This window comes from Cellulomonas sp. P22 (genome assembly GCF_044392165.1).
In genome coordinates, this window is sequence record NZ_JBISBW010000005.1 from 1 (window position 1) to 55,963 (window position 55,963).

Genomic DNA, 55,963 nt, shown 5'->3' on the forward strand with positions numbered 1-55,963 from the left:
TCGGTGGGGGGGGGGGGTCGACCCCCCCCCCCCCCCCGCGCACCCACGATGCGCTGACGCAAACCCCTCTGACGTCCCGCGACCGCGTGCGGCCCACGCCCCGCGGAATGCGGACCAGCGCGACGGTGTTCCGTTCTGCGTGGATGACCTTTGCGCACGTCAGCGCGACGGGATAGCGTCGAGGGGATCTGCGACCGCCGACCGGGGAAGAGGGTGAGCACGATGCGTACGCGCACGCACGCCACCTCCTCCTGTTCGGTCGTCAGCGCCTCGACGCTCTGCGCTCCCACGCACTGCTGTCGCACGCGCTGCTGTCGATAGAGCGCTGGCCGCTCCGCCCATCGGTGGAGGCCCCGACGTCGGGCACCTGTCCCTGCGCCAGCGCTCGCCCCACCTCGCACCATCGCCGCGCGCGCTCGCGCCGGCGCCCCCTGGCCGCCCACAGCGGTCCCGTTCAGACGAGGACGACATGGCACGCATCTACGACGACGCGACGAAGCTGATCGGCAACACCCCGCTCGTGCGCATCAACAAGCTGACCGCTGGGCTCGGGGCGACCGTCGTCGCGAAGCTCGAGTTCTACAACCCCGCGAGCTCGGTCAAGGACCGGATCGGGGTCGCGATCGTCGACGCCGCTGAGGCGTCCGGCCAGCTGGCTCCGGGCGGCACGATCGTCGAGGCCACGAGCGGCAACACCGGCATCGCGCTCGCGATGGTCGGTGCGGCGCGCGGCTACGACGTGGTGCTCACGATGCCCGAGACGATGTCGAGGGAGCGCCGCGCCCTGCTCCGTGCGTACGGCGCCGAGCTGGTGCTGACGCCCGGCTCGGAGGGCATGAAGGGCGCGGTGACCAAGGCCGAGGAGATCGCGGCGTCCCGTCCCGGCTCGGTGCTGGCCCGTCAGTTCGCGAACGAGGCCAACCCGGAGATCCACCGTCGCACCACGGCCGAGGAGATCTGGGCCGACACCGACGGCGAGGTCGACATCCTGGTCGCGGGCATCGGCACGGGCGGCACCATCACGGGCGTCGGGCAGGTGCTCAAGGAGCGCAAGCCGGGCGTGCAGATCGTCGGGGTGGAGCCGGCCGAGTCGGCGATCCTCAACGGCGGGGCTCCCGGCCCGCACAAGATCCAGGGCATCGGCGCGAACTTCGTCCCCGAGATCCTCGACCAGAAGGTCTACGACGAGATCATCGACGTCAACGCGGAGACGTCCGTGGAGGTCGCACGTCGCGCCGCCAAGGAGGAGGGCCTGCTCGTCGGCATCTCGTCCGGTGCCGCGCTCGACGCCGCGATCCAGCTGGCGGGGCGCCCCGAGAACGCGGGCAAGCTCATCGTCGTGATCATCCCGTCGTTCGGCGAGCGCTACCTGACGTCGATCCTCTTCTCGGACCTGATGGACTGACGTGCCCCTTCCCACGCTCAACCGGTTCGCACGCGTGCTGCGTGAGGACCTCGAGGCAGCGCGCCGCCGTGACCCGGCGGCGCGCTCGAACCTCGAGGTCGCCCTGGGGTACCCGGGGGTCCACGCCGTCTGGGCCTACCGCCTGACGCACCGCATGTGGCGCGAGCCTGCGCTGCGGCTGCCCGCGCGTCTGCTCTCGCAGGCGACGCGGGCCGCCACGGGCATCGAGATCCACCCCGCGGCCGTGCTGGGTCGACGGTTGTTCATCGACCACGGCATGGGGGTCGTGATCGGCGAGACGGCAGTCGTGGGCGACGACGTGGTGCTGTTCCACGGCGCGACGCTCGGCGGCAAGGCGATGCGCACCGGCAAGCGGCACCCGACGCTCGGCGACGGCGTGGTGGTCGGTACCGGCGCCAAGATCCTCGGTCCGGTGTGGATCGGCGACGGCGCCCAGATCGGCGCGAATGCCGTGGTGCTCAAGGACGTCCCCCCGGGTTCGGTGGCCGTGGGCGTGCCCGCGGAGATCCGCCGACGCCCTGCGGTGTCGCTGCCCGAGTCCGAGGTCGACGACCCGGCGATCTACATCTGACGCCTGCCCGGCCCGGCACCGACAGACTTGTTCTAGTTGTGCGCTAACAACTATGCTCGACGGGTGCTCTTCCGTGTCGACCCCTCGTCACCCGACCCCCTGTTCGCGCAGCTCGCGGACCAGGTCCGGGTCGGCATCGTGCGCGGCGACCTCACGACCGGCACCCGCCTGCCCTCGGCCCGCGACCTCGCGTCCTCGCTCGACATCAACCTCCACACCGTGCTGCGCGCCTACCAGGACCTGCGCGACGAAGGGTTGATCGAGCTCCGACGCGGGCGCGGCGCCGTGGTCAGCGAGCAGGCCGCCCGGGGGTACGCACCGCTCCAGCAGGCCGTCGAGCACGTGGTGCACCTGTCCCGCGAGCTCGGGCTGTCGCCCGAGACGACCACCGCCCTGCTCCGGGAGGCCCTGCGATGACCGCGCCCCGACCCACAACCGCCGACGCCACGAGCGCCGCGCGGGTCCATGCCCCCCACCGGCTCGTCTCCACGGTGCTGGGGCTGGGCGTTCCCGCGCTCGTGCTCGTGGCCACCGCACTGGTCGCCCGGTCCTGGTACCCCGACCTGCCGGATCCCGTGGCCTCGCACTTCGGGACGCACGGGCCCGACGAGTTCACGAGTGCCGCGTCGTTCGTCGTGCAGGGCCTGGCGTTCGGTGCCGCCTTCGCCGTCGGCGGGTGGGCCATCGCCGTGCGGCTCGGGCGCGCCTCGACCGTCCGCCGCATGGGGACGGGGCTCGCCGCGGGCGGGGCCACACTGACCTCGGCCGCCACCCTGGGTGCGCTGTGGGCCCAGCGGGGCCTCGACGACGCTGCGCAGGTGGTCGTGGGCTCCTCGATCACGCTGCTGCCGATCGTCGTGGGCGCCGTGGTCGGCGCCCTGGCCGCGGCGCTGACCCCGGGCGACGCCGCGATGCCCGCGACGACCGCGGTCCCGGCGGACGCGCCGCACCTCGCCCTCGGCCACCAGGAGCGCGCTACCTGGGTGCGGCAGGTCACGAGCCGCCCGCTGCTGGTCGCGATCGTCGCGATGACGGCGATCGCGCTCGTGACCACGTCTGCGGCGCCCACCGCGGCCCCGGCCGTGGCGCCGTTCCTGCTCGCTCTCGCGCTGGTCGTCGCTCACGTGCGGTTCACAGTGACGGTCGACCGGCGCGGGCTGCGGGTCCGCTCGGTGCTCGGCCTGCCGCGTGCGACCGTCCCGGCCGACGAGGTGCTGCACGCCGAGGTCGTCCAGGTCGCACCGCTGCGGCAGTTCGGCGGGTGGGGCTACCGCGTCGGCGCGGGCGGCACGGCGGGGATCGTGCTGCGCAAGGGCGAGGCCCTGCGGGTCGAGCGCACCGGCGGCCGGAGCTTCGTCGTCACGGTCGACGACGCCGCGACGGGTGCAGCCCTGCTCAACACCCTGGCGGGTCGCGAGAGGTCCGCGACCGGGTCGTGACCGCCCCACCCCGCACCCGACGCCCGCACCGGGCAGGATGGGGTCTCTCGACGACGAGATGAGGGATGCGACGATGCGTCTGGGCTACCACACCGGCTACTGGCCAGCAGGTCCGCCGCGGGGCGCGCAGGAGGCCGTCCTCGCTGCCGATCGTCTCGGGCTCGACTCGGTGTGGACCGCCGAGGCGTACGGGTCGGACGCGTTCACCCCGCTGGCCTGGTGGGGCTCGCGCACCACGACCGTCCGGCTCGGCACCGCGATCGCGCAGCTCGCCGCCCGCACCCCGACCGCCACGGCGATGGCTGCGCTCACGCTCGACCACCTCTCGGGCGGGCGCTTCGTGCTCGGGCTGGGCGCCTCGGGTCCGCAGGTCGTCGAGGGCTGGTACGGCCAGCCCTATCCGCGCCCCCTGGCCCGCACCCGCGAGTACGTCGCGATCGTGCGGGACGTCCTGGCCCGCGAGGCGCCCGTGACGTACGACGGCGACTTCTACCAGCTGCCGTACGTGGGCGGTTCCGGGCTCGGCAAGGCGCTGCGCTCGACTGTGCACCCGCTGCGCGCCGACCTGCCGATCCACCTCGCGGCCGAGGGTCCGAAGAACGTCGCGCTCGCGGCCGAGATCGCCGACGGCTGGTTGCCGATGTTCTACTCGCCCCGCATGGACGCGACGTACCGCGAGCTCCTTGCCGAGGGGTTCGCGCGGCGTGGTGCCGGTGCGAGCCCGGTCGAGGAGTTCGAGGTCACAGCGACGGTGCCCGTGGTGGTGGGCGACGACGTCGAGCAGGCGGCCGACGTGGTCCGTCCGTTCATCGCGCTGTACGCGGGCGGCATGGGCGCGAAGGGGGCGAACTTCCACCGGGACGTGCTGGACCGACTCGGGTACGCGGAGGCGTGCGACGAGATCCAGGCGCACTACCTCGCGGGCCGTCGCGCCGAGGCGACCGCTGCGGTGCCGCTCGAGCTGGTGCAGGACGTCGCCCTCGTGGGACCACCCGACGCGATCCGCGCCCAGCTGCCCGCCTGGAAGGGCACCGCGATCACGACGATGCTCGTGCAGGCCGACCCGCGCACCCTGCCTGTCGTCGCGGAGCTGCTGGCCTGATCCCCGCGCCGGTGCGCGTCGTCCGGTCGGCGGGTCGTCCGGGGCCCGTCAGTCCTCGGGGTCGTCCGGGAACCAGATGGCCCGTCGCAAGGCGACCCGCTGGCCGTCGGACGTCAGGGGCGTGCCCTCCGCCGCGTAGTGTGCGAGCGCTCGCGCAGGGTCGTGCGGATGCCCGGCGGCGTTGACGACACGCCACCACGGCACGCGGGCGCCCATCCGTGCGAGCACTGCGCCGACCTGGCGCGGGCCACCGCGCGCCCGGCCCCCCGCGAGCACGAAGCCGTCCGCGACGACCTCGGCCACCGTGCCGTACGTCATGGCGCGACCGGCCGGCACCTGCTCGACCAGGTCGAGCACGGCCTCGGCGTACTCCTCGTCCACAGGATCCTCCAGGTCAGGACGGGTCGCGGTGGACCAGGACGAGGGCGCGGTCGTCGCTCTCCCCTGCCCGGACCTCGGCCAGCACGGCCTCGGCACCGCCGCGCCGGGTCGCGACCAGCCGCTCGGCCGCGCCCATGAGCCGGTCGATGCCCAGTCCGACGTCGTGGCCCGGCACCTCGATCAGGCCGTCGGTGTACAGCATGAGGGTGTCTCCCGGCGCGAGGTGTCCCTCGACGGCCTGGATGCGCAGGTCGGGCACGATGCCCAGCGCGGGCGCCCCGACGCTGTCGACGACGTCCAGCCGCCCGGAGCCCTGGTGCAGCTGGACCGCGGGCGGGTGCCCGGCGGACGCGACCGTGTACGCCCCGGTCTGCAGGTCGACGGTGACGTGGATCGCGGTGGCGAACCCCTCGTCCCAGTCCTGGTCCAGCAGGTACGCGTTCGCGGTGGGCAGGAACTGATCGGGGGGCATCGCGCCGAGCAGGCCGCCGAACGCCCCCGAGAGCAGCAGCGACCGGACGCCTGCCTCCTGGCCCTTGCCCGAGACGTCGACGACCGCGATCTCGAGCAGCCGCCCGCCGTCGTTCGTGCTGGCCACGACGAAGTCCCCCGAGAACGCCTCCGCGTGCGCCGAGCGCAGGGCGCTGTCGACCCGCCACTGCGCCGGCAGCCGCGGGATCCGGCCGTGCGCGGCGAGCCGGTCCCGCAGATCGACCAGCATCAGGCCACCCGGGGCGCCCTGCAGCCCGAGCCGCTCGCGCTGCCACGCGAACACGAGCAGCGCGAGGATCGAGACGCCCTGCACGGCGACCTCGCCCGCGGTGATCGCCTCGACCTGCGACAGGCTGATCGCGAGCAGGCTCGCCACGACGGCGGCGCACAGCACGACCATGCCGCGCAGCCGCAGCAGGAACGCCCCGAGCAGCTGCACGAGGATCAGCACCGACACCGGCAGCCACTCGTCGCTCACCACGACCAGCGCCGCGGCGGTCACCGTGAGGACCACGAGGAAGCAGGTCAGCGAGGCCTGCGAGGCGAGGCGGGCCCGTCGGATCCGTGCCCGCGCGCCGGGCGACAGCCCGGGGACGCGCAGCATGCCGATCGTCGGGGTGGCCACCCGGGGAGCGTAGTCGGCGCCCCAGACTGTCCGCGGACGCTCCCACGGGAAATGTGCTGCACGACACGGTGCCGCCGGGGCACCATGGCGGGCATGACCCCACCACTGCCTGGCGGCTACCGCGTCGTCGAGGTCCCCGAGTCCCGCAAGGACGAGTTCACCGAGATCGACCAGCTCGCCTTCGGGTTCGAGCCCGACGCGGAGACCGCGGCCCAGGTGCCGCTCACGCTCGAGTGGGACCGCACCATGGGGGTCGAGGACCCCGAGGGCCACCTCGCCGCGGTGCACGCGTCGTTCGAGTTCCTGCTGCCGGTGCCGGGCGGCGCGAGCGTGCCCTGCGCGGGGCTGACCTGGGTCGGTGTCCGGCCCGACCAGCGGCGGCGAGGGCTGCTCTCAGCGATGATCGACACCCACTTCGAACGCTCGCTCCACCGTGGCGAACCGGTCTCGGCGCTCTATGCGGCCGAGCACACGATCTACGGACGCTTCGGCTACGGCTCCGCGGCGGACGAGGTGTCGCTGACCCTCGCGCGCCGGGCCGCGCTGCGCGAGGTGGCCGGCTCGGACGAGCTGACGGTCCGCTTCGGGCGGCTCGACCCCGCCGTGCACAGCCCGCTCGTCGAGAAGGTGCTCGACGAGGCGGGGGCCGCGCGGCCCGGCTGGATCCGGCGGCGTACCGACGAGCTCCAGCGCCGGGCGCTGTCCGATCCGCCGGCCTGGCGCGAGGGCGCCGAGCCCCTTCGCATCGTCACGGTCCACGGCCCGGACGGCGCACCGCGGGCGTACGCGCTGCTGCGCCGCAAGGAGCAGTGGGTCGACAACGTCGCGAGGTCCACGGTCCAGGTGCGCGAGTCGTCAGCTGTCGACGCCGCCTCGGCACACCGGCTGTGGTCGTTCATGCTCGACATGGACCTCACGTCGAGCGTCCGCACGGGCCGGCTCGCGGTCGACGACCGGCTGCGGACGCTGCTGCTGGACCCCCGCAGCTCGGAGCCGCGGATCAGCGACAACGTGTGGGTCCGCCTGCTCGACGTCCCCGCGGCACTGGGCGCGCGTCGCTGGTCGGCCCCGCTCGACGTGGTGCTCGAGGTCAGCGACCGGCTCGTGCCCGCGAACGCGGGCCGCTGGCGCCTGACCACGGGGGCGACCGCCCCCGACGGCACGAGCGAGGCGCGCGTCGTCCGCACCGACGAGCCGGCCGACGTCACGCTCGACGTGAGCGACCTGGGGGCGGCCTACCTGGGTGGGCGTTCGCTCCAGGCCGCCGGCCGCGCGGGGCTCGTCACCGAGCACCGCGCGGGAACCCTCCAGGCGACGAGCACCGCGTTCTCCTGGCCGTCGGCCCCGCTGTGCAACTGGGGGTTCTAGACCGGCCGCTGGTGGGGACGGGCGTCAGTGCGCAGCGACGTACGCGTCGATCATCTCGATGCGGCGCAGGTGGCGCTCGTCCCCGCTGAACGGCTCCGCGACGAAGGCGTCCACGATCGCGAGGGCCTCCTCGACGGTGTGCTGCCGGGCACCGAGCGCCACGACGTTCGCGTCGTTGTGCGCGCGGGCCAGCACCGCGATCTCGGGCTTCCAGGCGAGGGCCGCACGGATGCCGCGCACCTTGTTCGCGGCGATCTGCTCGCCGTTCCCCGATCCGCCCAGCACGACGCCGAGGCTGCCGGGCTCGGCCGCGACGGCCTCACCGGCAGAGAAGCAGAACGGCGGGTAGCCGTCGAGCGCGTCGTACTCGAACGCGCCGTGGTCGACGACGTCGTGCCCCTCCCCCTTGAGGTGCTCGACAAGAGCGACCTTCAGCTCATAACCGGCGTGGTCTGTGGCGACGTGGATACGCATGGCAACCATCTTGCCGCAGCCCAGGTGACTTAGCCTGCTGCTATGACGCACAGCGGAATCGACCTGTCAGCCCTCGACCCGGACACCCGCCCCCAGGACGACCTGTACGGACACGTCAACGGACGATGGCTCGCGACGCACGAGATCCCGGCCGACCGCGCCGCTGACGGTGCGTTCCGGGCCCTGCACGACCGCGCCGAGGAGCAGGTGCGCGACATCATCACCGACGCGGCACAGGCCGCGGGCGAGGGCGAGGACCCCACCGGCGTGCAGGCCAAGATCGGCGCGCTGTACGCGAGCTTCATGGACGAGGACGCGGTCGAGGCCGCCGGCACCGAGCCGCTGCGCGCCGACCTCGAGCTCGTCGAGCAGGCCTCGGACCCCGCCGGGCTCACCGTCGCGCTCGGGGAGCTGCAGCGCTCGGGCGCGGCGGGGGCCGTCGGGTTCTGGGTCGACAACGACGCGAAGGACCCGACGCGCTACGTCGTGTACCTCGCCCAGTCCGGGCTCGGGCTGCCCGACGAGTCGTACTACCGCGACGAGCAGTACGCCGCTGTGCTCACGGCCTACCGTCCGCACGTGGCGCGCATGCTGCGGCTCGGGGGCTTCGCCGCGGACGAGGCGCAGGCCGAGGAGGCCGCGGGGCGCGTGCTCGCGCTCGAGACCCGGCTCGCTGCGGGTCACTGGGACGTGGTCAAGGACCGCGACGCCGACCTCACGTACAACCCCATGACGCTGGCCGCGCTGGCCGAGACCGCCCCCGGCTTCGACTGGGCCGCGTGGGCGCGGGCGCTCGGCGCCCCCGAGGGCTCGCTCGACGACCTGGTGGTCCAGGAGCCGTCGTTCGCGGAGGCCTTCGCCACGCTGTGGACCGAGCTGCCCCTCGACGACTGGAAGGCGTGGCTCGCCTACCACGTCATCAGCTCGCGGGCGCCGTACCTGTCGCACGAGCTCGTCGAGGCGAACTTCGACTTCTATGGCCGCACCCTCACGGGAGCCCAGGAGCTGCGTGCCCGCTGGAAGCGCGGCGTGAGCCTGGTGCAGGGCGTGCTCGGCGAGGCCGTGGGCGAGGTGTACGTCGAGCGGCACTTCCCGCCCACGCACAAGGACAAGATGAACGTGCTCGTCGACCACCTCGTCGAGGCGTACCGCGAGTCGATCAGCTCGCTCGAGTGGATGAGCGAGGAGACCCGCGCCAAGGCCCTCGCGAAGCTCGACGCGTTCACGCCCAAGATCGGCTACCCGGTGAAGTGGCGCGACTACTCGGCGCTCGAGGTGCGGGCGGACGACCTGGTCGGCAACGTGCGGCGCGCGTCGGCGTTCGAGCAGGACCGCGAGCTGAACAAGATCGGCAAGCCGATCGACCGTGACGAGTGGTTCATGACCCCGCAGACGGTCAACGCCTACTACAACCCCGGGATGAACGAGATCGTCTTCCCGGCCGCGATCCTGCAGCCGCCGTTCTTCGACGCGGAGGCCGACGACGCCGTCAACTACGGCGGCATCGGCGCCGTGATCGGGCACGAGATCGGGCACGGGTTCGACGACCAGGGCTCCAAGTACGACGGTGACGGCCGTCTCGAGGACTGGTGGACCGAGGCGGACCGCGCCGAGTTCGACCGGCGGACCAAGGCTCTCGTCGACCAGTACTCGGCCTTCTCGCCCCGGCAGCTCGACGGCTCGCACCACGTCAACGGCGCGCTGACCATCGGCGAGAACATCGGTGACCTGGGCGGCCTGTCGATCGCGCTCAAGGCCTACCGCATCGCGCTCGGGCGTCCGCTCGACGAGGCGCCCGTGATCGACGGGAAGACGGGCGTGCAGCGCGTGCTGCTCGGCTACGCGCAGGCGTGGCAGGGCAAGTACCGCGACGAGGAGGCGATCCGCCGCATCGCGACCGACCCGCACTCCCCCGACGAGTTCCGCTGCAACGGCGTGGTGCGCAACGTCGACGAGTTCTACGACGCGTTCGACGTCCAGCCCGAGGACGCGCTGTACCTGGCCCCCGAGGAGCGCGTGCGCATCTGGTAGCCGGACACGCCACGGCCCGCGTCACGATCGACGTGACGCGGGCCGTGGCGTGCAGGTCAGGGCAGCGCGGTGTAGGCGCTGCGCGAGAGGCGGAACCCCGTGCCCGCGCCGTCGACGCACGTGACGCCGTCGGTCGCGCTCGTGCACGTGTAGTCCCCCACGCTGGTCGAGCGGCCGTAGGGCAGCTCGGTCGCGTCGGGGTCGGCGGCCCGCTCCTCGGCGCACGGCGTGCTCGCGCCGTCGGCGTCGACGACGAAGACGTTCTCCTCGGTCGCCGCGCACGTCTCGGCACCCTCGAGCGCGAACACGGCGCTCGCGATCGTGCACGTGACGCCGTCGGTGGTCATCTTGCACGCGATGTTGCCGCTCGGCAGCGAGAACGCCGCGGGCTCGACCTGCGCCGCGTCGTCGTCGGCCGCCGGGGTCGCCGATCCCGCTGACGGGACCGAGACGTCCTGCGCGTCGGCCCGGCCCGCGTCCTCGGAACCACCGGAACCTCCGACGACCATCACCAGGACCACGAGGAAGATCGCGACGAGCACGACGTCGACCCCGAGGAAGACCTTCATCCCGCGGCTCAGCTGAGTGCCACCTGCGGCCGTTGCCATGCTCACCCCTCACGTCCGCCGTGCCGGCGGCACGGGCGCGCGGACCAGCATCACACAGCGGCCGATCCTGCTCCACCCGCCCGAGCGCGCCGCACGGGCCACGCGGGTGCGTCAGTCGAAGCGGGGACCGTCGGTGCGGGTGCGCTTGAGCTCGTAGAAGCCCGGCACCGACGTGATGAGCGCGAGCCCGTCGAACAGCCGCCCGGCGTCCTCGCCGCGCGGTGCGGGGGTGACGACCGGACCGAAGAAGCCCACGCCGTCGACCGCGACCACGGGGGTGCCGACGTCCTCACCCACGAGGGCCATGGCCTGCGCGTGCGAGGCACGCAGCGCGTCGTCGTACGCGTCGGTGCCCGCGGCCTGGGCGAGCTCGGCCGGCAGACCCACCTCGGCGAGCGACTCGGCCACGATCGCCGCGGTGTCGTTGCGTCCTCCGGGGTGGCGCCGCGTGCCCATCGCGTCGTACAGCGGCTTGAGGTGCTTCTCGCCGTGCTCCTGCGCCGCGGCGATCAGGACGCGCACCGGACCCCAGGCCTCGGCCATGATCGTGCGGTACTCCTCGGGCAGGTCACGGCCCTCGTTGAGCACCGACAGGCTCATCACGTGCCAGCGGACGTCGACGTCGCGGACCTTCTCGACCTCCTCGACCCAGCGCGAGGTCATCCACGCCCAAGGGCACGCGGGGTCGAACCAGACGTCTATCCGGCGACGGGTGGGCGCGGTGGGGAGCGGCTCGGTCATGGTGTCTCCTCGGTGTCGGGGCGTCGTCCGGTCAACCCGCTGAGCCGGGTCCGCATTCCGGCAGGTGGTGGCACCGTCCTCGCCGCCGGTCCTCATCCGGGTACGGACCAGGCTCCGTGGGATGATCAGGACGGCCACGAGCCCGGCCCCCACCGTCGAAGGAGATCCCGCGTGCCCGCTGAGAACCTCACCCGTGACGAGGCGCGAGCCCGCGCAGACGTCGTGTCCGTCGACTCCTACGAGATCGACCTCGACCTGACCACGGGCCCCACGACGTTCGCGTCCCGTTCGACGATCCGCTTCACGGCGACGCCGGGCGCGAGCACGTTCGTCGACCTGATCGCCCCGACGGTGCACGAGGTCGTGCTCAACGGGAGTCCGCTCGACCCCGCCGAGGTGTTCGCCGACTCACGCATCCACCTCGAGGACCTCGCTGCCGAGAACGAGCTCGTGGTCGTCGCGGACGCCGCGTACATGACCACGGGCGAGGGCCTGCACCGCTTCGTGGACCCCGTCGACGACGAGGTCTACCTGTACTCCCAGTTCGAGGTGGCCGACTCGCGCCGCGTGTTCGCCGTCTTCGAGCAGCCCGACCTCAAGGCCACGTTCACGTTCCGCGTCACGGCGCCCGCGCACTGGACCGTGGTGTCCAACTACCCCGCCGTGGGCGAGCCCGTGCCGGTCGAGGGCGGCCACAACCGCAACGGCGGACGCGACCACGGCACGGCCACGTGGACCTTCGAGACCACGCCGCGCATCTCGAGCTACATCACCGCCGTGATCGCGGGCCCGTACCACGCCGAGCACAGCGAGCTCACGAGCAGCGACGGCCGGACCGTCCCGCTCGGGGTCTACTGCCGTTCGTCGCTCGCGCAGCACCTCGACACCGACAACATCCTCGACGTGACGCGCGCCGGGTTCGCGTTCTACGAGGAGGCGTTCGGCGTCCCGTACCCGTTCGCGAAGTACGACCAGCTCTTCGTCCCCGAGTTCAACGCGGGCGCGATGGAGAACGCGGGCGCCGTCACGTTCCTCGAGAGCTACGTGTTCCGTTCCAAGGTGCCCGAGGCCACGGTCGAGCGCCGCGCCGTGACGATCCTGCACGAGCTCGCCCACATGTGGTTCGGCGACCTCGTGACGATGCGCTGGTGGGACGACCTGTGGCTCAACGAGTCGTTCGCCGAGTACGCCTCGACGCTCGCCGCGGCCGAGGCCACCCGCTGGACGAGCGCGTGGACCACGTTCTCCTCGCTCGAGAAGAACTGGGCCTACCGCCAGGACCAGCTGCCCTCGACCCACCCGATCGTCGCCGACATGCGCGACCTCGAGGACGTCGAGGTCAACTTCGACGGCATCACCTACGCCAAGGGCGCGAGCGTGCTCAAGCAGCTCGTGGCCTGGGTGGGCCAGGAGCAGTTCCTCGCGGGGGTCCGCGCCTACTTCGCGAAGCACTCGTGGGGGAACACCGAGCTGCGTGACCTGCTGACCGAGCTCGAGACGACGAGCGGACGCGACCTGAGCGGCTGGTCGACGCTGTGGCTCGAGCAGTCCGGCGTGACCCTGCTGCGCCCCGAGCTGACCACCGAGGTGGCGGCCGACGGCACCGAGACGATCACGTCGTTCGCTGTGCTCCAGGAGGTGCCCGCCGAGCACCCCGTCCAGCGTCCGCACCGCCTCGCGATCGGTGGCTACGACGTGGTGGCCGACGAGGCCGGCGCGACCCGCCTCGAGCGCACCGTGCACGTGGTCCTCGACGTCGACGGCGCGCGGACCGAGGTGCCCGAGCTCGTGGGGGTGCGTCGTCCCGACCTGCTGCTCGTCAACGACGACGACCTCGCCTACGCGAAGGTCCGGCTCGACGAGCACTCGCTCGCGACCGCGACCGAGCACCTCTCCGGGTTCACGGACTCGCTGCCCCGGACCCTGGTGTGGACCGCGGCCTGGGACGCCACCCGTGACGGCGAGGCGCCCGCCCGCGACTTCGTCGACCTCGTGCTGCGGAACGTCGCGCACGAGACCGACTCGACGGTGGTGCAGGTGCTGCTCCGGCAGCTCAGCACGAGCCTGGACCTGTACGTCGCCCCCGAGCACCGCCAGGCGACCGACGTCGCCGCCGCGGACCGCCTGCTCGAGCTCGCCGAGCAGGCCGCCGCGGGCTCCGACACCCAGCTCCAGCTGGTCAAGGCGTTCGCGGGCCGCGCCCAGGCCGCGGCGCAGCTCGACGCCGTCGCGGGGCTGCTCGACGGCTCGCGCACGCTCGAGGGGCTGAGCATCGACACCGACCTGCGCTGGGAGCTCCTCACGTCGCTCGTCACCGGTGGCCGGGCGGGCGAGGCCGAGATCGCCGCGCAGCTCAAGGCTGACGCGACGGCCACGGGCCAGCGGGCCGCAGCGGCCGCGCGTGCCGCGGTGCCCACGCCCGAGGCCAAGGCCGCCGCGTGGGCCGCGCTGGTCGAGTCGGACGAGCTGCCCAACGCGGTCCAGACCGCGACGATCAACGGGTTCGGCCGCGTGCACAACCTGGGCCTGCTGATGCCGTACGTCGAGCCGTACTTCGCGGCCCTCGAGGGCGTCTGGGAGTCCCGCACGAGCGAGATGGCGCAGAACCTGGTGCTGGGCCTCTACCCGACCGACCTGGCCGGCGACGACCGCGTCGACGTGCTCGCGCTGACCGACGCGTGGCTCGAGGCGCACCCCGACGCCCCGGCCGCGCTGCGCCGGCTCCTGGTCGAGTCCCGCGACGGCGTGCGCCGCGCGCTGGCCGCGCAGGAGGCCGACCGCGCCAAGGCCTGACCCGCGGTTCCCCGGGGGCGTCGACCGACGGCCCCGGGGACCGGGGACGGTCTGCTCAGTCGGCGTCGTCCGGGTGCAGGCTGCGGTCGATGGCCGCCACGAGCGAACGCAGGCGCGGGGTGGTGAACAGGTTCTCGATCAGCACCAGCTGGCCCGCACCGTCCGCGAGCGGCACCTTCCAGTTCGGGTACTCGCGGTCGGTGCCGGGCTGGTTCTGGGTGCGGCGCTCCCCCACGGCGTCCGCGAGCGAGACCCCCACCAGCACCGCGGGCGTCTCGATCACGTAGCGGTGCAACGCCTCGACGACCTCACGCTCGGACGGGTCGTCCGTGACGAGCCCGCGGGCCCGCAGCGCGGCGAGCATCGCCTCACGCTCGGCGCGGGCGTCCTTGCGCACGGTCTCGACCGGTTCGTCGAGCAGGCCCAGGCGGTCCCGCAGCGTCACGTGCTCCTCCGCGAGGTAGCCCGCGGTGGGCGGCAGGTCGTGCGTCGTCACGGTGGCGAGCGCGAGGCGCCGGTAGTGCTCGGCGGCCAGCGGGTTGCCCGCGTGGTCCTTCTCGAACCACAGGATCGAGGTGCCGAGGATGCCCCGCTCGCTCAGGTAGTCGCGCACCCACGGCTCGAACACGCCCAGGTCCTCGCCGATCACCACGGCGCCGGCGCGGTGCGCCTCGAGCGCGAGGATGCCCAGCAGCGCCTCGTGGTCGTAGCGCACGTACGCGCCCTGCGACGGGTCCGCACCCTCCGGGATCCACCACAGCCGGAACAGGCCGATCACGTGGTCGATCCGGATCGCCCCCGCGTGCCGCAGCACCGAGCGCAGCATGTCGCGGTACGGGCGGTAGCCGGCCCGGGCCAGCGCGTCGGGGATCCACGGCGGCTGGGACCAGTTCTGGCCCTGCTGGTTGTACATGTCGGGCGGTGCGCCGACCGTCGCCCCGTGCGCGAGCACGTCACCGAGCGCCCACGCGTCGGCCCCCTCGGGGTGCACACCGACCGCGAGGTCGTGCATGATCCCGATCGCCATGCCGCCGTCACGTGCCGTGCGCTGCGCGGTGCCGAGCTGCTCGTCGGCCACCCACTGCAGCCAGGTGTGGAACTCGATGCGGTCCGCGAGCTCGACCCGTGCCCGGGCCACGAGCTCGGAGCCGACCTCACGCGCCTCGTCCGGCCACGGCAGACCGGCGTAGCGCTCGGCGAGCGCGGACCACAGGGCGAAGTCCTCGAGCCCCGGGCCCTCCTGCTCGCAGAACTCGTCGAACGCCGCCTGCCGAGCAGCCGACCGGGGCACCGCGAACACGACCTCGAGCGCGGCACGCTTCGCTGTCCACGCAGTGTCGCGGTCGATCGGGCCGGGGTCCGTGTCGAGCGCGAGGGCCGGTTCGGCCGACCACTCGACCAGCGCACGGTCCGCGGCCGACAGGTACGCGGTCTCGCGCACGTCCTCGACCCGGACGTACAGCGGGTTCACGAACCGCCGCGACGTGGGCAGGTACGGCGACGGCGTCATCGGCTCGGACGGCTCGGCCGCGTGCAACGGGTTGACCAGCAGGAAGTCCGCCCCGCAGCGGCGTGCCGAGAGCCAGGCCAGCTCGGCCAGGTCCGCGAGGTCGCCCACGCCCCACGACTGGCGCGAGCGCACCGAGTACAGCTGCGCCATGAAGCCCCACCCCCGGCCGCCGTCGCGCAGCGGCTCGGGCAGCTCGAGGCGTTCGGGGGTGACGACCAGGGCGCACCACGCGTCGGCGCTCGGGCCGCTGGCGTGCAGCTCGTGCCACCCGAGCGGCAGGTCGATGGGCACGGTGAACGTCGCGCGACCCACGAGCCGCCCGTCGACGGTCCGCGGGTCGACCGGGACGTCGGCCTGGGTGACCTCGTGCCGGCCGCCGCCCACCTCGGGGTCGAGCTCGATCCACGCGGTCACGGGGTCGCCGTGCCGCACGTGCACCGGGACGTGCGCGTGCCGCCCCTGCCGCACCACGACCACGGGCGGCAGCGTCCGCCGCCAGGGCATGTCCTCGACGTGCTGGATCGCGAGCTCGACGCGCTCGGGCGAGGACGCGTCCACGCCGAGGGCGGCCAGCACCGCGACGAGCGTCGCTGCCGACGCCTGCTGCAGCGTCCCGTCGTACCCCCAGTGGTCGGGCACCACGCCGTAGGCCGCGCCGAGGCGCAGCAGCTGCTCGCTCGGGGCCTCGGTCGCTGCGCTCACGCGTCGATCCTGCCAGAGCGCGACGATCTTGGGCGTGAGCAGGCCGTGAACACGGCCACGAGTTCCTGCGTGGGTGCTCCAGCGGCTCGACGTAGGCTTCGCCAGCATGACGCCCGTGCCCGCTGCTCGCCCGATCCCGACCTACCCCCCGGCCCGCCGCGACGACCTCGTCGAGGACCTGCACGGACGGCCCGTCGCCGATCCGTACCGCTGGCTCGAGGACGTCGAGGCTCCCGAGACGGTGGCGTGGTCGACGGCCCAGGACTCGCTCTACGGGACCTTCCGCGACCGGCTCGCGGCCGCCACGGCCGAGGACGGCCCCTGGTCGACGCCCGTGCTCACGGCCCGGCTGCAGGCGCTGCTCGGCGCGGGCTTCGTCGGCGCCCCCGCCTGGCGCGGAGACCGGCGGTTCTTCATGCGGCGCACCGGCGACCAGGAGCACGCTGTGCTCGTCGTGGTCGAGCCCGACCCGCACGAGCCCGGCGCCGTGCGCGAGCGGGTGCTGCTCGACCCCGTCGACCTCGATCCCGCGGGCACCACGACGCTCGACGCCTGGCAGCCCAGCAAGGAGGGGCACCTGCTCGCGTACCAGGTCTCGGCGGGCGGCACCGAGGAGAGCGTGCTGCACGTGCTCGACGTCGCCACGGGTGAGCTCGTGGACGGCCCGATCGACCGGGCTCGCTACTCCCCCGTCGCCTGGGTGCCCGGCGGCGAGGCGTTCTACTACGTGCGCCGGCTCCCGCCTGAGGACGTGGCGGCCGACGAGCGCCAGTACCACCGGCGGGTGTGGCTGCACCGCGTGGGCACCGACCCGGACCAGGACGTCGAGATCTTCGGCGCCGGGATGGACATGACGAACTACTACGGCGTCGCCCTCACGCGCGACGGACGCTGGCTGACGGTCTCGGCGTCGGCAGGCACCGCACCGCGCACCGACGTGTGGATCGCCGACCTGACCGCAGGCGGCACGCAGGACCCGCGCTCGCCCCTCGCCCTCGAGGCCCCGCGATTCACCGAGGTCGTGGTGGGCGTCGACGCAGGCACCCACGCCTGGGTGGGCCGTGACGGTCGCCTCTACCTGCACACCGACCTCGACGCGCCCCGCGGCCGGCTCGCGGTGACCGACCCGACGTCGCCGGGCGTCGCGCACTGGCGCACGCTGCTCGCCGAGGACCCGGTCGCTGTGCTCGAGGACGTCGCGTTCACCGACGCGGGCGACGACGCGGGCCCCGGGGGCCACGACCCCGAGCTGCTGCTCGTGAGCCGTCGCCGGCACACGGTGAGCGAGGTCACGGTCCACGACCCGCGCACCGGCGAGCAGCTCCCGGGCGAAGCCGGCCACGTGCGGCTGCCGGGCCTCGGGTCCGTCTCGGGCCTGGTCACGCGCCCCGAGGGCGGGCGCCACGTGTGGTTCTCCTACACCGACCACACGACCGTCTCGACCGTGCACGTGCTCGACGCGGCCACGCTGACGACCACGGTGTGGGCCGCGCCGCCCGGCGCCCTGGCCGACGTGCCCGACGTGCGGGTCCACCAGCTCGAGACCACGAGCAAGGACGGCACGACCGTCCGCGCGTTCGTCGTCGCCCGGGCCGACACGCTCGACGCCGACGGGCGCCCCCTCGCCGAGGCCCCCACGATCCTCTACGGCTACGGCGGCTTCCAGGTCTCGCTCGACCCCGCGTACTCGGCCGCGACCCTGGCCTGGGTCGAGGCCGGCGGGGTGTACGTCGTGGCCCAGCTGCGCGGCGGCGGCGAGGAGGGCGAGGAGTGGCACCGGGCCGGACGCCGCGGCGACAAGCAGAACGTGTTCGACGACTTCCACGCGATCGCCGAGCAGCTCGTCGCGGACGGCTGGACGAGCCCCGACCGGCTCGCGTGCTGGGGCGGGTCCAACGGCGGTCTGCTCGTCGGTGCGGCCCTGACCCAGCGCCCGGACCTGTTCGCGGCCGTGGTCTGCTCCGCGCCGCTGCTCGACATGGTGCGCTACCAGCGTTTCGGCCTCGGGGTCACCTGGACCGACGAGTACGGCGACGCCGACGTGCCGCGCGAGCTCGACTGGCTGCTGGGCTACTCGCCCTACCACCGGGTGGTCGAGGGCACCGAGTACCCCGCGACGCTGTTCACCGTGTTCGAGGGCGACACCCGCGTCGACCCGCTGCACGCACGGAAGCTGGCTGCCGCGCTGCAGGCCGCGACGAGCGGCAGCCCGGCCCTGCGCCCGGTTCTGGTCCGGCGCGAGACGGGCGTCGGGCACGGCGGGCGGGCCCTGTCCCGGACCGTCGCGCTCACGGTCGAGCAGCTCCAGTTCGTCGCAGACCGCACCGGTCTGACGGGAAAGGAGGTGGACCGTGGCTGACGTGGTCACCGTGCTCCGCACCGCGCTCCTCACCGCGACCCCGGCGCCGTCGCCGTCGGGGTCCGCCACGGCGTCCGGAACGGCCACGCCGTTCGGCCTGCCCGACACCGACGAGGTCAAGGAGGGCACGAAGAACGCCTTCGCCTGGCTCCTGGACGCACCCCTCAAGATCCTCGTCATCGTCGTCGTCGGCGCGATCACCCTCCTGGTCCTGCGACGCATGATCCGCTCGATCACGAACCACCTCGCCGAGGGGACCCCGTTCTACGAGCGGGGCGTCCTGCGCCCGCTCGGCCAGAGCGAGGTCGGCGCCAAGCTGTCGCGGGCGAACCCGTTGGCCACGGCCCGCCGCGCGCAGCGGGCCCGCACCCTCGGCACCGTGCTGCGCTCGGTCGCCACGATCGCGGTCGGCACGATCGGTCTGCTGCTGGTGCTCGACCAGCTCGGGGTCAACCTGGCGCCGTTCGTGGCCTCGGCGGGCATCGTGGGCGTCGCGCTCGGCATCGGCGCGCAGAGCGTCGTCAAGGACTTCCTGGCCGGGATCTTCATCCTGCTCGAGGACCAGTACGGCGTGGGCGACGTGGTCGACCTCGGCCCCGCGACCGGCACGATCGAGGCCGTCGCGCTGCGGGTGACCAAGCTCCGGGACGGCAACGGGACGCTCTGGTACGTGCCGAACGGGACGCTCACCCGCGTCGGGAACAAGACGCAGGTGTGGGCGCGGGCCGTCGTGGAGGTGAAGGTCGACTACTTCGCCGACCTCGACCGTGTGCGGACGCTGCTCACGCAGGCCGCGGCGGAGGTCGCCTCCGACACCGTGGTGGGGCACTACCTGCGCGAGGACCCGGTGGTCACGGGGATCGAGGACCTCAGCGTCGAGGCTGTGACGCTGCAGGTCGCCGTCAAGACCGACCCGGCGATGCAGTGGGAGGTGGCCCGTCAGCTCCGGGTCGCCGTGCGACGCGTGCTCGAGGAGGCCGGGATCCCGCTCGGTGGCCAGCGCGACCTGCTGGCCCAGCACCGTGACGAGGGCTCGTCGACGCCGCGGGAGTCGTGAGCCCGCGGCCCGCGACCCTTCGGCCGCGGGCCGCCGCTCGCGGTCAGCGCAGGCTGTCGAGCTCGGCCGCGAGGTTGTCGGCCTCGGGGCCGACGATCACCTGGATGACGCGCCCCGAACGCACCACGCCGAACGCGCCCGACGCCTTGAGGGCTGCCTCGTCCACGTGCTGCGGGTCCGTCACCTCGACGCGCAGCCGGGTGATGCACGGTTCCAGATCGACCACGTTCGCCTCGCCGCCCAGTGCCGCGAGGATCTGCTCTGCCTTGCTCATCGAACTCCTTCTCGGTCACGCAGGGGACATGCGCGCACCTTCGACCAAGGGTAGTCCGCGCTCGCCCGGCTGGCGCAGCCCGGCTCTGCAGGTGAACACTCGTCGGGTGACGAGGAGGTCCCGGACGTGAGCGCACCCCAACCCATCGTGGTCACCGGCATCGCGGTGAGCCCTGGTCGGGCGGTCGGACCGTGCGTCCGGCTGCCGGACCCCGTTCCCGAGCCGCCGTCCGGACGCCGCCTCGCACCCGGCGAGGACCCGGGCGTCGCTGCCGAGCGGATCGGCCCGGCCGCCGAGCAGGTGCGCGCGATGCTCGACGCCGACGCGGACCGCGCGCAGGGCGAGAGCCAGGAGGTGCTCCGCGCCACAGCCACGATCGCCGCGGACCCCACGCTCGTCGCTGACGCCCAGCGCCGGGTGCTGCACGACCACCTGGTGCCCGAGCGTGCCGTGTGGGAGGCCGCCGCCGAGGTCTCGGCCCAGTTCGAGGCCCTCGGCGGGTACTTCGCCGAGCGGACCCGGGACATCGCTGACGTGCGCGACCGGATCGTCGCCCAGCTCACGGGCCGACCGGCACCGGGCCTGCCCGAGCACGCCGAACCGTTCGTGCTCGTCGCGGAGGATCTCGCCCCGGCACTGACCGCGACGCTCGACCCGGCCCGGGTGCTCGGCATCGCCACCGCGTCGGGCGGACCGACGTCGCACACAGCGATCCTCGCGCGCGCCCTCGGCATCCCCGCGGTCGTGGCGGCCCGGGGGGTCACGGGGCACGTGGTCGACGACGACCTGGTGCTCGTGGACGGCGCGACGGGCACCGTGACCGTGCACCCGCAGGACGAGCAGGTCGCCGCCGCGCTCGCGCTCGCCGCGCAGGTGCGCGTCTTCAGCGGTGAGGGCCGCACCGCTGACGGTCGCCGCGTCGAGCTGCTCGCGAACGTGGGCGACCCGCGCGACGCACCCGCCGCGGCCGAGGCGGGTGCCGAGGGCGTGGGGCTGCTGCGCACCGAGTTCGGCTTCCTCGACCGCACCGACGCGCCCAGCGTCGCCGAGCAGGTCGCCGCGTACCGTCAGGTGCTCGCGGCGTTCCCGGGGCGCAAGGTCGTGGTCCGCACCCTCGACGCCGGGGCCGACAAGCCGATGCCGTTCCTCACGAGCGACACCGAGGCCAACCCGGCGCTGGGCGTGCGCGGGCTGCGGACCGCCGCGGCGCACCCCGAGGTGCTCGAGGACCAGCTCACCGCGATCGCGCAGGCCGCAGCCGCGGAGCAGGCCCGCGTGTGGGTCATGGCCCCCATGGTCGCGACGGTCGACGAGGCCGAGGACTTCGTGGCCCGCGCCGCCCGGCACGGCCTCGACGTCGCCGGGGTCATGGTCGAGGTGCCCAGCGCCGCGCTCATGGCCGGCTCGATCCTGGCCAGCGCCAAGTTCGCGAGCATCGGCACGAACGACCTCACGCAGTACACGATGGCCGCGGACCGGCTGCTCGGGACTGTCGCCGAGCTGTCCGACCCGTGGCAGCCCGCCGTGCTCCAGCTGATCGCGACGACGTGCGCGGGCGGAGCCCAGCAGGACCGGCCCGTGGGGGTGTGCGGCGAGGCGGCGGCCTCCCCCGCGCTCGCAGTCGTGCTCGTCGGGCTCGGGGTGAGCTCGCTGTCGATGACCCCGCGCGCGCTGCCCGACGTCGCCGCCGTGCTTGCCGCCGTCACGTCGGACGAGTGCCGCCGGCTCGCCGAGCTCGCGCTGAGCGCACCGACCGCCGCGGCCGCCCGTGCGCGGGTCCGCGCCGAGCTGCCCGTCCTCGCGGAGCTCGGGCTGTAGGCGCGCGCACCGACGGTGTGGCGCAGGCCACGGCTGCCCGCGGCGACGACGATGGGAGACTGTGCGGGTGACCTCGACCGCCCCTGACGACTCGCCCCTCCGCGCCGACACGCTCTACGCGGCCATCGGTGGCCACGAGACCTTCGTGCGGCTCGTCGAGGAGTTTTACCGCGGGGTGGCGACCGACCCGGTGCTGGTCGACATGTACCCCGAGGAGGACCTGGGGCCCGCGACCGAACGCCTGACCCTGTTCCTCGAGCAGTACTGGGGCGGCCCCGGCACGTACTCCGAGACGCGCGGCCACCCCCGCCTGCGCATGCGCCACGCGCCGTACAAGGTGAACCCCGACGCCCGCGACCGGTGGCTCACGCACATGCGCGCCGCGGTCGACTCCCTCGGGCTGGCCCCGCTGCACCACGCGCAGCTGTGGGACTACCTCGAGCGCGCCGCCCACTCGATGATCAACACGTTCGACGACTGACTCCTGGCAGCACGCCCCCGGCGTGAGACGCTGCCTCCACCATCCCCCCGACGTTGGCAGGTACGTACCCGATGACTTCGCAGCCCGCTCTCCCCGACGAGCACGACCCGGTCCGCGCCGTGCTCGACATCCTCGACGTGGTGCCGGCCCCCGGCACCGCTGACGTCTTCACCGGGGAGAGCCTGGCTCAGCCGGGCGGGCGCGTGTTCGGCGGGCAGGTCCTGGCCCAGGCGCTGCTCGCGGCCGGGCGCACGGTGCCCGACGGACGGCTGCCGCACTCGCTGCACGGGTACTTCCTGCGGGCGGGCGACGTGCGCGAGCCCATCGAGTTCGCGGTCGAGCGACTGCGCGACGGCCGGTCCTTCACGGCCCGGCGCACGCACGCCCTGCAGGGCGGCACGCCCATCCTGTCGATGATCGCCTCGTTCCAGGAGGCGCAGCCGGGCATCGAGTACGCCGAGCCCCTGCCCGTCGTCCCCGCCCCCGAGGACCTGCCGTCCGTGCTCACGCAGCTCTCGACAGCGGACCACCCGCTCGCGACGTTCTGGGCGCGTGAGACGCCGTTCGACATGCGGCACGTCGATCAGCCGATCTACCTGCGGCCAGACCCGGCCACCCCCGACCGTCAGCGCGTGTGGATGCGTGCGCGCGGCCCGGTGCCCGACGACCAGCTGCTGCACCGCGCGCTGCTCGCGTACGCGTGCGACCAGGTCATGCTCGAACCCGTGCTGCGCCGGGCCGGCCAGAGCTGGGCCGCCCCCGGGCTGTCGATCGCGAGCCTCGACCACGCGATGTGGTGGCACCGCGACGTGCACGTCGACGAGTGGCTGCTGTACGACCAGTCGAGCCCGAGCGGCCAGGGCGGACGCGGCCTGGGTGCGGCCCGCATCTTCGCCCAGGACGGCACGCTCGTGGCGAGCATCGCGCAGGAGGGCATGGTGCGCGTCCCGCAGGGCTGAGGTGCACCACCGGCGTCCCCGGCTCAGACTGCGGTATGGCTGATGCCGGACCCGCCCCCACCGACCTGCTCCCCGAGCCCGTCGCCGACACCCTGCCCGGGCTCGTCCCGGGGCTCGGGCCCGACGGGCGCGCGCGGCCTGACGCGCCCCTCGTGGCCGTCACGGGCGTCACGGGCTACGTCGGCGGACGGCTCGTCCCGGAGCTGCTCGCGGCGGGCTACCGGGTGCGGGCCGTCGCGCGGCACCCCGAACGCCTGCGCGGACGGCCCTGGTACGACGACGTGGAGGTCGCAGCGGCCGACGCCGCCGAGCCCGACCAGATCAGGCCCGCGCTCGAGGGCGTCGACATCGCCTACTACCTGATCCATTCGCTGGGCGCCGGGCGGCGCTTCGAGCAGCGGGACCGGCACACCGCCCTGGTGTTCGGGCGGGCCGCGCGCGAGGCGGGCGTGCGGCGCATCGTCTACCTCGGCGGCCTGTACCCCGAGGGTCAGGAGCTCTCCCCGCACCTGGCCTCACGGACCGAGGTCGGCGAGATCCTGCTCGCGTCGGGCGTGCCGACCACTGTGCTGCGGGCCGCCGTCATCCTGGGCTCGGGCTCGGCGTCGTTCGAGATGATGCGGTACCTCACCGAGCGGCTCCCCGCGATGACGGTGCCGCGCTGGGTCGACAACCGCATCCAGCCCATCGCGATCCGTGACGTGCTGCGCTACCTGGTCGGCTCGGCCGCGATGCCGCCCGAGGTGAGCCGGGGCTTCGACATCGGCGGCCCCGACGTGCTCACCTACCGCGACATGATGCAGCGCTACGCGGCCGTCGCGGGGCTGCCGCGGCGGGTCATCATCGGGGTGGGGGTGCTCACGCCCCGGCTGTCGAGCCTGTGGGTCTCGCTCGTCACCCCCGTCCCGTCGGGGCTCGCGCGGCCGCTCGTCGAGTCGCTCGTGCACGAGGTCGTGTGCGACGAGCACGACGTCGCCCGCTGGGTGCCCGATCCGCCCACCGGGCTGATCGGCTTCGACCGGGCGGTGCAGCTCGCGCTCCAGCGGGTGCGCGCCCGGGACGTGGTGACCCGGTGGTCCTCGGCGTCGGTCATCGGCGCCCCGAGCGACCCGCTGCCCAGCGACCCCGGATGGGCGGGCGGCTCGTTGTACGTGGACGAGCGGCGCGTCGAGGTCGAGGCCTCCCCCGCGGCGCTGTGGCGCGTGATCGAGGCCGTGGGAGGCGAGCGCGGGTGGTACTCGTGGCCGCTCGCGTGGCACGTGCGGGGTCTGGCCGACCGGCTGCTCGGCGGCCCGGGGCTGCGGCGCGGGCGGCGCGACCCGCGTCGGCTGCTGGTGGGCGACGCCGTGGACTTCTGGCGGGTCGAGGAGGTGGTGCCGGGGCACCTGCTGCGGCTGCGCGCCGAGATGCGGCTGCCCGGCCTGGCGTGGCTCGAGCTCACGGTCGAGCCCGTCGGCCCCGACGAGGACGCCCCGCCGACGGTCTTCGCGCAGCGCGCGCTGTTCCACCCGCACGGCCTCCTGGGCCAGCTCTACTGGTGGAGCGTGTACCTGTTCCACGGGGTCGTGTTCGGCGGGATGCAGCGCAACGTCGCCCAGGCCGCGCAGACGGCCGAGCGGGCCCGGACCGACCGTCCGGACCCGCTCGTCACCCGGTGAGCCCGGGGGTGGTCAGTGTCTGCGCCGCCGCAGCTCGACGGGCGCCTCGACGTACGGCTCCCAGGCGGCACGCTCGGCCGGCCCGATGCGGCGCGGTGCGCCGGTCGACGAGTCGACCAGCACGAGCGTCGTGACCGCGCGCGCGAACAGCTCGCCGTCGGCCCCCGACGGGGCCTCGCGCACCTCGTAGGAGATGTCGAGGCTCGCCCCGCCCAGCCGCCCGATCCACATCTCGATCGTCACCGGGGTACGTCGGTACACGAGCGGGCGCAGGTACTCGATCTCCTGCGCGGCCACGAGAGTCGACGTCTCGGCGCCCGGTCCCGCGTCGATGACAGCTGTGGGCCACCGGGGTGCGGACGGGTCCTCGGCGCTCACGGGGTGACGCCAGAACACCTCGATGCGCGCCTCCTCGAGGAGGGTGAGCATCGCGACGTTGTTGACGTGCCCGTAGGCGTCGAGGTCCGACCAGCGCAGCGAGACAGGGACGTGGAGTCGGGTCATCCCGGCAGGCTCAGTCGCGCGTGAGCTTGCGGTACGTGACGCGGTGCGGACGCGCCGCGTCGGTGCCCAGGCGCTGGACCTTGTTCTCCTCGTACGAGGCGAAGTTGCCCTCGAACCAGTACCAGTTGGACGGGTTCTCCTCGGTGCCCTCGTACGCGAGGATGTGCGTCACGACGCGGTCGAGGAACCACCGGTCGTGCGACACGACCACGGCGCAGCCCGGGAACTCGAGCAGAGCGTTCTCGAGCGAGCCGAGGGTCTCGACGTCGAGGTCGTTGGTGGGCTCGTCGAGGAGCAGCAGGTTGCCACCCTCCTTGAGCGTGAGCGCGAGGTTCAGCCGGTTGCGCTCACCGCCCGAGAGCACGCCGGCGGGCTTCTGCTGGTCCGGCCCCTTGAAGCCGAACGCGGCCACGTAGGCCCGCGAGGGCATCTCGACGTTGCCGACCTTGATGTAGTCGAGCCCGTCCGAGACGACCTCGAACAGCGTCTTCTTGGGGTCGATGCCCCCACGGGACTGGTCGACGTACGAGACCTTGACCGTCTCGCCGATCTTCAGCTCACCGCCGTCGAGCGGCTCCAGGCCGACGATCGTCTTGAACAGGGTCGTCTTGCCGACGCCGTTCGGGCCGATGACGCCCACGATGCCGTTGCGCGGCAGCGAGAAGCTGAGCCCGTCGATGAGCGTGCGGCCGTCGAAGCCCTTGTTCAGGTCCTTGGCCTCGAGGACGATGTTGCCCAGGCGCGGGCCCGGCGGGATCTGGATCTCCTCGAAGTCCAGCTTCCTCGTGCGGTCCGCCTCGGCGGCCATCTCCTCGTAGCGCGCGAGGCGCGACTTGGACTTGGTCTGGCGGCCCTTGGCGTTCGAGCGCACCCACGCGAGCTCTTCCTGCAGGCGCTTCGCGAGCTTCTGGTCCTTCTTGCCCTGGATCTCCAGGCGCGCCTGCTTCTTCTCGAGGTACGTCGAGTAGTTGCCCTCGTACGGGTACAGCCGACCGCGGTCGACCTCACAGATCCACTCGGCGACGTGGTCGAGGAAGTACCGGTCGTGGGTCACGGCCAGGATCGCGCCGGAGTACTGCGACAGGTGCTGCTCGAGCCACACCACGCTCTCGGCGTCGAGGTGGTTGGTGGGCTCGTCGAGCAGCAGCAGGTCGGGCTTCTCGAGCAGCAGCTTGCACAGTGCGACCCGGCGGCGCTCGCCACCGGACAGGACGGAGACGTCGGCGTCGGCCGGCGGGCAGCGCAGGGCGTCCATCGCCTGCTCGAGCTGGGCGTCGAGGTCCCAGGCGTCGGCCGCGTCGATCTCCTCCTGGAGCTGGCCCATCTCGGCGAGCAGCTTGTCGAAGTCCGCGTCGGGCTCGGCCATCAGCGCAGAGATCTCGTTGAAGCGATCGAGCTTGCCCTTGATCTCGGCGACGCCCTCCTCGACGTTGCCGAGGACCGTCTTCTCCTCGTTGAGCGACGGCTCCTGCATGAGGATCCCGACGGTGTAGCCCGGGCTCAGCCGCGCCTCACCGTTCGACGGCTGCTCCAGCCCCGCCATGATCTTCAGGATCGTCGACTTGCCCGCACCGTTCGGACCGACGACGCCGATCTTCGCGCCGGGCAGGAAGTTCAGGGTGACGTCGTCGAGGATGACCTTGTCGCCGTGCGCCTTGCGCGCCTTGTACATGGTGTAGATGAACTCAGCCACTGGCTCTTCGTCCGCCTCGGTGCTCGGGGGTGGTGGGGCCTGGTCCGTCGGGCCGCGTGCTCCGCGGCTCGACGACGGACCAGGCCGCTGCTGTCCGCGCCCCAGCCTAGGCGATCACCCGACCCGCGCGAGCGCCCGCGCGTCGGCCGCGAAGGCGTCGGCGTCCGCCTCGGGGTCGATCACCGACACCTGGTCGGCGAGCTCGTCCGGAGCGGCCTCGTCGTCGGGCTCGGGGCCGTCCTCGGAGCCGCCCCGGGCACGGGCGTCGGACGCGTCCTCGGGGTGCACGGTCCGGGCGAACCGGGCGGTGCCGTACGACAGGTCGGGCCCGACGGCGATCGCGTCGAGCACCAGGGTGGTGCGGTTGCCCTCGGGCGCCGCCCACTCGTCGGTCGACAGGCGGCCGTGCACCACCACGGGGTCGCCCTTGCGCAGCGACTCGGCGATGTTGCGCGCGGCGCCGCGCCAGCACTTGACGGTGAACCACTCGGTGCGCCCGTCGCTCCACACACCCCGGTCGCGGTCGAACCAGCGGCGCGTGCTGGCCATCCGGAACGACGTGAACGGTGTGGTGCCGGGTCCGCCGGGGTAGTGCTTGGGCTCGGTGCCCAGCCAGCCGACCAGCGTCAGGGTGAGCTCGTTGGTGCTCATGCGTCCTCCTCGTCGTGGCCGGCGGTGGCCGGCGCGTGAGGACAGCGTCGAAGGTGGCGGTGGAGGCCGACAGCCGCCCGTGGCGCGCCAGCACGGTGCAGACCGCCAGCCAGGGCTGTGGGTGGGTGGTTCTGCGGAGGTCAGGCGGTCGGTGCCACGTCGCGCATCGCGTCGTGCGCGAGTTCGCGCACCCGCCGGTGCTCACCGAGCACAGCTGCTGCCGGTTCCGCGAGCCCGGCCCGGGCGACACCCTCGAGCGCGGCCCGCCCGTCGCGCAGCACCCGCTCGGCGCTGCGCCGCGCCGTCGTGCGCCGCACCAGCAGCGCACCGCTTGCGAGCACGACCGCCACGACCGCGAGCACGACCGCCGTCGGCAGCGCCCAGCCGTTGGCCGCCTGGCCACCGCTCACGCCCATGAGGCTCACACCCCCGGCGATCGAGCCGACCAGCAGGGCCAGCACCCCCAGCCCGACGGCGACCCCCAGCGCCCACGTCACGAGCCGCGAACGCCGCGCCACCACGGTGACCGACGCGAGCGCGCCGTCCACGTCCGCCCGCAACGTGTCCGACGAGACGACCCGCTCCTCGAGCGCCGCCTGCCACCGGCGCGGCACCGCCCGGGTGATCGCGTCCAGCCAGGCGGACCGGGCCAGCGAGACCGTGTCGGCCTGCACCGCACCGAACGTCGGTACGCGCGAGGCTCCCCCACGCACGACGGCACCCACCGCGTCGGCGATCGCCGGCAGCCCGGCGGCCTGCGCCAGGGTGTCCACGACCTCGGTCACGTCGAGCTGCTCGGGCCCGGGCTCACGATCGGCCACCTGACCCGCGAGCAAGGTCGCCGCGTCATGGATCTCGGCGCCCACCCGGTCGGCCGCGACCGAGCGGCGACGCACCACGCCGGCGAGCCGGTCACGCAGCTCGGGCACCCCGTCGCCCGTGCGGGCCGATGCCGGACGCACCGGGACGCCCTGCAGGCCGTCCTCGACGAGCAGCCGCGACACGTCCGCCGCGAGCTCCTCCCGCATCTCGGGCGCGACCGTGTCGATCTGGTTCAGCACGACGGACATCGCGCCCTCGTGGCCCACCAGGTGACGCAGGTAGCCCGAGTGCAGCGCGTCGTCGGCGTACTTCTGCGGGTCGACGACCCACACCAGCAGGTCGGCCATCGGGAGCAGGCGGTCGACGACCGCGCGGTGCGCGGGCTCGATCGAGTCGTGATCGGGCAGGTCGAGCATCACGAGGCCACGCAGCGGGGCCTCGGTCTCGCCGTCGAGCAGGCTCTCGCGCTCGATCCGGCGGTCCGGCGCCACCCCCAGCCAGTCCAGCAGCTCGCCGCCGTCCTCACCCCAGACGCAGGCCGTGACCTGCGACGTCGTGGGTCGCTTGACGCCCACGTCCGCGAACTCCAGTCCGCAGATCGCGTTGAAGAGCGACGACTTCCCCGATCCGGTGCCGCCCAGGAGCGCCACGATGGTGTGGTCGACACCGAGCGCGAGACGTTCACGCGCCCGGTCGACCACGACTGCGACACGATCGGCCACCGCGGGGTCCAGCCGCTCGGCGCCCGTCGCCCGGGCCTCGTCGAGCTGCTCGACGCGCGCGGACAGCGCAGCCGTCTGCGCCCCGCGCACGTCACCGTGCACGGCCGCGGCCCCTGTCGTCACGTGCGCCTCCGTCATGTCAGTCCCTTGAGCACAGCGAGCCGCAGCCGCAGCAGCGACGCGGCGTCGTCGGCCAGGTCGGGCTGGTCGAGCACCTCGGCCGCGGAGGCCCGCTCGTGCGCCACCTGTGCCGCGGCGCGCTCGGCGAGCTGGTCGCGGAGCTCGTCGCACGCCCACGTGCCCGCGGCGCCCAGCAGGTCGGTCAGCATCGCCCGAGCCCCCTCGACGCCCGCAGCCCCCGCGAGCGCCACGGCGGCGAGCCCGTCCTCCCCGAGCGCACGCTCGGCACGGGCGGCACGACGCACGGCCCGCGCCGTCTCCCGGGCGCTGCGGACCGGGTCACCGGCCTCGCCTGCCCGGACCAGCGCCGCGCGGGCGATCTCGTTGCTCGTCGCCGCCCAACCCGTCGCCGCCTCGTGCGCGGTGCGGGCGCGTGACTCGACCCGCCCCTCGGCGGGCCACGCGGCGTCGAGCGACGGGCCGCCCGCCGGCGCCTCGATACCGCTCAGGTGGATGCGCATCGACTGCTCGGCGTACGCACCGGCGGCGGCCAGGTTCGCGGCCGCCGAGCTCGTCACGTCCCGCACGAGCGGTGCGAGCGCCTCGCTCCGGGAGCGACCGGACCGGCGCGAGCCCCGCACCCGGCCCGACGGGCGCACGACCCCCGCGAGGGGTGCGCCCGCGGTCGTGAGCTCGGTCCAGCGGGCCCTCGCCGCGCCGTCCGCCACGGCGCCGCCATGCACAGCGGCCCGCGCCCGCTGCTCGGGGGCGTCGACCGCCATGTCGAGCTCGGCCGCGAGCACGGTGGCCGCATCGGCCTGCGCCTGCACGGCCTCAGCCAGCTCGTCGACCCAGGGCCGGAGCGCACCCAGCGAGCCGCGCAGCGTCCGCCCGATGACGGTCCGGGCGCGGTCCGGGCCTGCGAGCATCGTCAGCCAGCGCATGATCGGGGCCACGACGGGCGCGGCGAGCTGCCCCTCGTGCGGGCCGACGTCGGGCACCACGAACAGCGGTGCGCCCTGCAGCCCGTACGTGCGCAACCGTTCGAGGAGGTCGCCGCGCACGGTCGGCAGCGACGCGGGGGCGACGCGGTTGAGGACCATCGCGATCGACGCACCGCGGTCGACAGCACCCTGCAGCACCTGCCACGGGAGCGCGTCGCCGTAGCGCGCAGCGGTCGTCACGAACAGCCACAGGTCGGCGGCCTCGAGGAGCCGGTGCGCCGAGGCGCGGTTCGACTCGAGCACCGAGTCCAGGTCGGGGGCGTCGAGCAGCGCGATGCCGCGCGGCACCCGCTCGTGCGCGACCACCTCGACCGACTCGAGGACGGGGTGGTGCGCGAGCAGGTCCGCGTCGTCGGGGTGGTGGGCCAGAACGGGTCGCCGGGTGGTGGGCCGCAGCACGCCGGCGGCCGTCACCTCGGCACCCAGCAGCGAGTTCACCAGGGTCGACTTGCCGGCCCCGGTCGAGCCCGCGACCACGACGATCGCGGGGGCCGAGAGCTCCTCGAGCCGCGGCACGAGGTGGTCCGAGAGCTGGTCGACCAGGCGCTCGCGTGACGCCCGGGCCTTGTCGACGCCCGGGATCTCGAGCGGGAAGCCCGTTCGTGCGACGTCGCGGGCGAGGTCACGCACGGCGTCGAGCAGGCTCGTCGCCGCGAGCGGTCGCGCGAGCACCCCTTCAGCCACGTCGGTCCCCCCTGGTGCGATCACAGGCCATATCCTCACCCGCGGATCTGTGCAGTCCAAACGCACGCGCCGCGCCAGGGCTGCGGGGTCGCTCACACCTCCCGTGGCACCACCGGCCCGGCACTAGGCTGGTGGGCCTGCCCCCATAGCTCAATGGATAGAGCAACGGCCTTCTAATCCGTAGGTTGCAGGTTCGAGTCCTGCTGGGGGCGCTCCTCGACCCGGTCTGCGCACCCGCACCCGCACGCCGAGAGTAGGGCGCACCGCCTCACGGCAACAGGGGTGCGGCAGCTCAGCCCACGTGCGGATCGCCTGGCGGCGGCGCGGTGGCAGACCGTCGGAGCAGGTGCAGGCGGTCGACGACCATGACCGCCCCGAGCACAGCGACCGCGAGCGCGATCGACGCGAGCACGTCCGTCAGGAAGTGGTAGCCCAGGTACAGCCGGCTCAGGGCGACGAGCACCACACCGACCACGGTGCCGAGCGCCCAGCCGACGACGCCCCGCGCGCTGTCGTGCCGGCTGGTCGTGAGGTAGGCGGTGACGAGCAGCAGCGTGGCGGTGCCGAGGGTGTGGCCCGACGGGAACGAGGCCGTGGACTCGGCGCCGGGCACCAGCATCGTGTCCTCGGGCGGCCGGGGACGGTCCACGAGGCCCTTGACGGCGAGCGAGAGCGCTGTCGAGCCGAGCATCGCCGCGACCAGCAGCGCGGGACGCCACCGTTCGTGCCGGGCGACGGCCCACACGACGGCCGCGACAGCGACCAGCACCGGGAGCACGGTGGGGCCCGAGACGAACGTGATGACCTCGAGCACGGCGGTCAGGCCCGGGCCGCGCCGGTCGACGAGCCACGTGAGCACCGGCCGGTCGACCGTCGTCAGGTCGTCCTGCTCGCGGACCGCGTCGAGAAGCCCGGCGAAGACGACGAGGCCGAGCGCGACGAGCACGAGCCCCGGCGCCACCGCGCGGACCAGGGGGCGGCTGCGCAGCGACCGCTCGCGGGGCGGCGCAGGTGCCGGGCCGTTCGCCATCCGCCGACCGTACCCGTGACCGTGCGCGGGCGCCCCGGGCCGCCGCGGCCCCGGCGCCGTCGGCAGCGACGAACGACCGAAAAAGGGATGACTCGGCGCCCGTCCGGGTGGTGTCGTTGACCTACCGCGGTGCACTCCACGGGCCCGGCCAGGCCCGACCCCAGCCACACCCCTGGAGCACACCATGCACCCTTCCCTGACCTACGACCTGCTGCTGCTCGACCACGCGCAGCGCCTCACCGACGCTCGGGACGAACGCTCGCGCCGACGCGACGAGCAACCCGGCACCATGACCCGGGGTCGCCCACCTGAACGCGTCCACACCCCGCACCCGATGCTGCTCCGCCCCACCTTCGAGGGGCTGAGCGTCATCGGCGGGATGCGGTGACGTCCCGGGTGCGTGCACGCGCGCGCACCTTCCACCCGGACGCGGGTCGCCTTCTCGGCGGCCCGCGTCCTCTGTGTCGTGGCCGACTGCGTCGTGGCCGACGTGGAACCATGCACGCATGGAGCCCCTGAGCCGGTGCAGCCCGTCCGGGGCACAGCACGCCCGAGGACCGGCCTGATGGCGCGCCGCACGACGCGCGACACCCCCGGCTCGCGGGCCGACACGGTTCGCGCCGTCGTCCGCACCGTGGCCGAGCGCCTCGCGTTCGGCGTCGCCTCGGCCGGGACCACGTCGCTCGTGCTCCTGTGGGGCGGCATGGCCTGGTCGTCGGCGCGCCTCGCGGGGGTCGCCGCGGGGGCCCTCGTCGTCGTGGCCGCGTGGGTCGCCTCGACCGTGCCCGCCCCGCCCGCGCCACCCGCACCACCGGCACCGCCCGCCCCACCCCGCCCCGTCGCCGCCACGCTCGAGACCGAGCGCGAACACGGCAGGTCCTGACAGCGAGGGACCGTAGGCTGGCGGGGTGACGACACTGACGACCAACGGCAACTCGAGCTCCGACCGGATCGTGTGGATCGACTGCGAGATGACAGGCCTCGACCTCTCGGCCGACGCGCTCGTCGAGATCGCAGCCGTGGTGACGGACTCGGAGCTCAACGTCCTCGGGGACGGCGTCGACGTGGTCATCGCCCCGCCCGCCGCGGCGCTCGAGCAGATGAACGACTTCGTGCGGAACATGCACACCACCTCGGGGCTGCTCGATGACCTGCCCGGCGGCACGACCATGGCCGAGGCGCAGGAGAAGGTGCTGGAGTACATCCGCGCCTGGGTGCCCGAGCCCGGCAAGGCGCCCCTCGCGGGCAACTCGGTGGGTACCGACAAGGCGTTCCTCGAGCGCGACATGCCGGGCCTGATCGGGCACCTGCACTACCGCGTGATCGACGTCTCGTCGATCAAGGAGCTCGCGCGCCGCTGGTACCCGCGCGTGTACTTCGCCTCCCCCGAGAAGAACGGCGGCCACCGCGCGCTCGCCGACATCCTCGAGAGCATCGACGAGCTGCGCTACTACCGGGCGGCCCTGCTCGTGCCCCAGCCCGGGCCCGACTCGAAGACCGCGAAGGCGGTCGCGGCCGACGTCGTCGCGACGAGCGTGACCAGGGTCCGCACCCCCGAGACGGGCGCGTCGGCACCCGCCTGAACGATGCGCGTGTGAGGCACCCCCTCAGACCCGGTATGCTTCTTCTCGCCCCGTCCGCGGGGCAACGGCATGGTGGGTATAGCTCAGCTGGTAGAGCACCTGGTTGTGGTCCAGGGGGTCGCGGGTTCAAGTCCCGTTACTCACCCCATGACGAAGGGCGTCGCACTCCTCGAGGGTGCGGCGCCCTTCGGCGTTCCCTGGCACGCACAAGAGCGCGGCCGGCACGGGCGCGGGCCGCACGGTCGGGAGACCGTGCGGCCCGGCACGTCACAGGCGCGCGACGATCGCGTCCGCGTAGCGCTCGACGGCCTCGGGGACGAGCGTGAAGAAGAACGACGGCTCGATCACCTCGAGCTCGAGGACGACCGGGTTGCCCTCGTCGTCCGGGATCAGGTCGACGCGCGTGTACAGCAGCGGGCCGTCGACCCCGGGCACGAGGTCGGGCAGCGCCGCCACGACGCGCTGGGCCACGTCGAGCTCGTCAGCGCTCGGCTCGCGCACGGTCATGACCTCGTCCTTGTACAGGACGCCCTCGCTCTCGCCCGGACGGAACGGCCCGTCGAGCAGCGGTCCCTTGCGCAGCGTGTGGCTCAGCTCGCCGTTGAAGAACACGAGGGCGGACTCCCCCGCGCTGTCCACGTTGCGCAGGTAGCGCTGGATCATGACGTGGCGCCCTGCGCTCAGCAGGTTCTTCGCGTGCGTGATCGCCATCGAGCGCTGCGGCGTGACGCCCGCCTCGTAGCGGCCCGTGTCGCGTGAGCCCGCGCTGATCGTGGGCTTGATGACGAAGTCCCCGAATGCCGGGAACCGCGAGTGCACGCGGCGCGAGTCGTAGTTCTGCTCGGGGTCGAGCCAGATGGTCGGCACGATCGGCAGTCCCGCGCTCTCGAGCGCCCGCTGGTAGACCTTGTCGGTGTTCCACGCGATCACCGACGCGGGGTTGAACAGCCGCGTGACGGACTCGACGCGGCGCGTCCAGTCGAGGAACTCGGCGGGGCGCCCGGTGTAGTCCCACGTCGAGCGGATGACGACCGCGTCGTAGACGGACCAGTCGACCGACGGGTCGTCCCACACGACGGGCTCGGCGCCGACGCCGCGGGCCGCCAGCGCGGGGATCAGCGGGGCGTCGTCGGCCTCCAGGTCAGGCAGCGAGGAGCAGGTGGCGAGGGCGATGCGCGCGGTGGTCACCTGGGCAGAGTACCGAGTGGGACGTCAGGAGGGTGTCGGGCCGGTCACGCGGTGCAGCGCGGCGACGAGGCCGTCCGCGTCGACGGTTCCGACCGGGGCGCCGTCGCGGTGCACCGTCACCCGTCCACCCGGCACGCGTGCCACGGCCGCGAACACGTCGTCGAGCGGTGCCCCCACCTCGACCACGGCATCGCTGCGCGTCCCCCCGGCGCCCAGCCCGTCGGCCGCGCGGACGTCCTCCGCCGTGAGCGGGGCGAGGTCCTCGGGCTCGAGCCGTCCGAGGGTCAGGAGCCGCACCGCCGCGCCCGTGCCGACCAGCTCGGCCACGGCAGGGCTCGCCGGTGACGAGAGCACGGTGACGGGCGGCGCGAGCTGTTCGAGGTGCCCCCCGCGGCTCAGCACCGCGACCCGGTCCGCGAGCCGCACGGCCTCGTCCACGTCGTGCGTCACGAGCATCACGGTGGTGCCGAGCTCACGCTGGATGCGGCGGAACTCGACCTGGAGCCGGCGCCGGCCGACGGGGTCGACCGCACCGAACGGCTCGTCCATGAGCAGCACCGGCGGGTCGGTCGCGAGCGCCCGTGCGACGCCGACCCGTTGACGTTCACCGCCCGAGAGCTCGTGCGGGTAGCGGCGCGCGTACCGGTCCGGGTCCAGCCCCACGAGCTCGAGCAGGTCCCCGACCCGCGAGCGCGTGCGGGCGCGGTCCCAGCCGAGGAGGCGGGGCACGGTCGCGACGTTCTGCGCGACGGTGCGGTGCGGGAACAGGCCCACGTGCTGGATGACGTAGCCGATGCGGCGGCGCAGCCCCACCGCGTCGACCCGGGTGATGTCCTCGCCGTCCAGCAGGATGCGCCCCGAGGTCAGCTGCACGAGCCGGTTCGTCATGCGCAGCGTCGTGGACTTCCCGCACCCCGACGGGCCCACGAGCGCGAGCAGCTCGTGCTCGTGCACCGCGAAGGAGAGGTCGTCGACCGCGACGGTGGCGTCGGGGTACTCCTTGCGCACGTGCTCGAACACGATCACGTCGGTCATCTGCCGGACGCTACCGGTTCACCTGCGTACCGTCGCGCGTGTTGGCCGCGGCCGGTACGTTCGCTCCCGTGCTGCCCCACGCGACCACGAGCCCCCCGGCTAACCCGTGGCTGTCGTGGGAGTACGTCCAGCGCAACTGGCACGACCTGCTGACGGCGCTCGGGCAGCACACGTCCCTCACCGTCCAGGCCGTGCTCGTGGCGCTCGTCATCGCGCTGCCGCTCGCAGCACTCGCGCACCTGCGTCCGCGCCTCGCAGGGCCCGTTCTGGGGACCACCGGGGTGCTGTACACGATCCCCTCGCTCGCCCTGTTCGGGCTGCTCGCGCCGTACACCGGCATCGGGCGCACCACAGTGCTCATCGGCCTGGTCACGTACGCCCTGCTCGTGCTCGTGCGCAACATCCTCGTCGGGCTGCAGGGCGTGGACGAGGACGTGCGGGACGCGGCGCGCGGGCTCGGCTACGGACGGGCGCGCATGCTGCTGCAGGTCGAGCTGCCCAACGCGCTGCCCTCGATCGTGGCAGGGGTGCGCCTGGCGACCGTCACCACCGTCGCCCTCGTGACAGTGGGCGTCGTGGTCGGCTACGGCGGCCTGGGCCAGCTCATGTTCCGGGGGTTCCGCAGCCGGTACCACGCCGAGATCATGACCGCGACGATCCTGTGCCTGCTGCTCGCGCTCGCCTTCGACCTGGTGCTGTACCTGCTGGGTCGGGCCCTGACGCCGTGGTCGCGCACGGTCCGGGACGGGTGAGTCCGCCGTGGACGTGCTGTCGGACGCCTTCGCATGGCTCAACGACCCGCTCAACTGGACGGGGCCCTCCGGGGTGCTCGCGCTGACCCGCGAGCACGTGCTCATCTCGGTCGCGGCGGTGGTCCTGGCCGCTGTCGTGGCGCTCCCGGTCGGGGTGTGGCTGGGGCACCGCGGCAGCGGCGGGACGCTCACCGTCGTGCTCGCGAACACCTCGCGCGCGCTGCCGACGTTCGCGCTGCTCACGATCTTCGCCTCGACGGGCCTGTTCGGCGCGACCGCGACGACGCTCGCGGTCGCCGTCTTCGCGGTGCCGCCGATCCTCACCAACGCGTACGTCGGGCTGCGGGACGTCGACGCCGACGTGCGGGACGCGGCGCGCGGGACGGGCATGTCCGGGTGGCGCTCGCTCGTGCTCGTCGAGCTGCCCCTGGCGTTGCCGCTCATCGCCGCGGGCCTGCGCACCGCGGCCGTGCAGGTGGTCGCGACGGTGCCGCTCGCGGCACTCGTGGGCGGCACGAGCCTCGGCACGATCATCGTGTCGGGGCTCGCGGTGCAGCGGTACGGGCAGGTCGTCGCGGGTGCCCTGCTCGTCGCGGCCCTGTGCCTGCTCGTCGAGGCGCTCCTCGCGGTGGTGCAGCACGTGCTGACCCCCGTCCCGATGCGTCGTGCCCGCCGGCGACCGGCCGCGATCCCTGCCACCGACCGGGCCTGAACGACGCGTCCGGCGCCTGCCGTGTCAGACGTCACCCGTAGCGTGCGGTTCCGCAGGCAGCGCCCGGTTGCCGCTCACCCCGAACACCGGTCGAATAGCACTCGACGCGATCCGGACGCGAAAGCGTGTCCCCGAGCAGGGAGCCCACATGCGCACTCGTCGCACCACCCTGACCCTCGCAGCGGCCGGCGTGCTGCTGCTCGCCGCAGCGTGCGGCTCGCCCGGCTCGGGCGGCGGCGACGACGGCGGCGGCACCTCCTCGGCGTCGGCGGGCCTCAGCACGTGCGAGCCGGTCGCCGGCGACCAGCTCGTCGTCCTCACGGACGACAAGGGGCTGCAGAACGCTGACAACGTGATCCCCGCGGTCAACGCCCAGGCCGCCACGGACGACCCCGACCTCGTCCCGCTGCTCGACTCGGTCTCCGAGTCGCTCGACACGAGCAAGCTCATCGCGCTCAACAAGGCCGTGGACATCGACCGTCAGACCGCTGCGGACGCCGCGGCGGCGTACATCCAGGACGAGGGGCTCGAGGCGTCGGACCCGACCGCAGGGTCGGGCAAGGACGTGACGATCGGTGCCGCGAACTTCTCCGAGAGCTCGACCCTCGCGGAGCTCTACGCCCAGGTGCTCCGCTCGGCCGGGTACACGGTGAACGTGCAGACCATCGGCAACCGGGAGACGTACCTGCCCGCGCTCCAGTCGGGCGAGATCACGGTGGTGCCCGAGTACGCGGCGACGCTTGCCGAGTTCCTCAACACCAAGGTCAACGGCGACGGTGCGAGCCCGGTCGCGAGCTCCGACACCACGGAGACCGTCGCGGCCCTCACGGCCCTGGGCCAGGACGCAGGCCTCACGTTCGGCGCTCCCTCCGACGCGCAGGACCAGAACGCGTTCGCCGTGACGCAGGAGTTCGCCGACGAGCACGACGTCGCGACGCTGAGCGAGCTCGCGGAGACGTGCGGCGGCCTGATCCTGGCCGGTCCCCCGGAGTGCCCCGAGCGGCCGTTCTGCGAGCCGGGCCTGACGGACACCTACGGCATGGACATCACCGAGTTCCAGTCCTACGACTTCGGGCTGATCGGTGACGCCGTGCGCCAGGGCAAGGCCACGATCGGCCTGGTGCTCTCGAGCGACGGTTCGCTGGCGAGCTGACGAGAGCCCGCGCGGCGTCGTCCGCGCGGCCCGTCAGAGCCCGGCGGCCTCGAGCAGCCGCAGCCAGACCTCGCTGACGGTCGGGTACGACGGCACCGCGTGCCACAGCCGGTCGAGGGGGACCTCAGCGACCACCGCGATCGTCGCCGCGTGCAGCAGCTCGGCCGCGTCGGGTCCCGTGAACGTCGCACCGACCACGACGCCCCGCGCGGAGTCGAGCACGAGCTGCGCGGTGCCGGCGTACTTGTCAGCGGACACCGACGCCCCAGACACCGACCGCAGGTCGTAGCGCACGGTGCGGACGTCGATCCCCGCCTCGAGCGCCGCCTGCTCGGTGAGCCCCACCGAGGACACCTCGGGGCGGGTGAAGGTGACCTGCGGCACGGCGGTGTGGTCGGCGGTAGCGCGGTAGCGGCTCCACGGGCCCGCGGCCCGCTCGGCGGCGGCCTGCGCCGACGCGTGCTCCGAGAACCGTGCGGCGATCACGTCCCCCACGACGCGCGCGTCGTACTTGCCCTGGTGCGTGGTCCCGGTGCGTCCGGTCACGTCCCCCGCTGCGAACAGCCACCCCCCGTCGACGCCCGCGACCTCGAGCGCGTCGTCGACCACGAGCGCGGCACCCGGCTCGAGCCCGAGCACCTCGAGCCCCAGGTCCGCCGTCCGCGGGCGTCGCCCGGCTGCGACGAGCAGCTCGTGCGCGGTGAGCGTGCTCCCGTCGGTCAGTGTGAGCCGCACACGCCCGTCGACGCGCTCGACGGCGGTAGCCGCGGTGCGCATCCTCACATCCACCCCGAGCTCGGCCAGGGACTCCTCGACCTCGTGCGCGGCGAACGGCTCGACGCGGTCGAGCAGCCTGTCGCCGAGCACCAGCATCGTGACGTCCGAGCCCAGATCGGTGAAGGCGACCGCGAGCTCGCAGGCGACGACCCCGCCGCCGATGATCGCGAGCGAGTCGGGCACCTCGTCGGCCGACGTCGCCTCCCGGCTGGTCCACGGGTCAGCCTCGACGAGCCCGGGCACGGGCGGCAGCACGGGCTCGCTCCCGGTCGCGACCACCACGGCCCGCCGCGCGCGCACCACGGTGCCCGCCGGCAGCGCCTCAGGCGTCGCCGCGTCCGGCTCGAGCACCAGCTCACGGGGTCCGGTGAACCGAGCCCGGCCCCGGACGAGGGCGATACCGACCTTCTCGAGCCAGCGGACCTGTCCGGCGTCGTCCCAGTCGGACGTGAACTTGGTGCGTCGGGCGAGGGTCGCTGCGGCGTCTACGGCTCCCGTGACGGCCTCTGCGGCCCCCGGGACGGCCCGGGCGGCGGCCAGGACGGCCCCCGGGCGCAGCAGCGCCTTGGAGGGCATGCACGCCCAGTACGAGCACTCGCCGCCCACGAGCTCCTCCTCGAGGATCGCGACGCTCAGGCCCGCCCGGGCGGCGCGGTCGGCCGCGTTCTCCCCCACGGCACCACCCCCCAGCACGACGACGTCGTACTCGAGCACGTCCTGGTCCGCGTCCATGGGGTCTCCCGTCCGGCGAGGTGGTCACCCCCATCGTGCTGGAGCCGGGCTGATCCGGCAGCCGGAGCGCGCGCCTCGACGACGCGCCGACGACGACAAGACCCCTCCTCCGCGTCGCCGCGAATGAGGGGTCTTGGGTGGTGCGCCATCAGGGACTCGAACCCCGAACCCGCTGATTAAGAGTCAGCTGCTCTGCCAATTGAGCTAATGGCGCGCGATTGAGAACGCTAGCAGGGGCGACGCCCGATCTGCCAATCGAGGTCGGCCACCGTGACGACCGTCACGGTGCTTCGACGTCGGGCGACGGCACCCGCCACACAGCTCGGGCGGGCCCTCGGCCCCGAGGAGCCCAGCAGGACGCCACCGGGCGCACGCAGCGCTGCCGTGCTGGAATGAAAATGTCGAACAGAGGCGCTCCAGCGACTCGCGGTCGGCAGGGCGGGGGGCGCAGTAGATGACCGACCACTCCGACACGGAGCCGTCGCCGCTGAAGGGCACAGCGCGCTTCCGCGCATCGCTGTCCCGGGCAGACCGACGATCGCTCGCCGGCATGACCGCGGTCATCGTGCTGCTGCACGTGGTCGGGTTCGGCGCCCTCTTCGCGGTCGTTGCCCCCGCTCACTACCCGCTCGGCGGCGAGCACCCGGAGTTCACGGTCGGGGTCGGGATGCTGGCGTACACCCTGGGGCTGCGGCACGCCTTCGACGCGGACCACATCGCGGCCGTCGACAACACCACGCGCAAGCTGATCGCCGACGGTGATGCGCTCGCGAGCGCCGGCACACCGCGGCAACGACAACCGATGTCGGTGGGGTTCTGGTTCTCCCTGGGCCACTCGACGATCGTCTTCGCGTTGGCCCTGCTCCTCGCCCTCGGGGTGAAGGCGCTGGCCGGCCCGATCCAGGACGACAACAGCACGCTGCACAAGGTGACCGGGGTCATCGGCCCGTCCGTCTCGGGGGTGTTCCTCTGGGTGCTGGGCATCGTGAACCTCCTCACCATGATCGCGATCGTGCAGGTCTTCCGCAGGATGCGCGGCGGACGGTACGACGAGGTCGCGCTCGAGTCGCAGCTCAACAAGCGGGGACTCATCAACCGCTACCTCGGCGGGCTGACCAGGTCCGTCCGCAAGCCGTGGCACATCTACCCGATCGGCGTGCTCTTCGGGCTCGGGTTCGACACCGCGACCGAGATCGGGCTGCTCGTGCTCGCCGGCGGCGCAGCCGCGAGCACCCTGCCGTTCGCGGCGGTCATGGTGCTCCCCGTCCTGTTCGCCGCGGGGATGTGCCTGCTGGACACCGCCGACGGGGTGCTCATGAACGGTGCCTACGGCTGGGCCCTCGCGCGCCCCGTCCGCAAGGTGTACTACAACCTCACGATCACGACGATCTCCGTGATCGTGGCGCTGGGGATCGGCACTGTCCAGCTCGTCGGGGTGGTCGCCGACCAGACCGACGCGAGCTCGGGACCGGTGGCCTGGATCGCCGGGCTCGATCTGGGCAACGCCGGGTACGCCATCGTCGGCCTGTTCGTCGTCGCCTGGGTCGTCGCGTTCGCGGTGTGGCACTGGGGCCGGATCGAGGAGAAGTGGTCGCAGAGCCCCTCGTCAGCGGACTGACCGCTGGAAGGATCGATGCGTGCCGATCCGCTGTGACGACCGAGCCCTGAACGAGTTCGAGGCCGCCGCCCGCTCGCTGCGGACGACGACCTCGAGGTGGTGCGCCATCAGGGACTCGAACCCCGAACCCGCTGATTAAGAGTCAGCTGCTCTGCCAATTGAGCTAATGGCGCGCGGGGCGAAACATTACCACCGGGTCGGCGGGCGGTGGTAACCGGCTGCCCGTGAGGCAGCTCACGCCTGCGGGGCGTCGGGATCCACCCACCACGCGTCGCCCGGGAGACCTTCCGACTCGAGGATCTCTCGCGACGCGGGACCACCCACGGCGACGAGGTCGGCCAGCAGCGCGAGCGGCACGTGCTCGGCGAGCAGGTCCATCACCGCCGCAGGTGCGTCACCCGCAGCACCGTCGGCAGGGCCATGCCCCCGGGCGACAGCCGAGGTCGGCGCGTCGTCCGCGGCGTGGTCCGTGCGCTCCGTCATCGTGCCTCCGCTCCGTGCCGTCGAGCTCGACGACGTCCGTGCCACATCGGACCATCGGGTGAACGCCTGTGCAAGCCCTGGACGGCACCTGACCACCGACCGGACGTACGCCCCCCGCACGCCGACGCCACGCGGGCACCCGGACGGGTCAGGGCAGCGGGTCAGAGGTACAGGCCCGTGCCCGGTGAACCCGGTCGGGGCTGCGCCACGGCGTGCACGTCCTTCTCCCGCAGCAGCAGGTACGTGCTGGCCTCGAGCTCGACCTCGGCCCGCTCGTCCGGGTCGAACAGCACGCGGTCGCCGACCTCGACCTGGCGCACCTGCTGCCCGGCGGCGACGACCCGGCCCCAGGCCAGCCGCTTGCCCACCATCGCTGTGGCAGGGATCACGATGCCGGCCGACGACCGACGCTCGGACGCATCCGAGTCGAGCTCGACGAGCAGGCGGTCGTTGAGCATCCGGATGGGCAACGACGAGGGGCGGGAGGCCGACGCCGAGGGCGCGGGCGGACGGGGATCGCTCACACACCCGACGCTACCCCGACGTAGGCTGGCGCCAGCCATTCCTCCTCCGAGCACTGGGAGCACCATGACCCGCCTGTCCGTCGGTGACGTGGCCCCCGACTTCACGCTGCCCACCGCCGACGGCGGGACGCTCACGCTCTCGGACCTGCGCGGTCGGCACGTCGTCGTGTACTTCTACCCGGCGGCCATGACGCCGGGCTGCACCAAGGAGGCATGCGACTTCCGTGACTCGCTCGCCTCGCTCCAGGCGGCCGGGTACGCGGTCGTGGGCGTCTCCCCCGACCCGGTCGACAAGCTCGCGCGGTTCGCCGAGCAGGACGCCCTGACGTTCCCGCTCGTCTCCGACCCCGACCGGTCGGTGCTCGAGGCGTGGGGCGCGTACGGGGAGAAGAAGCTCTACGGCAAGACGGTCGCGGGCGTGATCCGCTCGACTGTCGTGGTCGACCCCGAGGGGCGGGTCGAGCTCGCGCAGTACAACGTCAAGGCCACCGGCCACGTCGCCAAGCTGCGCCGCGACCTCGGGCTCGACTGATCCGGCCGGCTGTGCGTGTGGCATAGTCGCCCGCGCGGGAGTGGTGAAACGGTAGCCACGCCAGGTTTAGGTCCTGGTGCCCGAGAGGGCGTGCGGGTTCGAGTCCCGTCTCCCGCACCATCGCGCCTCCGGGGAGACGCCGCGCGACCCGCCGACGTGGGCCCCCGGGGTCAGCGCAGCGGCAGGCGCACGACCGCGCTGCCCGCGTCGACCGACCCCGGCTCGAGCCCCAGGCCGTTCCAGACGGCGACGCGCACAGTGCCTCCGTCGAGCAGCCCCTCCTCGCCGGTCGCCACCTCGAGCCCGATCTCGTGCGTGAACCGCTCGCGGCTGACCGCGTCGTCCGCGTAGCGGAACGTCTCGACGCGCTCCCAGCTCCCGTCGCCCGTGAGGTCGTAGGCGATCGACACGCGGGTGCCGTTGCCCAGCGCGACGCCCGCGCCCGACGCGAGGTCGAACTCGGTGCCGGCGCTCGTGTAGGCGCCGGTCAGATCACGTGCCACGAACACCAGCGCCGCGCCCGGCTCGCCCGTGGCTGTCGTCGTGCCCCGCACCGGTCGCTCGGCCCGCAGCCCGATGCCGTCCTCGGTCGCGAGCGCGAGCCGGGGCACCACGGCGGGCACCGCCGGGACCTCGACCGTGCTGGTCGCCGGGCCCGAGCCCGTCTTGCGACCCGGGCGCGAGGTGCCGTTCTGGGTGTCGGTCGACGCCGATCCGCCGCTGCCGGTCTGCGCCTCGGTCCCGGCGGGCGCGGGGGCGGCGCCGGCGGGGTCGTCCCCGACGCTCGTCCACGGACCGCTGGGCCGACGCGGTGCGGCGGTACCGCTGCGCGGCGTCGCCCGGGGTGCGGTGGTCGACGCCTGGGGCGTGCCGCCGCGCGCGGTCGTGGTCCCGGGCCTGGTGCCCGGCACCGCGGGGCCCGGTGCGCCCGGCGACGCGGGGCCCGCACCCGCCGCGGCGGGCGCGTCGGCGGACTCGAACGGTACCCGGACGAACGCGTCGCCGAGCGCGAGGGTGGTCGGGGCCGCGCCGGTCGCGTTCCACACCGCGACTCGTACCGTGCCGCCCGCGAGCGCCCCGAGCTCACCGCTCGACCGTTCGAGGCCCACGGCTTGCGTCACGTGCTCGTCCCCCGGCACCGGGTCGGTGGCGAAGGCACCGTACGTCTCGACCCGGTCCCACGAGGAGTCGCCCGTCAGGTCGTAGGAGACCTGCACGCGGGTGCCGTTGCCGACGGCGGTGCCGGCGTCGAGCGCCAGGTCGAACGCCGTGGTCCCAGGGACCAGGTCGCCGGTCAGGCCGGTTGCGACGAACGTGAGCGCGTCGGCCGGCTCGGTCGCTGGGTCCGCACCGGCCGCGGCCGCGGGTGCGACGGTGACCGTCGTCGCGGCTCCGGGTGCGGGCGCGAGGGTGCCGTCAGGCCGCAGGTGGAGCGTGAACGGGCCGCTCGGCGTGGGCGCCGGGCTGGCCGCGGGCGTCGACGTGGGCGTGGGCGTCGTCGTGGTCGTCGGGGTGGGGCTGGTCGTCGGGGTGGGACTCGACGTCGGGGTGGGGCTCGACGTCGGGCCTCCCGGGTCACCGCCGGCGCCTGACCCGCCGCTCCACGTGATCGCCCCGGACGTCACGGTGCGCCCCGGGGGCACCGCGAGCGTGGTCCCGTCCGAGAAGCCCACCGTGAGCGCCGTGGAGGTGACGTTCGCGGCGACGTAGGTGCGGGCGCCGTCGCGCGAGAACACAGCGGCGAGCGGATGGTCCGCGCGGACCGTGGTGTCGAGCGTGCCGAGCGCCGCGAGGTTCGCGTCCCGGTGGTAGGTGTGCGCGCGGCTCTCGCCCTCCTCGGGGACGTACCCGGGCTGCGCGTCGAGGGCCGCGAGGTCGGCGTCGGTCGCGCCGCCGTCGCCCCAGAGCGTCCCGACGGTGCTGTGGCCGAACCCGGCGGGGATGGCCTGGGCGTCGTCGAACCAGTACGCCTGGACGGCTGCCGCCTGGGTCGCGTAGAGGTACGCCCCCGCGTCGCGCACCGCGGTGTCGCCCGTGACCTCGCCCCACTGGACGAGCGCCCCGGCGAAGTTCAGCCCCTCGAAGCTCGAGCTGTTCCCGGCGGCGGACGCCCCGTGCCCCGAGGCCCAGTCGTGGCCCGCGTACACGTCGAAGTCGCGCAGGTACGGGAACCGCGTGTCGTCGCGGTCGTAGCCGTTGGCGTCGCGCACCAGGAGGTCGACCATCCCGCCGTATGCGGTGGGTGCGGCCCACGCGGGGTCGAACCTGGCGAGCGTGGCTGCCGCAGCGAGGAAGTACCCGTAGTGGACGTGATGGTCGTTGAGCTCGGTGTCCGATCCGGACGACGCCGGCTGACCGACGAGCGTGCCCCACCGGGCGTCGTAGGCGAAGACCTGCGACGTCTTGCCGGGCGACGCGGTGAACCAGTCGGTGAGGGTGCTGCGGATCTGGGCGAGCGCGGTGTCCCGCACGTCGGCACGGCCCACGAGGTCGGCGATCTCGGCGATGCGCGCGGCGCGCCCCAGGGCCGTGCCGGTCGAGTCGGTGTCGGGAGACTGCGCTGCGAGCGGGTCGGTGGCGGCCTCGGTGAGCAGCGCGTCGAGCTGTGCCGCATCGGCGCCCGTCCCGGTGGCGACCGCGGGCAGCTCGGGGAGCACGCCCGTGAACGGCGTCGCGGTCGTGAACGACGTGGCCCCGACGTACGCGGTCATCGCGCCGCGTGGCGACGGGTACGTGGTCGCGAGCGCGGGCAGCGGCCCGCCGGCCCCGTCCACGGTGCTGACGTCCCGCTGCTGGTGCGGGTAGAGGGCCACGACCGTGCCCTGCGCGTCGCCCTCGAACGCGGTGGTCTCGAGCGCGTACGTGGTCCGGACGGTGCTCGTCGCCTCGTCGTACGTGTAGTCGGCCCGGGTGCCCGTGACCTCGGCGTGCGCGAAGGGCGCGTACTGGGCGGCGAACGCGGCCCGGGTCGCGTCGTCGGCGTCCGCGGCGGTGGGCAGCGCGACGACGCTCAGGTACCCGCGTCCCGCGAGGTCGCTCGTCAGCGTCGAGTCCTGCACGGTCCACGACGCCCCCGTGGGGGCGAACGCGACGTAGTCGTGACCCCCGGCCGTGAACCCGATCGTCGCGCCGTCCTGGCTCCACACCCGGGGCGTGCCCGCGAGGGTGAGGACGGCTGGTCCTCCGGTCAGGTGGTACCAGCTGAAGGGCAGGCCGTGACCGATCGTCGCGCGCATCGTGCGGGCGCCGTCGTCCCACGACGGGGTGACGGTCCAGTCGCTCCAGCCCGCGACCTTCACGGTCGGTGCGGCCAGCCCCGCGACCCCGACCAGCACGTCCTGGGCGTACGGGTAGTGGAACTCCCCCACCCCGCCCGGCGTGCCCGAGAGCACCGGGTCGCGCGTGCTCGAGAGCCCGAGGCCCGCTGCGGTGGGTTGGTAGGAGACGGGGTGCGCGTGCAGCGGCTCGCTCCCGACGCAGCTCGTGCGCTTGAGCACGAGCGAGGACCACCAGTCGTTGGTGGGCACCGCGCCCGGCGGGGCGTCGTCGGTGAGGAACGCCCGGGGGTCGGAGGCCAGCTCGGCGCACCCCGCGGGGGACGCACCGCCGGGGTGGGTGGTGTAGCTGCCCGATCCCACGGCCACGCTCTCGGCCTGCGCGGTGCTCGCCACGAAGCCCAGCCCGGACAGTGCGAGGGCCACCACGGCCGACGCCGCGAGCAGCCGGGAGGTCAGCGGGGGCCGACGTCGGTGGCGTCCTCGCTGCCGACGCGGCCGGGCGGTAGTTCTCGTGTCAGGTGACGTCGACACCATGAGAAGCGACCCCCTGGGCGCCCTCTCTCGGCCGTCACCCGCTGACGTTCCGTGAAGGCGGTCCACTTGCACCGTAAGTGGGGTATGTCCCAGGGGCAAACCGTCACGGACGCGTCTCGCACGCCGGCGTCAGCCACCCCGTCCGAGGGGTCGATCGTCGAGGCAGCATCGTCGTGGCAGCACAGTGCGCCGCGACCCACCCGGGGTCGCGGCGCCGACAGATGGTCAGTTCTGCGCTGCGGTCTCCTGCGCGGCGATCTGCGCGCGCACCTCGTCCATGTCGAGCGCCTTGACGGCGTCGATGACCTGCTCGAGCGCCGGAGCGGGCAGGGCGCCGGGCTGGCTGAACACGAGGATGCCCTCGCGGAACGCCATGAGCGTGGGGATCGAGGTGATGCTGAGCTCCATCGAGAGCTGCTGCTCGGCCTCGGTGTCCACCTTGGCGAACACGACGTCCGGGTGCGCCTCCGACGACGCCTCGAACACCGGCCCGAACCGCTTGCACGGCCCGCACCACTCCGCCCAGAAGTCGACGAGGACGATGTCGTTGTCGGTGATGGTCTGCTGGATCGTGCCGGCGGTCAGCTCGGTGGTAGCCATGGCCGCTCCTCCCTGGGATGTGTGGTCTGCGCACGTACAGCACGCCCACCCCTCCAAGTATTCCGCGGCCGACGCGCGTCGGCCCGTCCGGGGCCGGGGCGGCACGGTAGAAAAGAACAGTGACCGATACCGCCGACTTCCCCCGCGACCGTGACAGCGAACCCGAGCGGCCCGCCGGCTGGATGGACGCCGACGCCATCCGGTACGTGCGCACGGTGCTGCCGATCCTGTACGTGGACGCCGTCCCCGTGCGGGTCGACGAGGCGGGCGACGTCGTCGCCGTGGGGCTGCTGCTGCGGGTCACGCGCGAGGGGGTCATGTCCCGCGCACTGGTCTCGGGTCGGGTCATGCACCACGAGCGGGTGCGCGACGCCCTGCTGCGCCACATCGAGAAGGACCTGGGCCCGGTGGCGCTGCCGCAGATCCCGGCCTCGCCCCAGCCGTTCACCGTCGCCGAGTACTTCCCGACGCCCGGCATCACGCCGTACCACGACCCCCGCCAGCACGCGGTCTCGCTCGCGTACGTGGTGCCCGTCGCGGGCGACTGCCGTCCCCAGCAGGACGCGCTCGACCTCGCGTGGCTCACGCCCGAGGAGGCGACGTCCGAGCAGGTGCAGATCGCGATGAACGGCGGCCAGGACCTGCTGCTGCGCCAGGCGATGGCGCACGTGGGCCGCCTGCCCTGACGCCGGCGACGGGCCGCGCGCCGTCAGCCTGCCGCGTCCGGCAGCGGCTGCGGGCACACGCCACCGGGTGACGTCGCCAGCTCGAAGTGCCACATCTCGTTGGCGTACGTCTGGCACAGGCCGTAGCGCGCGCCTTTGCGGATCGTCCAGTCGGCCCCGTCGGTCGGTCCGATGTCCACGGCCCGCCCCGAGACGTGCTCGGAGGTCTCGGGCGTCTTCGCGAACCTGCGGGCCTCGGCGAGGGAGCCGTGCCGTTCGACCGCGCGGTCGAGCAGGAGCTGCTGGTAGGCGGCGCTGCGCCACCCGGACGTGACCCAGAAGTCGACGCCCGCGGCCTGCGCGTCCCGCGCGGCGGCCTGGAGCGCTGCACGCAGGTCGTCCTCGAGCCCGGCGATCGCCGGGTGGTCGTCGTCGAACGGGTCGATCTGGTCGTCCTGCTCGCGGGGGTCCTCCCCGCCGGTCGCGAGGTCGCCCGGTGCGCCGGCAGCCGCGTCCGCCGTCGAGCCCGGGGCGCCGAACATGCCCGCGACCAGCGCGCGCGGGCCCAGGTCGGTGCCGGGCACGGCCACCCGCACGAGCGCTGCCAGGATCGCGACCCCGACGAGGACCGCTGCCCGGCGTCTCCTCGCGCTCCGCCGCGGCGGTCTGGCCGGATCCGTCGAGCGCGGTCCGGGGAAGGACGTGGGAGGTGGTGCCTGCGTCGTCATGAGCACCACTGCACCCGCAGGGCTGTTGCCCGGACGTCTTCGTTTTCGCAGACGTTCCCGATACCCCCACCTTCCTAGACTGACGACGGGCATCCGTCGGACGGTCCCAACGCCTTCGAGCAGGTGGAGGATCGATGCGTGTGCTGGTCGTCGAGGACGAGCCGTACCTGGCCGAGGCCGTGCAGACCGCGTTGCGGCGCGAGGCGATCGCTGCCGACGTCGCCCACGACGGCGCGCAGGCGCTCGAGCACCTCAGCCACACCGCGTACGACGTCGTGGTGCTCGACCGTGACCTGCCCGGCGTGCACGGCGACGAGGTGTGCCGGTCGATCGTCGCGAGCGGCAGTGCGAGCCGGGTCGTCATGCTGACCGCGGCCGGGACGCTCGACGACAAGACCCGCGGCTTCGGGATCGGCGCCGACGACTACCTGACGAAGCCCTTCCTGCTGCCCGAGCTCGTCCTGCGGGTACGGGCCCTCGGGCGTCGCCCCGCGCCGCAGCCGCCCGTGCTCGAGCTCGCCGGGGTGCGGCTCGACCCGTTCCGCCGGGAGGTCTTCCGGGACGGCGCGCACGTCCGCCTGAGCCGCAAGCAGTTCGCCGTCCTGGAGGTCCTCCTCGCGGCCGACGGTGGTGTGGTGAGCGCCGAGGACCTGCTGGAGCGGGCGTGGGACGAGAACGCCGACCCCTTCACCAACGCGGTGCGCGTCACGGTCTCCACGCTCCGCAAGCGGCTGGGCGACCCATGGGTCGTCCACACCGTGCCGGGGGTGGGGTACCGCGTGGGTGCACCGGGCGTCGACGCCTCGTGAGGGTCTTGCGTCAGACGGCGCGGCTCCGTCTGACCCTCAGCTATGTGGCGTGCGTCGCCGCTGCCGGCCTCGCCATGTCGTTGATCGTGTACGTCGTCATGCGGTACGTGCCGAACTACCCCCTGACCGCCGCGAACCCGTCCGACGCGGGGCTCCCCATCGCGTCGCGCGGGGAGATCCTCGACGCCGTGGTGCGAGCCTGCGGCATCGCCCTGGTCGTCCTGACGGCGGTCGGGGCGTGCGGCGGCTGGATCCTGGCCGGGCGGGTGCTGCGCCCCCTGACGGATCTCAACTCGGCGGCACAGGCCGCCGCCGCGGGCGACCTGTCCCACCGCATCTCGGCCCACCCGCGACGGGGACGGGGCGACGAGTTCACGGACCTGGCCGGCACGTTCGACACGATGCTCGAACGCCTGGAGCGCTCGTTCGCCGCCCAGCAGCGATTCGCCGCCAACGCGTCGCACGAGCTGCGGACTCCTCTCGCGGTGACGCAGGCCATGCTCGACGTCGCCCGCGAGGACCCCGAGGCGGTGGACCTTCCCCGGCTGCTCGCGCGCCTGGACGGGACCAACCGTCGTGCCACCGACCTCGTCGCGGCGCTCCTGCAGCTCGCAGCCCTCGATCGTGCACCGGTCGCCCACGTGCCGGTCGACCTGGACGTCGTCGTCGAGGACGTCGTCGACGACGTCGCCCGCGAGGCGACCGAGCGAGGGGTGCGGGTCGCGGTCGAGACAGCTCCGGCGGTCGTTCCCGGCGACGAGGTGCTCCTGGCCCGCGTGGTCGACAACCTCCTGCGCAACGCGATCCGGCACAACCTGCCGCACGGCGGGTGGGTGTCGATCCGGCTCGAGGACCGCGAGGCCGTTGTCCTGACCGTCGAGAACAGCGGCCGACCGCTCACCGACGACGCCCTGAGGATCGCCCTCGAACCGTTCGCACGCCAGGTCGGTCCCCTCGCGCACGGGCGCACCGACGCCGCGCCCGACCGCAGCAGCAACGGGCTGGGGCTCGCGATCGTCTCCCGGGTCGTGGAGGTCCACGGCGGCAGGCTGGACCTGACCGCGCGGCCCGGCGGTGGCGCGCTCGTCCGCGTCGAACTCCCCCGCGTCGCAGCGTCCACCAGGTCGCACGCCTCGGGCACGTGACCCGCTCAGCCGAGCGCGAGCTCCGGCCAGTGGGCCAGGTCGGCACGCATGCGGCGGTCGTGCGTGGCGACCACGACCGCGGCCGACGTCTCACGCAGCGCAGCCGTGAGCTCGTCCACGAGCCCGATCGACAGGTGGTTGGTGGGCTCGTCGAGGATCAGCACGTGCGGCGCCGCGAGCAGCGCGCACGCGAGGTCGAGCCGGCGGCGCTGACCCACCGAGAGGTCGGCGACCGGGCGGTCGAGGTCCTCCTCGCTCAGCAGGCCGAGCGCGGCGACGGGCACGAGCTGGTCGGGGTCGAGCCGGCCCGACGCGAGCAGGTCGAGCGCGCAGCGCGCGTACACGTCGAAGCCCGTGCCGGCACCCGCACCCGGGGCACCGGTGCTCGCGAGCGCACCACCCTCCTGGCCCAGCACGCCCAGCCGGGTGCCGACGGCGATCGACCGGGAGCCGCGCGCGAGCCCGATCGTGCCCGCCAAGGCGGCGAGGAACGTCGACTTGCCTGATCCGTTGGGTCCTGTGACGAGCAGGCGCCCGCACGGCGGCAGCTCGATGCGGGTGCCCGGCAGGTCGAGGCGGGGCCGGGGCCCGTCACCCGGCACGAGCGGGGCCCGGACCTCGAGCAGCGGCGACCCGTCGTGGTCGCGCGGCAGCGACGGCAGGTCGGGGAACGTGAGCTCGAGGGGCGGCACCGGCACGTCCACCGCCTGCGCCTCGAGGCGCTGCACGAGCCGGTCGGCGGCCTTGACATGGATCCGGGCGCGCGTGGCCCGGCGGTTCTTCTGCGAGCCCTTGAGCGGGCGCCACTCGTCGGAGAGCCCCTCGTAGGACTGGTCGAGCCGCGCGGCGAGCTGCTCGGCGCGCTTGCGCTCGGCCCGGTAGCGCGCCCGCCAGCGCCGCAGCGCCTGGTCCTTGGCGAAGCGGTACGCCGCGTACGACGTCTCGCCGTACAGCACGGGGCGCCCGTCCATCGACGGGTCGAGGTCGAGGATGCCCGTCATCACGTCGTCCAGCAGGCGACGGTCGTGCGTGACGATCACGACGACACCGGGCCAGCTCGCGAGCTCGTGCGTGAGGTGGTCGATGCCGGCCGCGTCGAGATGGTTGGTGGGCTCGTCGAGCAGCAGCACGTCGGCCCGCTCCGCGATCCGGCACGCGAGGCGCACGCGGTAGCGCTCGCCGACGCTGAGCCGGTCGAGCGGGCGGTGCACGTCGCGGGGCGCACCGAAGCGGGTCAGGGCCTCGTCGACGCGCCGGTCGGCGTCCCACGCGGCGAGCTGCTCGACCCGTGCGATCGCGCGGGCGAGAGCCGTGAGGTCGCCGTGCTCGTGGTCGAAGCCGTCGATCTCGGCCTCGAGGCGGGCGGCGGCCGCACGGGCATGCGTGAGCGACTCGGCGACGAGCGTGCCGACGGTCGCCCCGGGCGGGGTGTCGAGCTCCTGGCCGACCACGGCGAGCGTGCCCACCCGGCGCACCTCGCCGTGGCTCGGGGCGAGCTCGCCGGAGAGCACGCGCAGCAGCGTCGTCTTGCCCGCGCCGTTCTCCCCCACCACGCCGATCCGCTGCCCGGCCGAGGCCAGCAGGTCGACCTTGTCGAGCACCGGGCGACCCGGGTACCCGAACGACACCGCGTCGGCCACCAGGTGCACGGGGCCCGTGGCGGCGTCCGCGCGGTCCTCACCCACCACACGTCACCGGCCGAGGACTCCGACGACCGCGGGGACGAGCGCACGGAAGGCCTGGCCCCGGTGGCTGATCGCGTTCTTCTCCGTGGGCGTGAGCTCGGCGCACGTGCGCGTGTACCCCGAGGGCACGAGCACGGGGTCGTAGCCGAACCCGTTCGCGCCGCGCGGGGCCGCCGCGAGGGTGCCCACGAGATGACCGACCTCGACGTGCTCGAGGCCGTCGGGGGTCACGAGGGCCGCGGCGCACGTGAAGCGCGCCCCGCGGTGCTCGGGGGCGATGTCCGCCAGCTGGGCCAGCAGCAGGTCGAGGTTGGCCTGGTCGTCGCCGTGCCGTCCGGCCCACCGGGCCGAGAAGATGCCGGGGGCGCCGCCGAGCACGTCGACCGCGAGCCCCGAGTCGTCGGCCACCGCGGGCAGCCCCGTGAAGGCCGCGAGCGCACGGGCCTTGAGCAGCGCGTTCTCGGCGAACGTGACCCCGTCCTCGACGGGCTCGGGCGCACCGACGTCGCGCGCGCCGACCACGGCCTCGGGGTGGAGGCCCGGCAGCGCGGGAGCCAGGATCGCGCGCAGCTCGACGATCTTGTGCGCGTTGTGCGTCGCGAGGACCAGACGCGGTGCCACGCTCACGCGCCGGTCCCGAGCGGCTGCGCGGCACCCGGGGTGACGGCGGCGAGCGCTGCGGCCTGGATCCGGCTCAGCTCGGAGGTGCCCGCGAGGGCCAGGTCGAGCAGCGCGTCGAGCTCGGCGCGGTCGAACGGCGCCTGCTCGGCGGTGCCCTGCACCTCGACGAACTTGCCGGAGCCGGTCACCACGACGTTCATGTCCGTCTCGGCCCGGACGTCCTCCACGTACGGAAGGTCGAGCATCGGGACGCCGTCGATGATCCCCACGCTCACCGCGGACACGGAGTCACGCAGCACGGTCTTGGTGCGGCTGATGGCACCGCGCTCCACTCCCCAGGCCACGGCGTCGGCGAGCGCGACGTACGCGCCGGTGATCGACGCGGTGCGGGTGCCGCCGTCGGCCTGCAGCACGTCGCAGTCGAGCACGATCGTGTTCTCGCCGAGGGCCGAGACGTCGATGATCGCGCGCAGCGACCGGCCGATCAGACGGGAGATCTCGTGCGTGCGGCCGCCGACCTTGCCGCGCACCGACTCGCGGTCCGAGCGGGTGCTCGTGGCGCGCGGCAGCATCGCGTACTCGGCCGTGACCCAGCCCTGGCCCGATCCCTTGCGCCAGCGCGGCACGCCCTCGGTGAACGACGCGACGCACAGCACCTTGGTGCCGCCGAACTCGACGAGCACGCTGCCCTCGCCGCTGTCGAGGAACCGACGCGTGAGGGTCACGGGGCGCAGCTGGTCGGCGCGGCGGCCGTCCGCACGCACGATGTCGGCGTCGGAGGGGCCCGTGGAGGTCGAGGCGGGGGTCGCAGAGGTCATGGCGACGAGCCTAACCGGGTGCGCCTGGTGGCCCCGCCCGCGTCAGAGCGGGTAGACCGCCGCGGGCCGGGCGAGCTCGAGCGGCCCGTCGAACACGGCACGCGCCTCGGCGAGCGTCACCTCGGGGTCGTTCCAGGCGGCCAGGTGCGTGAGCACCAGGCGCCCGACCTGGCCTTCAGCGGCGGCCTCGGCGGCCCGCCGACCCGTGAGGTGCACGCCGCGCAGCGCGTCGTCCCGACCCTCGACGTACGCCGCCTCGGCGAGCAGCAGGTCCACGCCCTCCGCGAGCGTGGTCAGCCCGGCGCACGTGTCGGTGTCGCCCGTGTAGGCGAGGGTCACGCTGCGCGACGGGTCCTCCTCGGACGGTCCGGTGACCCGCACCCCAAAGCTCGGCAGAGGGTGCTCGACCGCGACCGGGACGATCGTGAGCGGCCCCACCGTCACGGGCTCGCCCTCGACCCACGGGTGCATGAGGAACTGGCCCGAGACCTCGGTGGCCGGGTCCTTGCCGGCCATCTGCGCGAGCCGTTCCGCGGTTCCCTCGGGCCCGAAGAGCCGCACGGGGTCGCACGGGCCGTCGGGACGGTAGCGGCGCAGCACGTTGAGCACCACGAGGTCGGCCACGTGGTCCGCGTGCAGGTGCGAGATGCCGATGAGGTCGAGAGCGGCCGGGTCGGTGAGCGCCTGGAGCGGCCCCAGGGCGCCGCTGCCGAGGTCGAGCAGCACGGTCCAGGTGCGGCCGTCGGCGTCCTCGGCCTGCACCAGGTACGCCGAGGCGGCCGACTCGGCGCTCGGGAACGACCCCGCGCAGCCGACCACGACGAGCCTCACCGCAGCGCTCCTCGCGGCTCGACGGCACCGACCTCCGGGCCGAGGAATCGCCGGGCGAGGACGTGGAACGAGTCGGGGTCCCCCGTCGCGAGGAACCGGTGCTCGGGAGGTCCGGCGCTCAGCGGCCGTTCGAGGTCGTGCGCCACGAGCGTGCGGTACACGTCCTTCGCGGTCTCCTCGGCGCTCGAGACGAGCGTCACCTCGTCGCCCATCACGTACGAGATGACGCCCGTCAGCAGCGGGTAGTGGGTGCAGCCGAGCACGAGCGTGTCGACGCCCGCCGCCCGCACGGGCTCGAGGTACTCGTGGGCCACCGCGAGGATCTCGGGGCCGGACGTGATGCCGGCCTCGACGAACTCGACGAAACGCGGGCACGCCTGGGTCACTATCTGGACCCCGGGTGCCACCGCGAACGCGTCGTCGTAGGCCTTCGACTCGACCGTGGCCTTGGTGGCGATCACCCCGATGCGCCCGGTGCGGGTCGCCAGGACGGCGCGGCGGGCCGCGGGCAGGATGACCTCGACCACGGGCAGCCCGCGGCGCTGGGTGTAGCGCTCACGCGCGTCGCGCAGCATCGCCGACGAGGCCGTGTTGCACGCGATGACCAGCATCTTCACGCCCGCGTCGACCAGGTCGTCCATGACCTCGAGCGCGTGCGCGCGCACCGCCGCGAGCGGCTTGGGGCCGTAGGGGGTGTTGAGGGTGTCGCCGATGTAGAGGGTCGACTCCTGCGGGAGCTGGTCGAGGATCGCGCGGGCGACCGTCAGGCCACCGACGCCGGAGTCGAAGATCCCGATGGGCGCGTCGTTCACAGGGGGGAGCCTAGTCATCCGCCCGCCCCGTCCTCCCGGCCCGGCCGAGGTCGTCGAGCAACGCCGCCATGAGCGACTCCTGGAGCCAGCTCAACGTCACGTAGACGGTGCCGAGGTAGCGGCGCACCTCGACCTGCGGGTCGTCGTCCTCGCCGGAGTCCTCCTCGAGCTCGACGTACAGCGACTCCGCGTCCTCGTCGTCGTGCAGCCCGAGCCGGTCGGCGAGCACGAGCCGCAGGTCGGTGAACG

The 55,963-nt window shown here is 73.7% G+C and carries 52 protein-coding genes and 5 tRNA genes (1 of these 57 cut by a window edge); 28 read left to right on the top strand and 29 right to left on the bottom strand.

From position 1 onward, the window contains the following. Positions 1 to 469 precede the first annotated feature (469 nt). From cysK to ACGIF2_RS05235, 5 genes are all read left to right on the top strand, one after another. Positions 470 to 1,405, top strand: a complete 936-nt coding sequence (gene cysK, locus ACGIF2_RS05215) for a cysteine synthase A (RefSeq protein WP_396044235.1) — start codon at positions 470 to 472, stop codon at positions 1,403 to 1,405. Position 1,406: 1 nt separating this feature from the next. Then, positions 1,407 to 1,997: a serine O-acetyltransferase EpsC gene (gene epsC / locus ACGIF2_RS05220; protein ID WP_396044237.1), complete on the top strand. Its 591-nt coding sequence runs from the start codon at positions 1,407 to 1,409 to the stop codon at positions 1,995 to 1,997. Between the two features lie 63 nt (positions 1,998 to 2,060). After that, the gene (locus ACGIF2_RS05225; RefSeq protein WP_396044240.1) at positions 2,061 to 2,414 is read left to right on the top strand and encodes a GntR family transcriptional regulator; all 354 of its coding nucleotides are present in this window, start codon (positions 2,061 to 2,063) and stop codon (positions 2,412 to 2,414) included. After that, on the top strand, positions 2,411 to 3,436 hold the full coding sequence (locus ACGIF2_RS05230) for a DUF1648 domain-containing protein (RefSeq protein ID WP_396044242.1): 1,026 nt from the start codon (positions 2,411 to 2,413) through the stop codon (positions 3,434 to 3,436). The genes ACGIF2_RS05225 and ACGIF2_RS05230 overlap by 4 nt, the downstream gene beginning before the upstream one ends. A 73-nt stretch (positions 3,437 to 3,509) precedes the next feature. After that, the gene (locus ACGIF2_RS05235; RefSeq protein WP_396044244.1) at positions 3,510 to 4,538 is read left to right on the top strand and encodes an LLM class F420-dependent oxidoreductase; all 1,029 of its coding nucleotides are present in this window, start codon (positions 3,510 to 3,512) and stop codon (positions 4,536 to 4,538) included. A 48-nt stretch (positions 4,539 to 4,586) separates the two neighbouring features. Here ACGIF2_RS05235 and ACGIF2_RS05240 read toward each other — a convergent pair whose 3' ends face one another. Both ACGIF2_RS05240 and ACGIF2_RS05245 read right to left on the bottom strand, forming a co-directional pair. Continuing rightward, positions 4,587 to 4,919: an MGMT family protein gene (locus ACGIF2_RS05240; protein WP_396044246.1), complete on the bottom strand. Its 333-nt coding sequence runs from the start codon at positions 4,917 to 4,919 to the stop codon at positions 4,587 to 4,589. 13 nt (positions 4,920 to 4,932) lie between these two features. Further along, the gene (locus ACGIF2_RS05245; RefSeq protein WP_396044248.1) at positions 4,933 to 6,036 is read right to left on the bottom strand and encodes a PP2C family protein-serine/threonine phosphatase; all 1,104 of its coding nucleotides are present in this window, start codon (positions 6,034 to 6,036) and stop codon (positions 4,933 to 4,935) included. A gap of 93 nt (positions 6,037 to 6,129) precedes the next feature. On the opposite strand from ACGIF2_RS05245, the gene ACGIF2_RS05250 reads away from it, so the two are divergent. After that, positions 6,130 to 7,404: a GNAT family N-acetyltransferase gene (locus ACGIF2_RS05250; RefSeq protein ID WP_396044250.1), complete on the top strand. Its 1,275-nt coding sequence runs from the start codon at positions 6,130 to 6,132 to the stop codon at positions 7,402 to 7,404. A 24-nt stretch (positions 7,405 to 7,428) separates the two neighbouring features. Here ACGIF2_RS05250 and ACGIF2_RS05255 read toward each other — a convergent pair whose 3' ends face one another. Beyond that, a complete protein-coding gene (locus ACGIF2_RS05255; protein ID WP_396044252.1) occupies positions 7,429 to 7,878 on the bottom strand; it encodes a ribose-5-phosphate isomerase in 450 nt (149 codons plus the stop codon). A gap of 42 nt (positions 7,879 to 7,920) precedes the next feature. Here ACGIF2_RS05255 and ACGIF2_RS05260 point away from each other — a divergent pair, with 42 nt between their 5' ends. Further along, complete coding sequence (locus ACGIF2_RS05260; RefSeq protein ID WP_396044254.1) at positions 7,921 to 9,909, top strand: M13 family metallopeptidase; 1,989 nt, start codon at positions 7,921 to 7,923, stop codon at positions 9,907 to 9,909. Positions 9,910 to 9,965: 56 nt separating this feature from the next. On the opposite strand, the gene ACGIF2_RS05265 is transcribed toward ACGIF2_RS05260, so the two are convergent. Both ACGIF2_RS05265 and ACGIF2_RS05270 read right to left on the bottom strand, forming a co-directional pair. Beyond that, the gene (locus ACGIF2_RS05265; RefSeq protein WP_396044256.1) at positions 9,966 to 10,517 is read right to left on the bottom strand and encodes a hypothetical protein; all 552 of its coding nucleotides are present in this window, start codon (positions 10,515 to 10,517) and stop codon (positions 9,966 to 9,968) included. Positions 10,518 to 10,628: 111 nt separating this feature from the next. Further along, the gene (locus ACGIF2_RS05270; protein ID WP_396044258.1) at positions 10,629 to 11,258 is read right to left on the bottom strand and encodes a DsbA family protein; all 630 of its coding nucleotides are present in this window, start codon (positions 11,256 to 11,258) and stop codon (positions 10,629 to 10,631) included. Between the two features lie 171 nt (positions 11,259 to 11,429). Here ACGIF2_RS05270 and pepN point away from each other — a divergent pair, with 171 nt between their 5' ends. Continuing rightward, positions 11,430 to 14,051 (top strand): aminopeptidase N, encoded by a 2,622-nt coding sequence (pepN, locus tag ACGIF2_RS05275; RefSeq protein WP_396044260.1) that lies wholly within the window; start codon positions 11,430 to 11,432, stop codon positions 14,049 to 14,051. Between the two features lie 55 nt (positions 14,052 to 14,106). Here the strand turns inward: pepN and malQ are convergent, their stop codons facing one another. Beyond that, complete coding sequence (malQ, locus tag ACGIF2_RS05280; protein ID WP_396044262.1) at positions 14,107 to 16,263, bottom strand: 4-alpha-glucanotransferase; 2,157 nt, start codon at positions 16,261 to 16,263, stop codon at positions 14,107 to 14,109. A 106-nt stretch (positions 16,264 to 16,369) separates the two neighbouring features. Here malQ and ACGIF2_RS05285 point away from each other — a divergent pair, with 106 nt between their 5' ends. Together ACGIF2_RS05285 and ACGIF2_RS05290 are read left to right on the top strand one after the other, a co-directional pair. Continuing rightward, positions 16,370 to 18,622 (top strand): prolyl oligopeptidase family protein, encoded by a 2,253-nt coding sequence (locus tag ACGIF2_RS05285; RefSeq protein WP_396044264.1) that lies wholly within the window; start codon positions 16,370 to 16,372, stop codon positions 18,620 to 18,622. Then, positions 18,615 to 19,679 (top strand): mechanosensitive ion channel family protein, encoded by a 1,065-nt coding sequence (locus ACGIF2_RS05290; RefSeq protein WP_396044266.1) that lies wholly within the window; start codon positions 18,615 to 18,617, stop codon positions 19,677 to 19,679. Before ACGIF2_RS05285 ends, ACGIF2_RS05290 begins: the two co-directional genes overlap by 8 nt. A gap of 43 nt (positions 19,680 to 19,722) precedes the next feature. Here the strand turns inward: ACGIF2_RS05290 and ACGIF2_RS05295 are convergent, their stop codons facing one another. Further along, the gene (locus tag ACGIF2_RS05295; protein ID WP_396044269.1) at positions 19,723 to 19,953 is read right to left on the bottom strand and encodes a glucose PTS transporter subunit EIIB; all 231 of its coding nucleotides are present in this window, start codon (positions 19,951 to 19,953) and stop codon (positions 19,723 to 19,725) included. A 126-nt stretch (positions 19,954 to 20,079) separates the two neighbouring features. Here ACGIF2_RS05295 and ptsP point away from each other — a divergent pair, with 126 nt between their 5' ends. The 4 genes from ptsP to ACGIF2_RS05315 all read left to right on the top strand — a co-directional run bounded on the left by ptsP (position 20,080) and on the right by ACGIF2_RS05315 (position 24,869). Next, positions 20,080 to 21,771, top strand: coding sequence for a phosphoenolpyruvate--protein phosphotransferase (gene ptsP / locus ACGIF2_RS05300; protein WP_396044272.1), 1,692 nt, complete (start codon positions 20,080 to 20,082; stop codon positions 21,769 to 21,771). A 67-nt stretch (positions 21,772 to 21,838) separates the two neighbouring features. Further along, entirely contained in the window at positions 21,839 to 22,252 is a 414-nt protein-coding gene (locus ACGIF2_RS05305) for a globin (RefSeq protein WP_396044275.1), read from the top strand. A 71-nt stretch (positions 22,253 to 22,323) separates the two neighbouring features. Continuing rightward, positions 22,324 to 23,211, top strand: a complete 888-nt coding sequence (locus tag ACGIF2_RS05310; RefSeq protein ID WP_396044277.1) for an acyl-CoA thioesterase — start codon at positions 22,324 to 22,326, stop codon at positions 23,209 to 23,211. A 35-nt stretch (positions 23,212 to 23,246) separates the two neighbouring features. Further along, complete coding sequence (locus ACGIF2_RS05315; RefSeq protein WP_396044279.1) at positions 23,247 to 24,869, top strand: SDR family oxidoreductase; 1,623 nt, start codon at positions 23,247 to 23,249, stop codon at positions 24,867 to 24,869. A 12-nt stretch (positions 24,870 to 24,881) separates the two neighbouring features. On the opposite strand, the gene ACGIF2_RS05320 is transcribed toward ACGIF2_RS05315, so the two are convergent. The 5 genes from ACGIF2_RS05320 to ACGIF2_RS05340 form a co-directional block, all read right to left on the bottom strand. Next, on the bottom strand, positions 24,882 to 25,373 hold the full coding sequence (locus tag ACGIF2_RS05320) for an acyl-CoA thioesterase (RefSeq protein WP_396044281.1): 492 nt from the start codon (positions 25,371 to 25,373) through the stop codon (positions 24,882 to 24,884). Between the two features lie 10 nt (positions 25,374 to 25,383). Further along, positions 25,384 to 27,066 (bottom strand): energy-dependent translational throttle protein EttA, encoded by a 1,683-nt coding sequence (gene ettA, locus ACGIF2_RS05325; RefSeq protein ID WP_396044284.1) that lies wholly within the window; start codon positions 27,064 to 27,066, stop codon positions 25,384 to 25,386. A gap of 114 nt (positions 27,067 to 27,180) precedes the next feature. After that, the gene (locus ACGIF2_RS05330; protein WP_396044286.1) at positions 27,181 to 27,717 is read right to left on the bottom strand and encodes a single-stranded DNA-binding protein; all 537 of its coding nucleotides are present in this window, start codon (positions 27,715 to 27,717) and stop codon (positions 27,181 to 27,183) included. A gap of 140 nt (positions 27,718 to 27,857) precedes the next feature. Next, positions 27,858 to 29,384: a GTPase gene (locus ACGIF2_RS05335; protein WP_396044288.1), complete on the bottom strand. Its 1,527-nt coding sequence runs from the start codon at positions 29,382 to 29,384 to the stop codon at positions 27,858 to 27,860. A gap of 11 nt (positions 29,385 to 29,395) precedes the next feature. After that, positions 29,396 to 31,093 carry a dynamin family protein gene (locus tag ACGIF2_RS05340; protein ID WP_396044291.1) on the bottom strand — a complete coding sequence of 566 codons (1,698 nt, stop codon included), beginning with the start codon at positions 31,091 to 31,093 and terminating at the stop codon, positions 29,396 to 29,398. Positions 31,094 to 31,208: 115 nt separating this feature from the next. Here ACGIF2_RS05340 and ACGIF2_RS05345 point away from each other — a divergent pair. Continuing rightward, positions 31,209 to 31,281, top strand: a tRNA-Arg gene (locus ACGIF2_RS05345). A gap of 80 nt (positions 31,282 to 31,361) precedes the next feature. Here ACGIF2_RS05345 and ACGIF2_RS05350 read toward each other — a convergent pair. Further along, positions 31,362 to 32,099, bottom strand: a complete 738-nt coding sequence (locus ACGIF2_RS05350; RefSeq protein WP_396044293.1) for a phosphatase PAP2 family protein — start codon at positions 32,097 to 32,099, stop codon at positions 31,362 to 31,364. 184 nt (positions 32,100 to 32,283) lie between these two features. On the opposite strand from ACGIF2_RS05350, the gene ACGIF2_RS05355 reads away from it, so the two are divergent. From ACGIF2_RS05355 to ACGIF2_RS05370, 4 genes are all read left to right on the top strand, one after another. Beyond that, complete coding sequence (locus ACGIF2_RS05355; RefSeq protein ID WP_396044295.1) at positions 32,284 to 32,487, top strand: hypothetical protein; 204 nt, start codon at positions 32,284 to 32,286, stop codon at positions 32,485 to 32,487. Between the two features lie 177 nt (positions 32,488 to 32,664). Further along, positions 32,665 to 32,982, top strand: a complete 318-nt coding sequence (locus ACGIF2_RS05360; protein ID WP_396044297.1) for a hypothetical protein — start codon at positions 32,665 to 32,667, stop codon at positions 32,980 to 32,982. 88 nt (positions 32,983 to 33,070) lie between these two features. Further along, positions 33,071 to 33,682: an oligoribonuclease gene (orn, locus tag ACGIF2_RS05365; protein ID WP_396044753.1), complete on the top strand. Its 612-nt coding sequence runs from the start codon at positions 33,071 to 33,073 to the stop codon at positions 33,680 to 33,682. A gap of 72 nt (positions 33,683 to 33,754) precedes the next feature. Continuing rightward, positions 33,755 to 33,830: transfer RNA gene (locus ACGIF2_RS05370), tRNA-His, on the top strand. Positions 33,831 to 33,949: 119 nt separating this feature from the next. On the opposite strand, the gene ACGIF2_RS05375 is transcribed toward ACGIF2_RS05370, so the two are convergent. Both ACGIF2_RS05375 and ACGIF2_RS05380 read right to left on the bottom strand, forming a co-directional pair. Next, positions 33,950 to 34,870, bottom strand: coding sequence for a RimK family alpha-L-glutamate ligase (locus ACGIF2_RS05375; RefSeq protein WP_396044299.1), 921 nt, complete (start codon positions 34,868 to 34,870; stop codon positions 33,950 to 33,952). A gap of 24 nt (positions 34,871 to 34,894) precedes the next feature. Beyond that, the gene (locus tag ACGIF2_RS05380; RefSeq protein WP_396044301.1) at positions 34,895 to 35,905 is read right to left on the bottom strand and encodes an ABC transporter ATP-binding protein; all 1,011 of its coding nucleotides are present in this window, start codon (positions 35,903 to 35,905) and stop codon (positions 34,895 to 34,897) included. Between the two features lie 68 nt (positions 35,906 to 35,973). Here ACGIF2_RS05380 and ACGIF2_RS05385 point away from each other — a divergent pair, with 68 nt between their 5' ends. The 3 genes from ACGIF2_RS05385 (at position 35,974) to ACGIF2_RS05395 (ending at position 38,522) form a co-directional block, all read left to right on the top strand. After that, on the top strand, positions 35,974 to 36,657 hold the full coding sequence (locus ACGIF2_RS05385; RefSeq protein WP_396044303.1) for an ABC transporter permease: 684 nt from the start codon (positions 35,974 to 35,976) through the stop codon (positions 36,655 to 36,657). A 7-nt stretch (positions 36,658 to 36,664) separates the two neighbouring features. Then, positions 36,665 to 37,369, top strand: coding sequence for an ABC transporter permease (locus ACGIF2_RS05390; RefSeq protein ID WP_396044305.1), 705 nt, complete (start codon positions 36,665 to 36,667; stop codon positions 37,367 to 37,369). 148 nt (positions 37,370 to 37,517) lie between these two features. Beyond that, positions 37,518 to 38,522 carry a glycine betaine ABC transporter substrate-binding protein gene (locus ACGIF2_RS05395; RefSeq protein WP_396044307.1) on the top strand — a complete coding sequence of 335 codons (1,005 nt, stop codon included), beginning with the start codon at positions 37,518 to 37,520 and terminating at the stop codon, positions 38,520 to 38,522. Between the two features lie 33 nt (positions 38,523 to 38,555). Here the strand turns inward: ACGIF2_RS05395 and ACGIF2_RS05400 are convergent, their stop codons facing one another. Both ACGIF2_RS05400 and ACGIF2_RS05405 read right to left on the bottom strand, forming a co-directional pair. Further along, entirely contained in the window at positions 38,556 to 40,031 is a 1,476-nt protein-coding gene (locus tag ACGIF2_RS05400) for a dihydrolipoyl dehydrogenase family protein (protein WP_396044310.1), read from the bottom strand. Positions 40,032 to 40,169: 138 nt separating this feature from the next. Beyond that, a tRNA-Lys gene (locus tag ACGIF2_RS05405) sits at positions 40,170 to 40,245 on the bottom strand. A gap of 336 nt (positions 40,246 to 40,581) precedes the next feature. On the opposite strand from ACGIF2_RS05405, the gene ACGIF2_RS05410 reads away from it, so the two are divergent. After that, positions 40,582 to 41,649, top strand: a complete 1,068-nt coding sequence (locus ACGIF2_RS05410; protein ID WP_396044312.1) for a HoxN/HupN/NixA family nickel/cobalt transporter — start codon at positions 40,582 to 40,584, stop codon at positions 41,647 to 41,649. A gap of 97 nt (positions 41,650 to 41,746) precedes the next feature. Here ACGIF2_RS05410 and ACGIF2_RS05415 read toward each other — a convergent pair. The 3 genes from ACGIF2_RS05415 to ACGIF2_RS05425 form a co-directional block, all read right to left on the bottom strand. Further along, a tRNA-Lys gene (locus tag ACGIF2_RS05415) sits at positions 41,747 to 41,822 on the bottom strand. Positions 41,823 to 41,883: 61 nt separating this feature from the next. Continuing rightward, entirely contained in the window at positions 41,884 to 42,132 is a 249-nt protein-coding gene (locus tag ACGIF2_RS05420; protein WP_396044314.1) for a hypothetical protein, read from the bottom strand. Positions 42,133 to 42,293: 161 nt separating this feature from the next. Further along, on the bottom strand, positions 42,294 to 42,656 hold the full coding sequence (locus tag ACGIF2_RS05425; protein ID WP_396044317.1) for a GroES family chaperonin: 363 nt from the start codon (positions 42,654 to 42,656) through the stop codon (positions 42,294 to 42,296). Between the two features lie 64 nt (positions 42,657 to 42,720). Between ACGIF2_RS05425 and bcp the strand changes: the two genes are divergently transcribed. Continuing rightward, a complete protein-coding gene (bcp, locus tag ACGIF2_RS05430) occupies positions 42,721 to 43,188 on the top strand; it encodes a thioredoxin-dependent thiol peroxidase (RefSeq protein WP_396044320.1) in 468 nt (155 codons plus the stop codon). A 34-nt stretch (positions 43,189 to 43,222) separates the two neighbouring features. Further along, positions 43,223 to 43,308 (top strand) — tRNA-Leu (locus ACGIF2_RS05435). 50 nt (positions 43,309 to 43,358) lie between these two features. Here the strand turns inward: ACGIF2_RS05435 and ACGIF2_RS05440 are convergent. Together ACGIF2_RS05440 and trxA are read right to left on the bottom strand one after the other, a co-directional pair. Next, on the bottom strand, positions 43,359 to 46,892 hold the full coding sequence (locus ACGIF2_RS05440; protein WP_396044323.1) for a glycosyl hydrolase: 3,534 nt from the start codon (positions 46,890 to 46,892) through the stop codon (positions 43,359 to 43,361). 333 nt (positions 46,893 to 47,225) lie between these two features. Continuing rightward, positions 47,226 to 47,600, bottom strand: a complete 375-nt coding sequence (gene trxA / locus ACGIF2_RS05445; protein WP_396044325.1) for a thioredoxin — start codon at positions 47,598 to 47,600, stop codon at positions 47,226 to 47,228. 119 nt (positions 47,601 to 47,719) lie between these two features. Between trxA and ACGIF2_RS05450 the strand changes: the two genes are divergently transcribed. Continuing rightward, positions 47,720 to 48,286, top strand: coding sequence for an NUDIX hydrolase family protein (locus ACGIF2_RS05450; protein WP_396044328.1), 567 nt, complete (start codon positions 47,720 to 47,722; stop codon positions 48,284 to 48,286). Between the two features lie 23 nt (positions 48,287 to 48,309). Here ACGIF2_RS05450 and ACGIF2_RS05455 read toward each other — a convergent pair whose 3' ends face one another. Further along, on the bottom strand, positions 48,310 to 48,993 hold the full coding sequence (locus tag ACGIF2_RS05455; RefSeq protein ID WP_396044330.1) for a M15 family metallopeptidase: 684 nt from the start codon (positions 48,991 to 48,993) through the stop codon (positions 48,310 to 48,312). Positions 48,994 to 49,127: 134 nt separating this feature from the next. Between ACGIF2_RS05455 and ACGIF2_RS05460 the strand changes: the two genes are divergently transcribed. Both ACGIF2_RS05460 and ACGIF2_RS05465 read left to right on the top strand, forming a co-directional pair. After that, positions 49,128 to 49,802 (top strand): response regulator transcription factor, encoded by a 675-nt coding sequence (locus ACGIF2_RS05460; RefSeq protein WP_396044332.1) that lies wholly within the window; start codon positions 49,128 to 49,130, stop codon positions 49,800 to 49,802. A 44-nt stretch (positions 49,803 to 49,846) separates the two neighbouring features. Next, entirely contained in the window at positions 49,847 to 50,947 is a 1,101-nt protein-coding gene (locus ACGIF2_RS05465) for a sensor histidine kinase (protein WP_396044335.1), read from the top strand. Between the two features lie 5 nt (positions 50,948 to 50,952). On the opposite strand, the gene ACGIF2_RS05470 is transcribed toward ACGIF2_RS05465, so the two are convergent. The 6 genes in view from ACGIF2_RS05470 to ACGIF2_RS05495 are tightly spaced (at most 42 nt apart) and all read right to left on the bottom strand, a layout consistent with a single transcriptional unit that may run on beyond the window. Then, on the bottom strand, positions 50,953 to 52,596 hold the full coding sequence (locus ACGIF2_RS05470) for an ABC-F family ATP-binding cassette domain-containing protein (protein WP_396044755.1): 1,644 nt from the start codon (positions 52,594 to 52,596) through the stop codon (positions 50,953 to 50,955). A 42-nt stretch (positions 52,597 to 52,638) separates the two neighbouring features. Next, positions 52,639 to 53,253 (bottom strand): RdgB/HAM1 family non-canonical purine NTP pyrophosphatase, encoded by a 615-nt coding sequence (rdgB, locus tag ACGIF2_RS05475; protein WP_396044757.1) that lies wholly within the window; start codon positions 53,251 to 53,253, stop codon positions 52,639 to 52,641. Between the two features lie 2 nt (positions 53,254 to 53,255). Continuing rightward, positions 53,256 to 54,071, bottom strand: coding sequence for a ribonuclease PH (gene rph / locus ACGIF2_RS05480; RefSeq protein WP_396044338.1), 816 nt, complete (start codon positions 54,069 to 54,071; stop codon positions 53,256 to 53,258). Between the two features lie 42 nt (positions 54,072 to 54,113). Then, positions 54,114 to 54,902 (bottom strand): MBL fold metallo-hydrolase, encoded by a 789-nt coding sequence (locus ACGIF2_RS05485; RefSeq protein WP_396044341.1) that lies wholly within the window; start codon positions 54,900 to 54,902, stop codon positions 54,114 to 54,116. Next, complete coding sequence (gene murI, locus ACGIF2_RS05490; protein WP_396044343.1) at positions 54,899 to 55,714, bottom strand: glutamate racemase; 816 nt, start codon at positions 55,712 to 55,714, stop codon at positions 54,899 to 54,901. The genes ACGIF2_RS05485 and murI overlap by 4 nt, the downstream gene beginning before the upstream one ends. Positions 55,715 to 55,724: 10 nt before the next feature. Continuing rightward, positions 55,725 to 55,963 carry the 3' end of a DUF2017 family protein gene (locus tag ACGIF2_RS05495; RefSeq protein ID WP_396044345.1) on the bottom strand. 418 nt of this gene lie beyond the right edge of the window, so only the last 239 of its 657 coding nucleotides appear in the window; its start codon lies off the right edge, out of view; it ends in the stop codon at positions 55,725 to 55,727.

Bases quoted from the DNA above. Each gene is read 5' to 3' on its own strand.
- ACGIF2_RS05455 (WP_396044330.1), bottom strand. From the start codon at position 48,993: ATGACGACGCAGGCACCACCTCCCACGTCCTTCCCCGGACCGCGCTCG.
- ACGIF2_RS05230 (WP_396044242.1), top strand. From the start codon at position 2,411: ATGACCGCGCCCCGACCCACAACCGCCGACGCCACGAGCGCCGCGCGG.
- ACGIF2_RS05315 (WP_396044279.1), top strand. From the start codon at position 23,247: ATGGCTGATGCCGGACCCGCCCCCACCGACCTGCTCCCCGAGCCCGTC.
- ACGIF2_RS05320 (WP_396044281.1), bottom strand. From the start codon at position 25,373: ATGACCCGACTCCACGTCCCTGTCTCGCTGCGCTGGTCGGACCTCGAC.
- ACGIF2_RS05350 (WP_396044293.1), bottom strand. From the start codon at position 32,099: ATGGCGAACGGCCCGGCACCTGCGCCGCCCCGCGAGCGGTCGCTGCGC.
- ACGIF2_RS05410 (WP_396044312.1), top strand. From the start codon at position 40,582: ATGACCGCGGTCATCGTGCTGCTGCACGTGGTCGGGTTCGGCGCCCTC.
- bcp (WP_396044320.1), top strand. From the start codon at position 42,721: ATGACCCGCCTGTCCGTCGGTGACGTGGCCCCCGACTTCACGCTGCCC.
- ACGIF2_RS05420 (WP_396044314.1), bottom strand. From the start codon at position 42,132: ATGACGGAGCGCACGGACCACGCCGCGGACGACGCGCCGACCTCGGCT.
- ACGIF2_RS05260 (WP_396044254.1), top strand. From the start codon at position 7,921: ATGACGCACAGCGGAATCGACCTGTCAGCCCTCGACCCGGACACCCGC.
- ACGIF2_RS05255 (WP_396044252.1), bottom strand. From the start codon at position 7,878: ATGCGTATCCACGTCGCCACAGACCACGCCGGTTATGAGCTGAAGGTC.
- ACGIF2_RS05355 (WP_396044295.1), top strand. From the start codon at position 32,284: ATGCACCCTTCCCTGACCTACGACCTGCTGCTGCTCGACCACGCGCAG.
- ACGIF2_RS05395 (WP_396044307.1), top strand. From the start codon at position 37,518: ATGCGCACTCGTCGCACCACCCTGACCCTCGCAGCGGCCGGCGTGCTG.
- ACGIF2_RS05330 (WP_396044286.1), bottom strand. From the start codon at position 27,717: ATGAGCACCAACGAGCTCACCCTGACGCTGGTCGGCTGGCTGGGCACC.
- ACGIF2_RS05380 (WP_396044301.1), bottom strand. From the start codon at position 35,905: ATGACCGACGTGATCGTGTTCGAGCACGTGCGCAAGGAGTACCCCGAC.
- ACGIF2_RS05265 (WP_396044256.1), bottom strand. From the start codon at position 10,517: ATGGCAACGGCCGCAGGTGGCACTCAGCTGAGCCGCGGGATGAAGGTC.
- ACGIF2_RS05400 (WP_396044310.1), bottom strand. From the start codon at position 40,031: ATGGACGCGGACCAGGACGTGCTCGAGTACGACGTCGTCGTGCTGGGG.
- ACGIF2_RS05285 (WP_396044264.1), top strand. From the start codon at position 16,370: ATGACGCCCGTGCCCGCTGCTCGCCCGATCCCGACCTACCCCCCGGCC.
- ACGIF2_RS05270 (WP_396044258.1), bottom strand. From the start codon at position 11,258: ATGACCGAGCCGCTCCCCACCGCGCCCACCCGTCGCCGGATAGACGTC.
- cysK (WP_396044235.1), top strand. From the start codon at position 470: ATGGCACGCATCTACGACGACGCGACGAAGCTGATCGGCAACACCCCG.
- ACGIF2_RS05310 (WP_396044277.1), top strand. From the start codon at position 22,324: ATGACTTCGCAGCCCGCTCTCCCCGACGAGCACGACCCGGTCCGCGCC.
- trxA (WP_396044325.1), bottom strand. From the start codon at position 47,600: ATGGCTACCACCGAGCTGACCGCCGGCACGATCCAGCAGACCATCACC.
- ACGIF2_RS05250 (WP_396044250.1), top strand. From the start codon at position 6,130: ATGACCCCACCACTGCCTGGCGGCTACCGCGTCGTCGAGGTCCCCGAG.
- orn (WP_396044753.1), top strand. From the start codon at position 33,071: ATGACAGGCCTCGACCTCTCGGCCGACGCGCTCGTCGAGATCGCAGCC.
- rph (WP_396044338.1), bottom strand. From the start codon at position 54,071: ATGACCTCTGCGACCCCCGCCTCGACCTCCACGGGCCCCTCCGACGCC.
- ACGIF2_RS05360 (WP_396044297.1), top strand. From the start codon at position 32,665: ATGGCGCGCCGCACGACGCGCGACACCCCCGGCTCGCGGGCCGACACG.
- ACGIF2_RS05460 (WP_396044332.1), top strand. From the start codon at position 49,128: ATGCGTGTGCTGGTCGTCGAGGACGAGCCGTACCTGGCCGAGGCCGTG.
- ACGIF2_RS05235 (WP_396044244.1), top strand. From the start codon at position 3,510: ATGCGTCTGGGCTACCACACCGGCTACTGGCCAGCAGGTCCGCCGCGG.
- ACGIF2_RS05295 (WP_396044269.1), bottom strand. From the start codon at position 19,953: ATGAGCAAGGCAGAGCAGATCCTCGCGGCACTGGGCGGCGAGGCGAAC.